Source organism: Maribellus mangrovi (assembly GCF_037646455.1).
Classification (GTDB): Bacteria; Bacteroidota; Bacteroidia; order Bacteroidales; family Prolixibacteraceae; genus Draconibacterium; species Draconibacterium mangrovi_A.
Genome location: NZ_JBBIXN010000006.1, coordinates 129,255 through 186,925 on the forward strand (window position 1 = coordinate 129,255; position 57,671 = coordinate 186,925).

The following is a 57,671-nucleotide window of genomic DNA, read 5'->3' on the forward strand; positions in this document are numbered from 1 at the left end:
GTACCACCGGCAAAATATTTCACTTTTGCACTACCTCCTGAAATATTAACCGTATGACGCGTAACCATTGATTGTTGCCACGCTTCATCCAGCCAGCGGAAGTTCTGGTTTTTCATTTCCTGTAATTCTGCTGAAGAAATTTGTGCCGTAGTATCATCGGCGTAACGCGCGTTTATCATTCTTGCATGATCGTAAGCACTCAGCATTTCGGTTTGTGTGGTTGCATCGCTGATACCAACACTACCTGAATAACTAACACGGAGTTTTCCTTCTCGTCCGCGTTTGGTCTTTACAAGAATTACACCGTTGGCCCCTTTACTCCCGTAAACCGAAGCCGAAGCATCTTTCAACACCGAATAGCTTTCAATCTCTGAAGGATCAAGAATATCGAACTCTTCCTGCGAAACCTCGAATCCATCAACAATATAAAGTGGCGATGGATCTTTGGCTCCCTCTCCCGAGTTGCCAAAAGTAGTCTCGGTGCGAATGGTAACCCTGGTAGCAGCACCCGGGTTACCGGTTGGTTGTGCCGGCGAAACCGATACCCCTGCCATTCGACCTTCCAGTAGGTTGGTCATACTAACAGCGGGAATATCCTCGATCTCATCCGCCGAAATACTGGATATCGATCCCAGCAGGTTGGCTCTTTTTACTTCGCCATAGCCCACTACCACCACTTCGTCGAGGTCGGTTGTCGACTCTACCAAAACAACATCGATATTAGTTCGACCTTTTACCGGTACAAATTGCTGAATGAAACCAATAAACGAAACCTGCAGCGTATCGGTAGGTGCTACCGTTAAGGTGTAGTTTCCGTCAATGTCGCTAACCGTTCCCTTCACCGTATTTTTGATGACGATATTAACACCAATCATCGGCTCACCGGCTTCGTCGGTTATTTTACCGTTGACGTTAATCTCGTTTTGAGCAAACACAGCAGGCACAGTAAACAACTGTAATATAAATGCGATCAGGACAATGATCCGTTTTGGAATTGATCCTGAACTAAGATTCCTGATTTGATTAATTCTGTTTTTATTCATTGCCTATAGATTTATCATGTTTATTGGTTCTATCGTTTGATGTTCAGCAATTTTACACTGATTTAGTGAATGATCACTTTTGTTGTTCTGACTGATCTGTCGGTTTGCGCTTTTACCAGGTAAATACCACCTGGCATATCACTCATCGAAACGCTACTGGTATAATTGGCTTCGCGTACTTTTGCTCCGGAAATGTTATAAACGGCTACTCTTGCCTGTTCCGAAATGTGAATGATTTTATGTGCTGCATAAATTCTTAATCCATCTTTTTCAATGATATTGGCAGCTGTTTGGATATAAGTTCCGTAAACTTTCAGGTCGTGGATTCGTGGTGTCTGACCACCTGCTTCGCGAAAACGTAGCATTACATTCTCCGCGTAAACACCGTCTTCCCAAGTCATTCCGTGAGCCGAAGGATCGCAACGGTATCCGTTCGAAGTTTTTTCCAGAGTATAAGGATCTTTTGTAAAGCTTAAGGCCCAACTATTGCCCGGCTGATAACGCAAAGTATCCCACGATGCACCATCGTCGAGTGAAAACTCGCACATCACACCGCGCTTATTTCCACCGGTACTTGAATGCGACCACTGAATAACTTCTACAAAATCGAGTTCACGCAGATCAACCGTCAAATAGCCTCGAGCTGTAGGAATGGTTGAATAAATAGTATCAAAACGGCTAAGCTCAACAAATCCGTTTGAAACATTTGTTGAGTTGTAGTTCTCCGAATTTTCAAGGTCTTCAGCTGCCAGTGCATCTACGTAACCATAAGCGGTTGCCCATTCAGGTGCAAAAGCTGCCTGGTAAAATGTATAGGTTATTTTACCTGAGGTTGAACCAAGGATCGGTACCTCCACTGTATCATTTTTATACCCATAAATGATGGTTGTACCATCATTGTCTAACATATTTTCGCTGTTGCCCTGGTCAGGATTATCGTCGGTATGAAAAAATTCAAATCCCGAAAAATCCTCGTTTAGCACCAGCGGTTCACTGGCACCAAGCGTTCCCCAAATGACACCTGATGAGGTGTTCAGCTGCCCATAAGACATGCTGAACACTCCCATCATACTTAGAATAAATGTAAATATCTTTTTCTTCATGTTAATTCCCTATTGTATCATTACTTTCTTCACTACTGTTCTACCGTCGTTGATAGCGTTTACTATGTAAATTCCGCTTGGAACCTCCTGCATTTGAACGGTGTTAGTATTTACTGCTTTTTTAATAAGGTTACCGGTAATGGTGTAAACGGCAACATCAGCAGGCTCTGAAATCCTTATCTCGCGATTAAAACTATATACTTTTATATCTTCTTTATCGATCACTTTGGCCGAAGTTGGAGGGGTGTAAGTTCCATAAACTTTCAGGTCGTGTATGCGAGGCACCTGTCCACCTGCTTCACCAAAGCGTAACATTACATTCTCGGCATATACACCGTCCTCCCAGGTCATACCATATGCTGATGGATCGCAACGGTAACCATTTGGAGTTTTATCAAGCGTAAAAGGATCTTTTGTAAAGCTATCGCCCCAGGCGTTTCCGGGTTGATACCGAAGCGTGTCCCATGTTGCTCCATCGTCAAGCGAAAACTCAAGCATTACACCACGTTTGTTTCCGCCACAACTTGAATGTGTCCATTGAATGACTTCAACAAAATCAAGCTCACGTAAATCAACTTTAAATGAGCCTCTCACTGTTGGAGGATTAGAACCATAGTCACGGCTAACTTCAACAAATCCGTTTGATACATTCGGAGTTTGTCCGCCTCCGTCTTTAAAGGCCCAAGCAGTTTCCCAATCCGGAGCAAAAGCACACTGATCAAAAACATAGGTTATTTTTCCTGATTCAGAACCAAGAATCGGAACCTCAACGCTGTCGTTTTTGTAACCATAAATAATAGTGACACCATCGGTATCAAAAGTATTGTTACTGTTTCCCATGTCAGTGGTCGAGTCAGAGTGAAAGAACTCAAATCCCGTGAAGTCTTCGTTAAGTACTAAAGGCTCTGCCGCTCCCAGTGACCCCCATGGGACGCCTGTTCCGATATTAAGTTGTGCATTGGCAGTAAAGCCAAATCCAGCGATTAAAGCAATAATTAAGGTAAAAATCTTTTCTTTCATAGTATTCATTTTTTAATTAGTATTGGAATTTCAGTTTACGCAATTTTCTTTATTCAGTTCATTTATTTTGTCGTTTTAATTTTAGCCATCCATAATAGGTTAGGCTTTCATCGGCAGGTTTATCCTTGAGTAAAGCACTCGCCAGCAATCCAACAACAATCAGAACAAGGTGACTATATACTCCAATCATGTATTTATGTTGGGTAAAATTCAGGCTGCCCAGATCGAGCAATAAAACTTTATTGTCGCCGATTCCAATTGGCGTTGACGATAACAGTGCATAAAGTGTAAAGAGAACACTTGCCACTATTCCTGCATAAACTCCCTTTTTACCTGCACGTTTACTAAAAATACCCAAGAGGAACATGCCTGCAATACCTCCCGAGAATATGGCGTACAAGGTGAAAATTATTCCCAGTACACCTTCGCCACCTGCAGCCACATAAAACAAAGCCACTCCAATGGCGCCAATACCTGCAAGCATGGTAAACACACGACTTAATACCATTTGTTTCTCTTCCGGAGTATTGGGTTTCCATCTCAGGTAATAATCTTCGAGGCAAATAGCCGACAGACAATTTAAATCCGAATCGAGGCTCGAAAATGCTGCCGCGATCAGCGCCGACAAAATCAATCCCACCACTCCAACCGGTAGTTTCGTCATAATAAAATGAGGAAATACCTGATCGGCCAATACATCGGAGGGCAAACCACCCATAATTTTATAATAGCTAAACAAGGCTGTTCCTATAAACATAAACAAGGCCCAAACCGGAACGCTCAGCAGCACACCAATCAATGAAGCTTTTACGGCTTCTTTATCGGTTTTTGCAGTGAGGTAGCGCTGAATAATGGTTTGATCGGTTCCGTATTTCTGGATGGCATAGAAAATTCCATTTAGTGCCATTACCCAGAAAGTAAGCCGGACAAATTCAAAATCGAAAGGTCCAAATCCGATACGCCCATTTTCCATAGCTACATTCCATATTGCCGATGGGCCACCATCAACTGAAAATAATAATATTCCCAGTGAGATTAAACCACCGGCAATAAGTAAAAATCCCTGGATCACATCGAGCCAAATAACGGCCTCAATACCTCCAATCATGGTAATTATAACCACAATTACACCGATTATCAGTATAATATACACGGTACTGATTCCTGTCATCCCATTTAAAGCCAATGCAATAAGATAAAAAACCGTACCCATTTTTGCAAAATGGTTCAGTACAAAACCCAGCGAGGCGTACAAGCGGGCAAGAAATCCAAATCTCCGTTCGAAATACTCGTAGGCACTCAAACGAATTACCTTACGGAACAAGGGAACAATAATTCCGACAATAAAAACCAGTACCAATGGCACCATTAATCCCTGTACCAACCGAATCCAGTTGGAAGAATAACCTTCGCCCGGATAAGCCAGAAAGGTGACACTGCTGATCAGTGTGGCTAAAATCGACATCCCAATTGCCCACGAAGGAATTTTACCACCGGCTTTAAAATAATTACCGGTATCTTTTTGCCGCTTCGAAAAAAACAATCCAACACCGATGGTGAGAATAAAAGTGGCAAGAATTATTATCCAGTCGACAATATGTATGGATGTATTGTTCATTATAGTTTTTCAAGTTTTTCTTTATCGGTTCCGTTTAAAATAACATTATCGGGCCAGGGGTAACTTCCGGGTTTTGTTGTTATGGTCAGCTCCGGATATTTTCCGGGTTTGAGCTGAATGATCCCGGGATGCAACAATTTAGACGGAAACAGTTTAACGATATCGAGCGACCGAAGTATTTCTGATGTTGTAGCACCACCTTCGATCAACAGGTCGGTTAATTCCGTGGTTTCTGAAACGATTTTCACCAACTCTGCAATATTTTTTCGAATTCGGGCTGAAAGGTTCATTTCGACACTATAATCCTGTTCGATGGTAATGATCACCTTTTTCCCTGCTTCCAATTCGGCCACAACCTGTCCTGCCCATATCTGTATAAATTCGGGCTGAAAATCCTTCTTGTCGTATATTTCATTCGGCATGTTTAACCTCACAATTTCTTCCTCTTTCAATCCCATGGGAAGTTTGTGACTTTTCGGGAATTTACTGCCAAAAATAAATAGGGTTTTATCACCCAGTTTCAGGCATTCGCGGCATTCACTTGGTTTTTCCTGGTGCTTATTGCCCAGCAGCACGTCAAAAAATCCGGCACCTCCTGCAGCCATTGTATCTTCATCGATATATGCAGCCCAATATTCCATTTCGTCCTGGTCTTTCACGTCACCAATAATTATGCCCGAATCAGGAATTTTGGTATCTACAGGCAACGAATAAATCGATGAACCGACCGACTTTACAATGTTCAGAACATTTGATGACTGAACTGGAAAATCGGGATCTTCTGAAAATGAAGTTTTTTCGAGCGGCACCGCATTTACTTTGTACAAGCCATTTTCAATGGTTCGACCAAAGGATGGATTTCCGGCAATAATTATTGCTCGCTTTTTTCCCAGCGCCTCAAGTTGAGCATCGATCTCGGCCGCAATGTTTCCGCGAAGTACGGAATCGAGTTTTTTAAAAATATATTTGGGATTTTTTGCCTGAAGTTGTGTGGCTATTTTCTTTATTTCTTCTGAAGCTTCATGTTCCGGCAACGACCGGGTATCGGCAGCAATAATCCAAAGGTCGACCGAAACATTTTCTTCAAACTTTGTTTCGATGACCACATCGAGCCCATACTTTAATCCCACTCCTCCAATCTCGGCGGCTCCTGTAAAATCATCAGCAATTACTGCTATCATTTCCTTCTTCAATTTATTGTCTGTTTTTGGTCAGTTTTACAGCATATTCAACGGCGTTCATCAGTGCATCGGGGCTCGCAATTCCCTTGCCTGCAATTTCGAAAGCTGTTCCGTGATCAACCGAAGTACGGATGATCGGCAATCCCAGCGTGATGTTCACCCCATTTACGCTTTTCATTTTTCCCTTTTCCTGATCCCAGTGAAAACCGGCTAGTTTAAAAGGAATATGTCCCTGGTCGTGGTACATGGCAACACACCCGTCGAAACGACCTCCGCTGGCCAGCGCAAACAATGTGTCGGGAGGTACCGGTCCTGTTACATCCAAACCATTGTTTTGGGCTTCTTTTACAGCCGGAGCTATTTCGTTAATTTCCTCATCACCAAACAAACCTTCGTCGCCGGCATGCGGATTCAGTCCTGCCACTCCGATCCGTGGCTTTTCGATTCCCAGTCGTTTAAGGCCATCGTTCATTATCCCTATCACTTCCAGCACACGCTCCTTCTTAACCAGATCACAAGCTTTTCGTAACGAAACATGTGTACTTACATGAATTACCTTGATGGCATCATCGGCCAACAGCATAGCATACTTTGGGGTATTTGTATATTCGGCATAAATCTCGGTATGTCCCGAAAAATGATGACCAGCTTCGTTAATCGCTTTTTTATGAATCGGATTGGTAACCGTTCCGTCAACCTCGCCGTTTTTAGCCAGTTCGATTGCTATAATCACTGAATGAAAAGCCAGGTTTCCGGCCACAGCCGAAATCTCGCCAAATTCGATCGTTTCATCCAGCGGCATTCCAATATCCAGTACCTCCATAACACCCGTTTCGAAGCGGGCTTCTTTCACATCGGAAATCGTTCTGACTTTTAAGTTTTTCTCCGAAAAAGTAAGTGCTTTCTCCATTATAGCAGCATTACCCACCAAAATGGGCCGACAAACCTTATGAAGTTCTGATCCTTCAAATGTTTTAACGGCAATCTCCGGCCCTATTCCGGCCGGATCTCCCATGGTAATTGCTAAAATCGGTTTAGTACTCTTCATATTTATTCCTGTTAAGCCAGGTTCAGTATCTTATTTTCCATCTCTCCCAGGTAAGCCTTCAATTCTTCAGGCTCCATTTGCAACATGGGTGGCATCACCTGCGTACCACACAATCCTTTTAACGACATCAAGGCTTTAAGTGCAGGAATTGCACCGCTTATGGTTCGGCCTTTTTGGTTATATGCCGAGATCTTGTTGGTTAACTCCTGCAATCTTTCCGCTTCATCAAAATCTTTGTTTTGCGCCGCTTTGAATAAGGATGAATACAGTTCGGGAATCAGGTTGGCCACACTGGGAACGATTCCGTTTGCTCCCCGTTTTAATCCAAACGACGACATGGCTGCCCAGCCCACTAAAAAGAGAAAGTCGTTTCGTGAACTCCAGCGTTCCAGCGATTCCTCCAGGCGTGCCTGATTGTTTTCCGAATCCTTAATACCAACGATGCTCGGATGATGGCTTAGTTTTTCAATCACATCGAGCGAAATTGAATGATGCGTTGTTGCCGGAATGTTGTACAAGAACATCGGCAGCGAAACATTGTCAGCCAGTTTACCAAACCAGTTCAGGGCATGTTTATCTTCAATGGGGTAATAATTCGGAATCAAAGCCACCAGTGCATCAACTCCCAAATCGGCATATCGTTTTGCTTCGTCGATGGTTTGCAACATCGAATTCCCGGCTAAACCGGCCAGTAAAGGAACTCTGCCGTCAACTACATTTACCGCTTCTTTCACCAACGCTGTTTTTTGATCGGTTGAAAGTGATGCCACTTCTCCGGTTGTTCCCAAAACAAATGGCAAAACGCCGGCATCGATAAATGAATGAATAATATTCTTAACTCCATTTTTATCGATGGAATAGTTATCGTTGACCGGTGTTACCATCGGCACTATCACCCCTTCATATTTCTTCAAATCACTCTTCATCACATTGCTTTCCTGTAAATATCAATGGCATCCTGCAATTTTACTTCGCGTACATTATTCTTTAGCAGACGCTGAATTTTTATTGCTGAATTTGCCATCTCTTCTATTTCGTTTTCTCCTATATTCAAATCAGTCAATCGACCGGGAATTTTGAATTCGCTGATCATATCCCGTATCAGCTCGATTCCGGCCAAAGCTGTTTTTTTATCATCTCCTTTGTCTTCAACGTCTAAAGCCTTAGCCACATTGGCATATTTTTCGACGGCTGCTTCCAGGTTGTATTCCAACACAAAAGGCAACAGCATGGCATTTGAAACACCGTGTGCAATTTTGTAGGTACTGCCAAGCGGATATGCCAGTGCATGCACTGCACCAGTATTTACCGGCCCCAGACACATACCTCCATACATGCTTCCCAGCGCTACCTTTTCACGTGCCGTAATATCATTCCCGTCAACAAAAGCCTGTCTCAGATTTTGCCCGATTAGCTTAATTCCTTCAAGGGCCAGCAGGTCGTTAATCGGATTTGCAAAGCGATTCGCGTAAGCTTCAATGCAATGCGTCAGGGCATCGAGTCCGGTTGAAGCGGTAACTGCCGGCGGCACACTCAATGTTAGTTCCGGATCGATGTATGTTGCATCAGGAACAAGCTGTGGATCGATCACACCAACTTTTCCTGCTGTTTCAGGATCGAAAAATATGGCATTGGGCGAAACCTCACTTCCGGTGCCCGAAGTTGTGGGCAAACAAATCAGTTTTGTATTTCGCTTTAGTTGTTCTTTACCGGCTAAAAATTCCTGAACCGATACCTCACTTCCGGTTGTTGCCGCAAGAAGTTTTGCAGTATCGAGCACACTGCCTCCTCCAATTCCGACAACACCATCGGGTTTGAATTCATCGACTTCCGAAAGCAGTTTTTTATAATCGTCGAACGAAGGCTCCTGGCGGATTTCGGTATTCACCGAAACCTCACAACCATTTTCCTTTATATGGTTAATCGCGGATTCAAGCTGAGACATAATTTCAGAAACCGTTAGCACATACAAACGCTGAAGTCCGGATTCCTTCACATCAGAAACGAAAGTTGACAAGCTTTTGGATCCAAAAACCAGCCTGGATGGATTAGATATCACTGTGATACTGCCCATAAGTAGAGTTCGAACAAATTAGTTTTACAATTTAAAGTGTAAAAATAGAAAAAAAAGTGCAAAATAATGTAAACGATTACATTATTTATTCGCACTGTTAACAAAGTATTTAATCTTTAAAAAATTAAAATGGGTGTAAACGTTTTTCCATATTATCATCAATTCTTCAGGCAAACACTTCCAAAGCCGCTTCATACCTTAAAACCAGAAAAAAGGTTAAAAAAAAGGTGGAGCATTTTGCCCCACCTTTGTATTCTGGCAATTAGTAATTACCTCACAATATTAAGTTTTCCTTTAAAGGCCTCAGAACCTACCTGCAACAGGTAAATATACATTCCGTCATTAAGTCTGTTAGCAGGAATAGCGATTTCGTGAACACCTTCGGTTAATACCTGTGGTGAGCTGATCTCTATTTTCTGTCCTACCATATTGTATAATGACAGGCTTACTTCCTGCGTTCTTTCAACGCTGAACCTAATTCTGGCATGATCCTGTGCCGGGTTCGGATAAAGCACTACATCATTTTCAAATGCAACATCCGGTACATCAACAGTACCTCCGGCACCTAATACCCACTCCAATGAGCGAACCAGCATGGTGTCGAATCCGGCAGTGGCATACAGCAAACCATCATTAAATAAGCTCATAAATACAACTCTTTCAGGATTGTTTACAGTTTCGTAATTATCATACTCTCCGTTCAACGAACGCATGGTGCTTCCTTTCGGAATAGCCCACATTGTAGTAAGCGTGTTACCATCGGCAGGAATTGTTGCCAGCGGGATCGCTGTAGTCACGTCTTCTGACAGGTCGTACGACTTAACTTCTTTACCCAGGAAGTCTTCAGATGTAGCGGTTCCGGAACTCCACATGATAGAATCACCTACATTAAAGTTTTGTGTGATGTAATGTTGGTTATTCAAAACAACCATCTGTGCAGTATGCTCATCGTATACTTTGGTTACGTACATTTTATCGTTTTCTACCCAACCAAATTTATTACTACGCGGTCCGTCAGGCTGCATTGTTACACAAGGAATCGGGTAATTACGTTTTGCATAGTCCTTTGTATTATCAGACCCTGCTCCTGCAGATATTACCATTCCCATGTACGGGCTGTAATCGTAAGCCATAATTCCTTCAGGACTCCACTCGAACAATTCATTCTTCTTAGCAAAAGTCACTGAATAGCCTGCATCAACCAAAGCATCGTAAACATTCGTATCGAATGCTTTAGTGTCATTATATACTCCACTTGAAGAAGAAACATAGAGGATCTCTTCGTCTGTTTGAACATGTACCATAACGTTGTACATCATTGAATCAGACTTGCCTGAACTAACGACTTTAACAGTTAGCATTTCTGTCATACCATCCGACAATGTTAATTCTTCAGGAACAGTAACCATTGCGCCAGAAACTTGCGGAACAGCAGTCAGACTAACAGCAGAAGTACCCATCGGAAGATTCAATTGATATTCTGTTTTATCAGGATCGAACGATTGTACTATATCTCCTTCAGAAGCAGTAAGTGACTCCAGTTTGGCATTTGTATCTTCTCCCAATACCCATTGAAGAGACCTAACCAAAAGTGTATCAAAGCTCTCGGTAGCATATAATAAACCATCGTTGAACAAGTACAGTAAAACGACATTACTTGCAGTTGTTACCCTTTCGTAAGTATCGTAATCGCCATTCATAGAACGTACTGATGATCCTGCAGGAACTGCCCACATGGTAGTTAACAAAGTACCATCAGCTGGTATAGTAACCAATGGGATTGCATCAGGAACACTGTCAGTAAGATCGTATGATTTTATTTCCTTACCCAGGAAGTCTTCAGATTCTGCTGTTCCCGATGTCCATGTTATAACTTCATCTACATCATAAATTTCAGTGATATAGTGTGAATTATTGGTTACTTTCATCTGAGCGGTTACAGCATCGTAAGTTTTTGTTTTTGCATGCTGCTCGGCATTCTTATCGTTAACCCATCCCCACTTATTACTCTTAGGTCCATCATTTTGCATTGATACACAAGGAATTGGATAATTACGCTTAGCATAGTCATTAACATTTGATGAACTTTCACCACCTCCTATTACCATACCTACATAGGGTGAATAATCAAATGGCATAATTCCGTCAGGTGTCCATTCAAATATAGCACCTTTGGGCGCAAATGTTACTGAGTAACCAGCATCTACAAGTCCATCATAAACATTGGTATCAAAAGCTTTGGCATCAGCATAAATTCCACCTGATGCAGAAAGGTATAATATCTCTTTTTCCGACTGAACATGAATGTAAATAGTGTATGTCATCGTTTTGGTTCCAAGCGGGCTCATCACCTCAACAGAAACCTCAGTGTTCATACCATCAGATAAAGAAACCGCTTCAGGAACTGTCACCATAGCCATTTCAGATGTAGCCATTGCCATGAATTCAACACTTGAAGTGCCTTTTGGCAGAACTAAGCTGTAAGCAGTTTTTTCTGCATCAAACATCGGGCTCAATTCTCCTTCTGAGGCATAAAGCGTATCAAGTGTGGCAACATCTTCTAAGAGCGTTGTAGGTACTTCCAGTCCGGCAGCCATATATAAGGCGTTACGCCAAATTGTGATTCCTTCGGCAGTTAAATTATCACCACCATCTTTACAAATTGCACCATAGTTTTCACTTATATGAATCATTCTAGCCTGCAAAGTATCTTCGGTTCCAAGAACGGTTCCTGCCGGTATATCGTTGAAACAGATAGAAACATTACCTGCAGCACCTTTTGGCTGACCCAATAATGTTGCAGCATCCGACATTTCAAGATCGGTAGTATAAGAGAAAGCTTTTTCACCTGCAACTCCGTCGTCTGTTGCTCCGGTTTTAAAGATCATAACTGAATCGCCATCGAAAGTGATACCCGAGAAAAGCTCACTCATTTGACTTGAATCCGGAACTTCCAGGTACAACTGTCCGGCTACTTCACTGGTTGCGGCACCTGCCGATGTAACAGCTTTTCCATCTCTCAAAGCATAAGCTTTATTATAAATGAACGGAACTTCAATATTTTCCAAACCAAGAGAACCTCCGGGCTTGAAAATATCAGAGCTGGATCCAAAACCTTCCTGAGCAACCACCACATCGTAACCTTCCAGGTCAACAGTTGCATCATCTGCTACAACCTTCACATCAACAAAGAAATTAGGATCGGCTTTTAACATACGAATGATTGGATCATCATCAGATGCAGCCGCACTGGCATCCAATTCTTTATCAGCAGTTATATATGCCACTTTTTTAGGAGTCATCGGAGCAGCTTTTAAATAATAGATGTTTACTCCACTGCTAGGTGACCACATATAAATAGTTGTTGCCTCTCCAACATAACTAAAGTCTTTCATTGTAATAGGAGTTCCCAATGCCGGGAATGAATCGATTACGTTCTCTTCGGAACCTGCAGCAATATACAGAAGTCTGTCGCTGCTGCTGTTTGAAGACATACCTGCAATTGTAATCGTGGTATTTCCTTTTACATCAAAAGCCAATACCCTTGCATCAGGCATTCCGTCAACAAACCGACCGGAACCTCCCAGTTTCAAACGATAGGTGAAATCCATTCCACCAACCGATTTATTGTTATCATCAATGGTTACTTTTTTATCATCAGCGGCATAAATGGTAAATCCATTTACAGTAGTATCGGAAGTCAGTTCTCCAAGTCCGTTAAAGTCATCGGTACTGATATTCCATTCTTGTGGAGCTTCCATACCATAAACATGGGCCTGGTAGAAAATTCGAACACCTGCGTCAATCTCCATATTTGAGTAGTACGGAACTTCTTCACCTAAAACTTTAAAATAGAACATCAGGTCAGTATCAACAGCTGAATCGGGAGCTGCAATTTCGATACTTTGATTGGTCCACTCCATTGTTCCCGGATCAAGAGTAGCCGGTGTAAATGTATAAGGAACCTCTACAGTATAGTTTCCATTACCGTCGTTTGCCATTACTGCCAAAGTATCGAGGAAGGTCAGCATTTTGTTGAATTTATCGCCTGAACCATTCTTATACAAGTTGTCGGTAATTTTTATTGGAGCTACGCGGCCTTTCATTTTCAAAGGCATTTTAACCATTGTCTCTTCCCCAATGTAAGCCATAAAAGGGAACGCTTCATTACTGTAATTACCTCCGTCGAGGCCCATATTAGGTTCAACCCAAACCGGCGCTGCAAAAGTAACCGTGAAATCATCAACAATTATGGTTGGATCATAAGATCCCTCCGCTATCGCTGTACCAGTTCCATTTGTACTTAAATAAACATGAACTTCACTCTGCCCATTAAGATCAGATAAATCCATTCCGAATGCTTCTGCAAGATTAACCGTTTTCAACCCGCTACCAGTAGTGTAGTAACTGGTTTTGGTCTCATCAACCGAACCAAATTTAACACGCAAATCATAAGTAGCGGTTGCACCGGTATTTCCCTCATCGTAGGTATCAATTGTAAACTGTAAATCTGACTTTAATACCAGATTCTTAAAGGAGAAAACAAATTCATGTTCCAACTTTTTGTAAATACCCGGATGTACACCATAAGCCTGATTAGCAGGATCTCCTCCTACATCGAAAAGACAAGCTGAATGATTATTAAGTGTATTTTTAGCAGAATCTGCTGTTCCGGCGTATACTTCTTCCCACTTGGCCAGAAGAGCCTGTAAAGAATCCACACTGGCAACATGGTTTGGATTTTCATTATTCCGCCATCTTCCGGATCTTACTTTGAAGTCATCGTTAGGATTTAAGGAATTACCTTCTCCATCCCAAACAGTTACTGCAAATCCTTTACTGTTCTGTGCTTTTCCCCAGGAAAATTCAACGGTTGAATCATTCACCTGTGTCCATGTACTTGTCGCCTGATCAGTATTAAAGCTAATGTCTAAAACAGCTTGCTGAGTCTCAAGACTTCTCACATAGGTTTGTCCTATCTGGGACCTGTTCTCTAGTTTAACCTGACCATTTGCAAAGCCTGCAATAAAAACCATGCAAGCCATCATAAGAATCTTAAAAGTAGAATTTCTCATAGGTATAATTTTTAGTTTGACAATTATTGTTAATAATGTGATTTGTTGTCTGTTTACGTTTTATTCTTTTATCATTCTAAATTACAGTTTCTTAAGCAATGCTTGTTACCTTATAAATGGTAACGTTTACATTTTTAAGGATATAAAATCCAGTTTGTTCTATTACGCATTTACGCTGAGCTACGTTTCATTAACTCGGCATTTAATATCATCTGAATACTTGAGCGTTCGGGCTCATTGATCCGTTGGATCAACAACTCCCCTGCCCGTCTTCCAATTTCGCGCGCCGGCTGACGTACCGCTGTTAATGGAGGATTTAGTGAACTTGCCCAGAACATATCATCAAAACCCAGGATGGCTATTTCATCGGGTATCTTCAAATTCTTTTTATGAATCACTTCAAGCGCTCCCAGGGTAATCAGGTTATTTCCGGTAAAAATGGCATCGGGTGGTTCAGGCAGAGCAAGCAATTCTTCACAAAGCTGAACTCCGCTCGGAAGTTTCGAATCACCATATTTTATCAATTCATCAATTATAGGTAATCCATTGTCCTGCAAGGCCCGTTTGTAGCCTTTCTCCCGTAAAACACTCGAGGGAATAGACAATAAACCGGTAATGTGTGCAATTCGTTTATAGCCCGATTTTGCCAGAAAATCAACGGCATTGTAGGCTCCGGCTTCATTATCGATCAACACTACGTCCACATCGATTTCCGAAAGGCCGCGATCGACACAAACCACCGGCAACCCGTCTTTCACCATCTTTTTAAGCTGAACATCTTCTTCGCTGGCAGGTGCCGCAATCAATCCGTCAATGGCTTCCGACTGAAGAATTTCCAGGTAGAGTTTTTCCTTTTTCTCGTCCTGCCCAAAATTGCACATGATGAGTGCATAATTGTTTTGGTAGGCAATTTCCTCAATTCCTTCGAGAACCTCAACATAAAACGGATTCTGAATATCGGGGATAAGTACTCCAAGCAGGTTGCTCGAAATACTTTTCGAACGCAATCGTTTTGCTACACGACTGGGTTGATATTTTAATTCTTTGATTGCTTTAAGGATACGTGCGCGGGTAGCTTCGTTAACTTTGCCGTTATTATTGAGTACGCGCGAAACCGTGGCAATAGAAACCCCGGCTCGTTTTGCTACATCATCCATACTGGCCATAAGACAAAGTTTTAATTTAGTTTTACCGATAAAATTTAGTTCAGCTAATGTAAACGTTTTCATTTAAAAATAAAAACCTTTAACATTATTTTATTTTTACATTCCGTGTGCGCACACATTTCTTTCTCAAACAAACACCTGAATAATAATAACTTGCATCATACATACATGTTTTTCAAAAAATTAAAGATTAAGAAAACTAAACTAAAATACTTTTCGTTTACCTTTCATTTTTAAAGAAAGAATGTGGTAACGTTTACATTGTCAAAAATCTTCGTAATTTTGAAGATCTAATAATCCAATTTAAAATGAGGCAAACCGTAATAAATTATATGCTGATTTTACTCGTTCTGCTGACGATGAGCTGCCAGGTGACAGAACAGCCTTCAGATCGAACAAAGCTGGATACATTAGACTATTCCTATTTTGTTGATCCACCCAACGAATTTCGCTCTCACCCTTTTTATTCCATTAATGATTCGTTAACCGAGGAAGAGATAACCCGACAGATACGGGAATTTAAGGATGCCGGTTTTGGTGGATTTTACCTGCACAGTCGTTCAGGATTGATCACCGAATTCCTGGGCGAGGACTGGTGGAAAGTGATGCAGGCGGCTGTTGATGCAGCAAACGAAGTTGGATTGCGTTGTATGTTTTACGACGAAGACAAATGGCCAAGTGGTTACGCCGGAGGAATTATTCCGCGAATGAGTAAGGATTACCGGGCCAAATGCCTGGCAAAACTCGATAAGTCGACCAAGTTGCCGGTCGGTGCCGAAATAATTGCCAGCGACAGTTTATACAATTATATATTGTATACTGCGCAATTCGGCTACGATATTTTTAACGGAACCTGTTATGTCGATCTGTTCAACCCTGAGGCCGTTCAGGCTTTTATCGATGTTTCGTACAAACCATACATCGAAAAATACGGATCGCAGATCACCAGCTATACACCGGCTATTTTTTCTGATGAGCCACATGTTCATGCCCGCTATTTCGACAAGAATACACCCAACCATGGAACACTCTCCTACTCGCCCTGGCTGGAAAAGAAGTTCGAGGAATTGTACGGGTACAGTTTGCGGGATTCCTTGCCGCAATTGTTCGAAGAAAAGGGCAAGTGGCGTGAAGTACGCATGCAGTATTACCGGGCCAAAGCCCTTCTTTTTGAGGAAAGCTACACCAGGCAGTTGAGCGATTTTTGCGGAGCAAACGGCTTTGATTATACCGGGCATTATTTAGCCGAAGACGTATTACAAAAAGTGCGCGACAGGGCAGCAAATACTATGCTGCACTATCGTACCATGCAACAACCCGGTATGGACATGCTCGGACTGTCGATCGATAATAAAATTATTACCGCGCGTAACCTGAGCAGTGTGGCCAACCAATTTGGGAAACAAAAAAGATTAAGTGAGTTGTTTGGCATCAGCGGTCAGAATATGAATTTCGAAGATCGGAAATGGCTGGCCGGATGGCACAGTATTTTAGGTGTCAATCATTTTTGTCCGCACCTTACATTGTACAGCATGAAAGGCCATCGGAAGCGAGATTATCCACCAACATTCTCTTACCAGCAACCTTATTGGAAATACAATAAAAAAATAGAAGATTACCTCGGACGTATTGCCTATGCAGGATCGGTGGGTAAATATCAGCCGCAACTGCTTGTGATCAGTCCGCTCGAAAGCGAATTTATTCGCGGTGAGAATGATGAAATATTTACGCCAGGTATGCTTGAGGTTTTGGAAATGCTGCAGGCCAACCATTACGATTACGACGTTGGTGACGAACAAATTATGTCTGATACTGCATTTGTGAATGGCAATAAACTAGTGATTGGCGAAATGAGCTACGGGCACATTTTGCTGCCGGATATGATTTCGATCCGGCAAAGCACACTGGACCTGATACATAAACTTCAAGCCAATGGAGGCATGGTTTTTAATACCGGCCGATTCCCGGAATATATCGATGGGAAACAGGATGGCGGTCAACTGGAAGATTTAAAGAATACAGTGATTAATTTACCTGATGATAAAGCGGGTGAAGTACTAAAACAAAACCTGGAACCACAAGTAAGCGTTAGCGGAAAAGGCGCCGAAAAGATTTGGATACAAACCCGTGCAGTAAAAAACGGCACGCTGATTCAAGTCGCTAACACATCGCATACCCAAAGCATTAGCTTTCAATTGAGCAGTGATATACTTACTAAAAATGTGGTTTTATGGGATCCTTCAAAAATAAAATGCTATGCTTTAAAAGCTGATGAGAACAACGTTTATAACCTGGAGTTAGCGGCCTCGTCTAATTTTTGGATCACCGCCGGAAGTTTAAGTGAAGAAGCAAGGATAAGTGGCAACTACCAACTTCCTGTTTCTGCCAAAGAAGTGCTTACTTTGAAAAACAGCTGGGAGGGTAAGCGTTTGTCGCCAAATGCCATCACGCTTGATTTTGCACGCTATTCTACCGATGGAAAAACATTTAGCCAGGCGGAACCCGTTATCGGTATTTTTAACCGATTGGCCGATCAAAACTATTCCGGGTCACTCGTACTCGATTACACATTTGATGTTGTTAACGTGCCCAAAAACTGTAATCTTGTGCTTGAACAACCTGATGTATTTTGGAGTATGAACATTAATGGTCAGTTTATTGAATTTACCGACCAGGGATTTTTCATCGATCGTACTTTCCGTAAAACGAACATTTCGAAATGGATTAAACAGGGTATAAATATAATACAGTTCACACTTGAATTTAACGCTCCTAATCCACTGAGCGCCGATCCGAAATCACGCTACGGTACTGAAATTGAAAGCATTTATCTTACAGGAGATTTTGCTGTTATGGGAAAGAATGCCGGTACAAAATATGATACGCAACGCAATGAAACAAAGAACTTCGTAGAAAGACCCGTTTATGCCTATTCCTCCTATTTAATGACCAAAGAAAAAACAAGTTTCGAAGGCGAACTGACTGAAAGTGGCTACCCTTTTTATGCGGGCGCTTTTGAGCTTTCACAAACTTTTGATCTCGGTACAATTGATCCCGAAAAAGAATACTGCCTGGAAATGCCCAATTGTGAAGCCATTGCAACGGTAGTAAAAATCAACGATCAAACAGTTGATACGCTTGTTTGGTCGCCGTATAAAACCGACATCACAAAATACCTCACGAAAGGCGAAAATAAAGTCAGCTTAGTTGTGGTAAATTCTTTGCGAAACCTGCTAGGACCGCACCATCATAAAGGTGGAGAACTAACCAGAGTTGGGCCAAACAGTTTTACAGGAGCCGGCGGTTTCCCCGATGGAAGAGGGAATAAAAACTGGTATGATTTACGAAAATCAGGAGCTGATATCCCCATCTGGACCGATAAATATTACCACATTCCTTTTGGCTTGCTCGAACCGGCCAAGATCATTTCAACAACAAAAAACGAATAACAATATGAAAATCTTCACCAGATTGATATTACCGATTACCGCTTTTGCACTTCTATTTTCCTGTTCACCGACAAAGAAACCTGAGCAGGAATCCGAAAAATGGAGCATCAAAATGGCGGATGCCGTAATGCAACGATACGATACACTAGCCTTTTATAACGGGCGAACCCGTGCAGGCTGGTCTTATGATGTTTACTTTTTAGGAGCCGCCATCGACAAACTGGGCAAGATCGATCCCAAATATTCGAACTACCTCAAAACTACTATCGATATGTTGGTAGACGAAAATGGGAATATTGAACGATATTCGATGGACAACTACAACATCGATCTGATCCGGCCTGCCAATAATTTGCTCACGCTTTATGAGCGCACCGGAGAAGAAAAATATAAGAAAGCGCTTCCCCAGTTTATCGAGCAAATGGAGAAGCACCCCAAAACCAAGACCGGCGGATACTGGCATAAAAAGCGTTACCCGTGGCAAATGTGGCTCGACGGATTGTACATGGGCTCTCCTTTTCTGGCACATTATGCGGCAGATTTTAACCAGCCACAGTGGTTCGATGTGGTTGCACACCAGATCATTTTGGTTCACGAAAAAACACTCGATCCGGAAACCGGCTTGTTGTATCATGCCTGGGACGAAAGCCGGGATCAGCGTTGGAGTGACCCGGAAACCGGGCAATCGCCACACTTTTGGAGCCGCGCCATGGGGTGGTATGTTATGGCTATTGTTGATGTGCTGGACTACCTCCCTGAAGATCATCCAAAAAGACCGGTGATCATTGAAATCCTGCAAAATACATGCGATGCCTTGCTTAAAGTCAGAGATCCGGAAACCGGTGTTTGGTACCAGGTACTCGACCGGGCCGGCGCTGAAGGAAACTACCCGGAAGGTTCGGGAACTGCCATGTATATTTACGCCTTTGCCAAAGGGGCCAAGAAAGGCTATTTGGATGAGTCGTACCTGAATGTAGCCAACAGTGCTTTCGACGATATGGTAAAAACTTTTATCATCACCGACAAAGACGGATTTCCCAGCATGGTAAATATTTGCGGAAGCTGTGGCCTTGGCGGAGATCCGTACAGAGATGGTTCATACGAATATTACATCAGCGAAAAAATTGTTAAAAACGATTGCAAAGGCATCGCCCCTTTTATTATGGCAGCCATTGAACTCGACCGATAAATCTAAAAATGAAATACAACTATCTCCATAAAACAGGGTGGGTAACTGTCCTGCTGATTCTTACTACGCTGAATATTTATGCGGAAAGCAGAAAGATTCTGATCAATGAATTTATGGCCAGCAACTCCACTACGATTGCCGACGAAGACGGAGATTATCCCGACTGGATCGAACTTTATAATCCGGGCGATGAAGCCATTAATCTGAAAAACTGGTACCTCACAGATAAAGCTGATAATCTTCAAAAATGGGATTTCCCGTCGATTACACTTGGTGCAGGCGAATATTTGCTTGTTTTTGCTTCCGATAAAAAGCGCGATGATCCGAACAGCGAGCTGCATACTAACTTCAAACTCTCGGCTTCGGGCGAATTTTTAGCACTCGTTGAAACCGATGGTACAACTATTTCGCATTCGTTTGGCAACGAATTTCCTCCTCAGCAGGAAGACATTTCTTATGGAATTTACGAAGGACAGCTTGTATTTTTCGACCGTCCTACACCGGGTGCCGAAAACATTGAAGGCAATCTTGTACAGGTACCCCGATTTAGTCATTCTCGCGGCTTTTACGATTCGCCGTTTCAGGTATCGCTTTCGCCGATAAACAGTAACGACAAAATTTACTACACCACAAACGGAACACGTCCTTCAGCCACCACCGGTACTTTGTACAACGGTCCGGTAAGCATTAATACCACTACACCGCTTAGTGCAATAACAATAAGTTCGGGAGGTACTGAAAGTGCCATTGTTTCACACACCTATTTCTTTATTGAAGAAATTGTAAAGCAATCCAACAATCCGGACGGATATCCGGATAACTGGAGCCCGCTAAAATTCAGTTCAGGATTTGCACCGGCTGATTACGAAATGGATCCCGAAATCTGCAACAGCAGCGAATACAAAGATCTAATGGAAGATGCGTTGACATCGATCCCCACGCTTTCGATCGTAACGGACATCCGCAATCTGTTCTCGCACGAGAAAGACGAAGACACCGGGGGTATATACATTTTTACGGGAAATTCGGGAGAAGGAGGCGCAGGAAGCACCTGGGAAAGACCGGTTTCTGTAGAATATTACGACCCCGAAACGGGCAAACAATTCCAGGTAAATTGCGGATTGCGTTTGCATGGCGGCAATAGTCGTATTCCCGAAAACAGTCCAAAACACTCGTTCCGTATTTCATTCAGAAGCCAGTACGGCCCTTCAAAACTAAAGTACAATTTTTATGAAGAACCAACTGCAACAGACGAATTCAATGCACTCGTACTTCGGGCCGGTTACAATTACTCGTGGTTAAAAAATGCACCTGAACAACGTTCAAATGCACAGTATCTTCAAGATCCGTTTACGAAAGTTACACAACGCGCCATAGGACAGGTTTCAGCACACGAGAAGTTTGTTCACCTTTATTTAAATGGATTGTATTGGGGAATGTACAATGTCTCAGAAAAACTCACCAACGATTTTATGGAATCGTACCTGGATGGTGACGAAGATGACTTTGATGTAATTAAAGACCACGGAGGACAAGTAGACGGTTTCTGGACAGCCTGGAGCAACCTCTATCAGTTTTCAAGCAACGGGCTTTCCGACAATACAAATTATCAAAAAGTACAAGGGAAAAATCCCGATGGAACGACAAATCTTGCCTACGACAATTTGCTCGATGTGGAAAACCTGGCCGGATACATGCAGTACAACATTTATATCGGGAATGAAGACTGGGACCACAACAACTGGATTGCGGCCAGAAACCGCGTAACCAACGATGCCGGGTTTCGCTTTTTTACCTGGGATGCCGAAACATCGATGACCGATCTTAATTACAACAATGCCGATGAGAACAACGATGAAAATCCAAGTGGTTATTACAACAAGCTGCAAGGCAACGAAGACTTTAGAATGTTGTTTGCCGATTTGATTCAAAAGAATTTTTTTAACGGCGGCCCGTTAACGCCTGAAGCTGCCATTGAACGCTATACTGAACTTAGCAACGAAATCGACCTGGCGATCATCGCTGAATCGGCTCGTTGGGGCGACTACCGAAAAGACGTGTCTCCTTCCGACGGTGTTCGTACATTATATACCCGAAATGACCACTGGCTAAAACGCAATCAGGATCTGATCAATAATTATTTCCCGTACCGGACCGACATTGTGCTGCAGCAATTTCGCAATTTGGGCTTGTTCCCGAATATTGAAGCGCCTGTTTTTAGCCACAAGGGAGGTGAACTGCAACAAGCTGTAACACTTGGTATGACCACCAATTACGGCGATATTTATTACACCACCAATGGCAGCGATCCGCGCGAACAGATCACATCGGCAATTTCGGAACAGGCTCAGTTGTACACCGGCGAAGTTCCGATTGAATCGGCACAAATTGTTAAAGCACGTGCAATATCGGGCAGTGAATGGTCGCCAATTACCACGGCAGTATTCGACCTGGTAACCGATGCCGGTTTTATTGCCGATAACCGGGAGCCAAAAAGTGGAGCTTACCCAAATCCTTTTACTGAATCAACACGGATTTATTTCAATCAAAATTCGGCAGGACAGGTGGAAGTTGACGTTTACTCGGTTGATGGAAACTGGATTGAAAAAGTGTATAGCGGGTATAAAACAGAAGGATATAATGAAGTTTTGTGGAATCCGAAAAAAATAGATAGAGGAATTTACATTTACCGTGTACAGGTTGAAGAACAGGTATATTCGGGAAAACTTATTAGAAAGGCAGATAGATAAAAATCAACTTACTTTTTATTATTCTGTTCAAACTTGAGGATAACATCTGCTCCCGACGTTTTAGAGCTCCCACTTTGCAGACGAAGGAATAATTTGTCGTTGAGTTCATATTCCACGGTAAAGGTTTCAGGTGTGATCTCGTCTCCTTCAGCTTCACCAAAACCTCGTTCGTAAATTACAAAAATGTCGTTGGTAATGTATTTCCCTACCACAAAAGCAGCGCTTTGCCAGCTCTCGGTAGCTGTAACTTCAATCATATCCAGGTTTAGCTGAGTACCGATTGTTCTGCTGAGTTGCGAAGTAATTAAACTTGCTACTGCGTTTGAACCTACCGATGCTATCAGTCCGTTTTGTTCACCAAAACCTATGTTGTCTGCAGTAGTTCCAAACAACAATACTGACACTCCGTCATTCTCCGTTACTTCTGTATCATCGAGTCTGAAACTTATATTTGGCTCTTCAAGTGTTCCGGTCACCAGCAGATCGAGGTACCGTTTTTCACGGTCCTGTCCCCTAAAAACATATTGTGCGGTAAAGTTGAGCGTCGGATCAAACTCTTCTCCTCCGTTAAAAATTATCTGGCTCTTTTTGATGTTCAGTTTTTTGCCGTATAGAATGTAATGACCTCTCATAATTTCAATCTCGCCGAACAATTCGAAATAAGGGCCACGTTTTACTACATCCACATCTCCGTTAAGTTCCAGACGCATATCAGCACTTCTTAACCATGTATTTCGGGGAATTTCAACCCGCAACCGACCTGTTATATTATTAAAGAGATCGGCTAAGTCATTTTTCTTTTTAATTTGTAAACTATCCAGTACAATCATCGTATCCTCGCTACTTTGCAGCGCCTCCACCAGCATGGGGACATCATCTTCAGTATCCTGAAAGCCACCTTTGAAAAGGGCTGGCAAATACACGTCGGACCGAAGCACAGTAATGTGGCCTCCAAACTCGGGATGGTCTCTACCCGTTTTCAGGAAAGTATTTGCATCAATTAAAACCTCGAAACTTTTGTTCCTGGCAATTAAGAAGTTATTGGCATCGGCTTCCAGTGTTGACGATATGATATTACCTTTTACAATGGTCGAGTCAAATTCAAGATCTCCACTCACAGAGATCAAACCGTTTTTCTGCTGAATAAAAATGGTATCGATACTTACCTTGTTCCCGTCAAATAATACAGAGGTCTTTAGATCAGTAAAATCGAGACCAAGTTGTTTGTTTTGGTACTTTACCTTGTCGAGATTGATGTTACCGTAAATTTGCGGACTATTAAAATCGCCACTGGCTCTTAAGTTTGCATTAATCACCCCTCTCAAACTGTCGTTAGGAATAAACTCGGAGAAATGCTCTCCTATTCTAATATCACCAAAATTCAGCTCTGCATTAAATGAATCAGGTTCCGAATAAATAAATTTCAACGAATCCATATAAGCATCGAAATAGGATGAAGCATTGGCATAAAAACCTTCGCCGAGTTCCGGAATCTCCAGATGAATTTCTCCTTGCTGATTAAGATAATTGATTTCCCCTTTAATGGAAGTAAAATCATAAACACCGTAGCCCGGGTCCTGAACTTCGAAAGTAGTTGAAAGAATGGGATCGCGTGCCGTACCTTTAAGATCTAAATCGGCATCCAAAATACCTCTAAACGTATCTTTAGAAGAGATGAAGCGATTAAATTGCCCGAGATTAAGATCAGATAGTTCCAGGTGAATTGAATTGGTGTCGGCAGTAGAAATTTTCCCATTGGCACTTAACAGAAATTCAGGTGCATTTCTGTCGAGCAGCAAAAAGCTGTCCAACTCAATTTTATCCATACCATAAAGTGTAGCTTTCGTAGAATCTTTTAGAAAATAATTTGATAACATTGTGTTTGCCTCAAGGTTTGAAACGCTGAACACCATCGTATCTCCAAGCAAAAAGCTGGTTGTAATAGCTAAATCCAATGTGTCTTGTACGCTGATACCGGCTGTTAAATCAAGTTTATTGTTCATGTATTCCATATCAACAGTAACAGAATCAAGCGGTATTTGCGCATACTCCACTCCACCACTTACCGCTTCGACGGACACCTTTAAGGAATCAGGATGAATGTTCACTTCGTAAGAAGCATAGGTCGTTCTCAAACTGGCATTATAACCCAAGGCGTCAAATACATCAGCTTTGCCCTGAATGTTTAATTGGTTTACTGGTCCATGAACACGTGCAAAAGCAGATACGGAATCGAAGGATAAAGGCAACTCTACCCAATGTTTTATCAGCCATAAAGAATCAATATCTGCAACGGCGTTTACATCCAGAGTAAGTGAATCGATATTAAATTCTCCTTTTGCTCCGGCATCGATACCCGGAGCGAAAATTTCGAGTGTATCCACCTGAATATTGCTTTTTTGCCACGATAAAGACGACGTAAGACTATCGACTGATAAGTTATATATGCTGCTTTTCGTCAAATGGAGATCAGCAAGGGCAGACATATCTTTAAAATTAAATCCCCGACCATCGGCTTTAATCAGACCATTAACTACAGTTTGTTCCATTACCGGGAAAAAGGCCGAAACATTGAACTGATCTGCAAAAATATCAAGTGAGTATATTTGGTTTGAAGTTACCTCTTTAACTTCTCCTTCAGTTGACAAATTCCCAAAATCGGAAGTCAACGCAAGTTTACCATTTATGTTATCGCTTTGCCAGGTACCATCCATGGTTAAGGTTTTAAACTTCACTGAATTGTATTCAGAGTTGCTTAAGTTGGCTTTTACATGCGTAAAAGACTGTGGATCAAGCATATTCTTTCCGTCCAGATCAACACTACCTTCCAACAGTGTTTCAATATTTTCAACCTCCAGCCAGTGTTCAACACTGAAATCCTTAAAAAGCAACTGCACAGTATACGGAATTGGCCCTTTGTTACTAACTAACTGCGACATGGGGCCAAGTTCAATATCAGCATTTATCACTTCTTCTTCATGTTGAAGTTGTATCGATGCCACTAATTTATCGTTTTCAGTTTCGAACCGGGTTTGCAAACTTGGTGAACACAACAGCTTTAATCCAGGGATGAAAATGGTAAGTTCATCCTTATCAATTCGCGAAGCATCAACATCGGCATTCATATTTTCTAATGCCTTGTATGTACCATCGGTATTTAACGCCGACTGTTCAGTTCGTACCCTGAAACTGTCAATTTGAATACCCTGATCATTCATAGCGTACAAGCCGCTTATTTCATTAACAACCAAAGAAGGATTCAGCGTAGTAAAGTTCAATTCTTTCAGATTAATCCTAAGCTTACCGGATGAGATTCCAGCTTTTAGAAGCAAGTTGAGATTATCCACCCTTTCGGGAATAGTTTCAGAAAAAGCAGTAACAAATACCCCCCCTCCCTTTATGGCAACAGCTCGTAAATTAATTCTTAAAGGAAAAGGTTTTTGTTTTTTAGTCTTTTCATTACCCGTGGCGGTAAAATAAGAACCGATGTTCCATGAACTGTCTTTTTCCTGCCAAAGTTTGATTTCAGGAGCATTAATTACCAACGAGTCGATATGAAGCTCTCCTGCTGTAAGCGGAAGTAGTTTATACTTCAACCTGATTGAGGCAAAATTAGCCACTTCATGTTCCCCATCGATCAGTCTTATCTGTTCTAATTCAATATCCCGATAAAAACTTCCGTTTAACTCTTCAATCTCCAAATTCAGGTTAAGATGCCTTTCGGCTTCAAGAATTAGCCGTTCTTTGACTTTCTCCCTAAAAAAAGCTGTTTGGGTAAGCAGCGATAATACCAGGATTATCAGTAGTAATCCTGTCAAAAAAATAAAACTGTATTTTGCTACTTTTCGCATAAGTTTAAAATGTGTGACCAATATTAAAATGAATCTGCCACTTCGTTAATGAGTCAAAAACCGGACGTGCAAACTCCAGTCCGGCCGGGCCAATCGGAGTTTTATAATGAAAACCAACGCCGGAGGAATAGTGCAGATCGTTCAGATGATAACTAAAAGAGTTTTCCCATACATTGCCGGCATCGGTAAAAAGACTCACTTTGAACTTCCTTCCAATATCAATCCTTAGCTCAGCACTTCCTTCCAGCAGACTGTTCCCTCCCACCGGGATTCCCAGTTCGTCTTTCGGACCAAGTTCACTGCGTGCCCAGCCCCTGACCGAATAACTACCTCCTGCAAAAAAACGTTCTTCAGGAGGTATATAATCGTATTCATCAGTCCGCACAATCCCACCCATTTTTACTTTCATGGCCATAATAACGCCTCTCGTAATCCCCGCATATGTTTTAAATTCAGTAATCACCCTAACAAAAGGCATCTCCGTTTGTCCAAAGAGATCGTTTGTCTTGGTATTCATGGAAATCACATATCCGTGCACAGGATCAAGAATGGGCTCTGAGTTATTGTAAACCAATCCCACTGAAAATCCTGATTTACTGTAATACGTTTCGTCAGCCGTTTGATCTTTACTATCTGTTGTGTGGATAGTGTAATTGTCGACGTCCTCGAAAATGTAACCGATTGAGGTACTAAGAGCTTTAGAAAAATTTTGCAGAAAAGTAACCGTAAATCCACGCTTATCAAGTTGAAATCCGGGTTCGTTCTGCCTTAATAAATACGGATTTAATGTTAAGGTATTAAAGTAAAACAGAAAAGACGGTTGCGAGAATTTAAGGTAAATGTTATAGGGTTCCAGACCGGAATGCTTGGCAAATAGATTCAGACGTCCGGTGTTTGTTAAAAAACTAAGGTACTGAAGATCGGTATAAGCCCTGAACTTATCTTCCCTTCCGTAACCCACTCCAAACCTGGTAGTCCACCGTGGTGCTTCACGAACAGTAATAGTTATCGGAAGTGTGTCTTGTTTGTTGGCTTGCAACTCTGTTCGCACCGATGCTACCCTGTAATTTCCCTGGTTATAGATTTGTTCCTGTGCCTGATCGATCTTCTTTTTCGACCACAAATCCCCTTCCTCGTAATTTACCTGGCGTAATATGCTTTTGTCGGGCACTCTTTCATTGCCCCTAACAAGTGTTTTACCAAAATAAGAAAGTGGTCCGCGGTCAATATTCCAGTTAATTTCAGCTGTATTTTCGGTGGTATCTACCTTCAGGCCCGACTCTACTTTTGCATAGGGGTACCCGCGGTTATAAAATACTTCTGAAATGACTCGCCGGTCGTAGTTTACTGATTCATCCCTGAAAATTTTTTCTGCTTCCGACTCCATTTGCAACTGCATTTTACGAACTTCACGAGGTAACAACGCTTTTTCCAACTGAAGCGCCGAATCTACTTCGAATGTAATTCCGGAAATTATTACAGGTTCATGTTCCTGAATCCGAACGATAAGTTCAACCTTATTCTTTTCATTTACCTTAACATTAGGCGCCAAAAACTTCACGTCTAAAAATCCTTCCATCTGATAAAAAATGCGCAAACGGTTGATGTCCTGGTTGTATAGCGATTGAGTATAAATAACGGGTTGTTTACCCATTATTTTTTCTTTGAACCACGAATTCGACTCCATGATCATCTGATCGCGCAAGGGTGAGGCTTTGATACTCTTGTTCCCTTCGAAGCTGATCTTGCCTATAATGAGACCTTCCTGCCCTGATACCGAAAGGGCAATAATTAAAACAACTATGAAAAGAAATACAGGTTTCACCTTATTTTTTTGTTCAGTTAAAGATAAGCAAGGGATTGAATAAATTAAAAATTTGTCGGTGGATTACTTGGTCAAAATTGAGTTTCACCTGATTTTCAGCAAGAATGAAAAAAAGGATAATCGATTGATATGATCGCTAATTGTTTTATTGATTGACTTCTCTTTTTGAATTTTGCTCACGAACATCGAAAAAGATGGTGATCATGGCTATATCGCGCAAAAAATCGAGCTTTTCAATCTGGTAGCGTTTTATTTTAATACCTGTTCTGATCTCCAGATCATTCAACAATTCCTCTTCCTTTTTGTGATGAAGATTTTCAATGTTCTCGTAAACAACTACGAGCGAATCCACCTGCCTCAACATCAATGCCTTTTCAAGAATCCATAAAGTGCCGATCAGCATTAGATTCACCAAAATCAGCTCCAGGTATCCAATGTAGTCCCTGGCTAAAGCATTGATTACAGACACTGCGATGATGACAAACAAATAGGTCATCTCTTTTGGCGGAATGGTATCGGTCCGGTAGCGAATGATACCAAAAATGGCAAACAGCCCAAGCGCAAATCCCAGTTCAAGCTTTACATTCTCGAGAAGATAGACCAAGAGAAATACTGCCGCACTAATGGCAATATAGCTGAAATAAAATTCTTTCTTTTTACTCATTCGGGAATACAACAGAACAACCAGTGCTGCTGTAAGAAGATTAAATACAAAACGAATGACAACTTCAGGAAAAAGGTCAGTAGTAAATGAATTGATATCGAAAATTGTTAAAATACTCATTCTTGATTAGTTAGTTTGCGTTCCAAAAATAGCAGTTTTCTTTTAAATCTGTTTTGTTTGAGTGTATCGTCTAATAATGCGCGACCGGTGCAGTATTTCGAAAGTCCGCGCTGCCGGATCTGCATGCTGCGAAGTACATTTTGCAGAGGCGACAGTTTAAGGTTTCGGCTTCTTTTTAATTCAAAAATTACTAGTCCCGGAATCGTTTTTTTTCCCAGCTCATTCCGAAACTCCGGCACAATATCTATGGTACACCGATCCTGCATTTTCTTGTTGATCAGTGTCATTCGGGTGTATCGAACATGGAGTTTTTTTGTGAGTTCCTCTGACGACAACGGCAGTGATCCTTCCAAAAAATCGACTTCGGGCTGAAAGAATCCGGTATTGCTGTTTTCCGATTCCAGCCGGGTTTTTATTACCCGCTTTTTGGGTGTTTTTAATTTTACTTCCAGGAAACTCTTCTGATTGACAATGTATTCACGGTAACGAACCTTGTGCCTGTTCACCCGCATATTATGGTGTTTCAGGTAGAACACATCATCTTCGGTATCAAAATAATCGTTCCTGTACTCCATCAAACGTTCGCCGTCAATTTCCAAAATATAATATTCGTCCTGAAGTTGTTGAAGCAGTCCTTCAAGTTTTTGAAATGGGAACCAATATTTACAATCGATACGGTTCATCAGTTTCACCGCTGCTGCTTCTTCCAGCGAAACGGGCTCAAATTGAGCTGCTATTTCTTTAATTCGTTCCAAATTATTACTCCTGTCTATTTTTTAACTTCAATACTATACGATCCCGAACCTACTTTTATTGTTGCACTATTGTTTTGATATTCAATGTCTGCTTCCTGCAATTTTTCACCGTCCTGAAGTATTTCTTCCCGGTTTTTGGCCGGCAAGATAATAATTGCATCTGAATTTACAGGAATACTTACCTCAAGTCTGAAAGTTTCTTTGTCATCTTTCCATGATGAAACCACAGTTCCGTATGGCGTTTCAAAGGAAGTATCGGTGTTTTTGATCCCTCCAACTACCTGCGGTTCAATTATAACTTGCTTATACGCCACCGACTTTTCAGTTTGCCCGATGCCTCCAAGTCCGTTGTAAAACCATTCCATAATGTGTCCGAGCATCAAATGGTTGTTCGAAACCACTTCCAGCGCTGGCCACGATTCGGTGAGTGCAGTTGCACCTTTTTTCAGCTGATAACCATAGCCCGGAACATCGTTGCGGGCATTCATTTCGAAAAGTAATTCACCTTGCCCGTTATTCTGGAGTGCTTTTACGAGGTAATTAAAGCCGATATCTCCTGCAGTCAACGCGTTATCGGAATTATGAATCGATTCTACCAAAGTTTGCACAACAGCTTCGTGGTTTTCGGCCTCCACCAAACCGACTACCAGCGGCATGGCAATAGCCGTTTGGCTTCCGGTAGAATACACTTTTGTTTCAGGATTAAAAAAATTAGCATTAAACGCTGTTTTTATTTCTGATGCCCAATCGGCCAGTTCATTCACCTTTTCCTGCTTCCCGATCAAAGCGGCCATTTTCGTCATCAGTTTTACATCGTAAAAATAGATGGCCGTTGCAGTGAGCGACCGTGGTGTGAGTTGCGGAAATCCCGGTCGTTCCGGCCCCAGATCGTACCAATCGCCCAAACCATGATCGACAATGTGATTTTCAGACCGGCTTTCGAGGTAGGCTACATAGCGTTCCATCATCGGCCAGGCTTTTATCATCGGCTCCAAATCGCCGTACCATTTGTAAATCAACCATGGAAGAATCACCGCTGCACTTCCCCACTCGGGCGAATCGCGGAAATCGCCGTTGGCAAAATCGAACAGGACATATTCAGGAGCGATCGTTGGTACCAAACCTTCGGCCGTTTGTGCCTCAATCATGTCATCAACAATTTTACAATATGCATTGTAGATATCGAAATTATAATGCACGCTGCCCCCCATAAGGAAAGACTGTTCGAGCCAGCCCAGTTTTTCGCGGTGCGGGCAGTCGGTGAGCACGCTCTGAAAATTACTTTGAATCGCCCATTTTATCAAGGTATCAATTTGGTTGAAAAGTTCAAAAGAGGTATGAAAACTTCCCGTTTCGGGTGAAGCATTTCGGTTGTGTAACATTTTCAGACTAACAATTTTGGGCCGGTCAGAACTTGAATTATCTTTTGCCGGAATTCCACCATCAACCTGAATATAGCGAAAACCGTAATAGGTAAATCGTGGCCGCCAGGTTTCTTCACCATCACCTTTAAGCACGTAGGTATAATAGTGGGGCCGACCGGTAGCTCGCTGATTTGCTGTATTGTCCTCCGATATCAGTTCCGAAGGTATTAGAACAATGGAATCTCCCGCATTCCCTTCAACGCTTATTTCAAAAATCCCTGAAGCATTTTGGCCAAAATCGTACAAGAACGCGTTTTCGGCACCTTCAATCTTAGTGATTTTTTGAGGCTGTAATTCTTGTGTGAGTTTCACGGGGTAATCGGTTTCGGGACGCAATACATCGGTGGTGGGTTCCACCTCCATCACATCGTGCCAGGAACTTTCATCAAATCCGGCTTCATCCCAGCCTGCCTGCTCAAGGCGGGCATCGTAATTTTCGCCGCCAAAAATACTCGAAAAGGTTATCGGGCCGGGTGCTGTTTTCCACCTTTTATCCGAAATGATATCTTCTTCACTTCCATCCTGATAAACCAATTTCAACTTCATGATCATCATCGGATTTCCATAAGCCGTCATGGTTTTCCGGTAGCGCTCGTTGGGAACAATAAAAAAACCGTTACCGAGCATCATGCCCACCGCATTTTTACCGGAGTGAAGTTGTTCGGTGCAATCGTAAGTATTGTATAAAATAGTTTCGTCGTAATTGGTCCAGCCGGGTGAAATAAAGCGGTCACCCAATTTATCTCCGTTTAAACGCATTTCGTAATGACCAAGTCCGGATACAAAAACAAGGGCTTGTTTCAATCCTTCTTTCACTTCAAACTCTTTTCGCAAAAGCGGTAATTTGTGTAAACCCTGATCCTTTCCGCTCCACGATTTTCCGGGAAGATGAATACCGGGAACAATTCTTTTTTCTTCAGGTAGTTCATCGTAAGCAATCCACTTTGCTCCACTCCAATCCTGTTCCGTAAAAAGTCCGGTTGTAAATGATCTTATTTCACTCCAGTTTGATTGATTGTTGTAATTGTCCCAGGTTTTTACCCTCCAGAAATACGTTTGTCCGTTGTTGAGTTTTGGCCCGGTGTAATTAACCAGAATGCTTTTATCACTTTCAGTTTTCCCCGAATCCCAGGCAGGCGCAGAAAAATCGCTTTGCTCTGAAACCTGAACCTGATATGCGGTTTGCAACACATTCTTTTCTGAGGAAGTCAATTTCCAACTAAAAAAGAAAGAATCAGAAGCTACACCAGTGGCATTCTCCATGTGGTTAACCGAGGATGAAAGTATGCTTAATTCGCCGGATTTTTTGCACGCTGAAAACTGCAGTAAAAAAATCATGGAGGCAAAGAAGATTAGCATACGATTCATTTTCATCGAACGGTTCTTTTTTAGGTTAGCGCCGTTAACAGTTCTAAGTACTGTAACGATTATTGTTTTTGAAATAATCATATTCCTGCCTTTACAAAATTATTTAAAGTATAAAGTTTTCCTATCACAAATGTTTTGAATAGTTGACATATTGCTTTTTACCTGCTTTTATTGGGCTTGCAGACCATTTATCGATTAAGCTCTTCAAAAAATCAGTTGGCCTGTTCCTGTATTTCGCTTACGGCTTTCTTTCGCCAGTAATTTCCCAATACCGATCCAGAAATGTTCATCCACGGACTAAATACAGCTGCTGCCAAACCCAATGTTGCCAGTTTGCCCATTACACCTGCCAGCCCCGATGCCATTCCTCCGTTTTGCAGACCAACCTCCAATGCTACCGTCCGGCAGGAGTTTTTATCCAACCCAAACAATCGACTTAATCCGTAGCCAAAAGTGTAGCCCAGCGAATTGTGCATGACTGAAGCCAGTAACATCAGCAAACCGATGGATAATATATTTTCGCGGGCGGCTGCTGTGGTTACCAGGGTGAAATAAACGATTCCAAACATCGACAGTTTTGGCATAAAATTACGGAGCGTTCCCCAGCACTGCGTGGCCAGATAATATAATTTTCCCACCACAAAAGCTCCAGCAAAAAATGATAATAATTCAAATAGTTTTAAACCGGCATATTCGAAATTACCTTCAAGCACCTTCCAGAAACCAAGCGAAATAGCAATAAGCCATAACACCGACAGCACAAAAACAGCGTTTACGCGTTTTATCCATTTTCTGGAGCCGGTATTAAAAACGTCGTACAACATGGCTGCTCCAATCGGTACAATTACAATCTGGATGATCTGCACAAACATATCCCAGAATTTCACCTCAACATAAGTACCCGCCAGAACTTTCATCCAGAAAGGCGTCATAATCGGAGCCAGCAAAGTGGCTACCGAAGTTAAGGTCACTGAAAGTGTAAGGTTCGCGCGAGCCAGGTAAACCATTACATTCGAGGCCAGCCCACTTGAGCAAGAACCGATCAAAATAATTCCGGCAGAAATTTCGGGTTCAAAATTAAAGATCCGGGTCAGTGTAAATCCCACAATGGGCATGATGGTGAACTGGCTGAGTACGCCTACAAAAACACCTTTCCCCATGGTTTTAATATGGCCAAAATCGCGAAAACTCATTTGTGTTCCCATACCAAACATCACCAACTGTACGATAAACATGATGACCCATTTGTTGCGCAGATCGAATTCTCCCCAGCTTAAAAAAGCCGATGGATACAACATTCCGCAAACAATAGCTACGATGATCCAGGCGGTGTATTGGTACGGGCGTAAACTTTTTACAGATGCCATTCCAAAAGCGATTGCCACCGCTGCAGTAACAGCCAAAGGTTTTGCCACTGCCGTAAACGATAAAACAAATGCCACAACAAGTAACACTAGTGCTGTCAGCCCAATCCAAAGTGCTATTTTCTGCAGCTTCGCCTTCATTTATAAAATTTCAGTAAGATGCTGCACCGCCAGTTCAGGACTGGCAATAATGGGTACTTTTTTGTCTTCTTCAGCTAACTGGTCGACAACGCGTGCCATCGAGGCCTGTGCCAATAAAATCACATCTACCTGTTGCGAAAGCTCTTTAAGTGCCGTAGCCACTTTTTCGTCGTGTACTTCCGGCTTGCCCCCCATTAAGGCTTCGAAAGCGCCTTCGCACAATTTTGAAGTCAGTTCAATGTCTTTCCCGGCCACTACCGCCCGACGACGTACCAAATCGCTGGTGGGTTCAAGGGTTGTCGACAGTGTTGCCACAACGCCAATTTTTTTACCCATCTGCACGGCTTTGTCTGCCATCGGCTGATCGACACGCAAAACCGGAATATCAACAAGTTCTGCCGCCATTTCAACAGCCGGCCCAATGGAAGAACAGGTAACCAGTATAAAATCCGCGCCGGCTTCTTCAGCCGAAGCCACGTGCCCCACCACCCTGCGTGCCGTATCGGGAGTTAATTTGCCGCGTTCAATCGTATTTTTGATCAGGCTATCGTCAGCAATATTAAAAATCTTTAATCCTTTTCCGGCAAGGTATTTATCCGTCAGTTCCTGAAATACCGGAACCAGTGTTGCCGAAGTATGTATCAAACCCAATGTTTTTGCCATAATATTTAAATTTTCCATTTTTTAATCTTTATAAAATAATTCTCGTCTCCTACCTGTCCGCCTTTCAGGTTCACTTCCATACCATTAACCGGAGATGCGTTTGCAAAAGCCTTACACACGGGCGCTCCCGGAAACACAGGCGCGATCATTTCCACGGCTTCAATACCCAGTTCGCGTGCCACATAACCCGATGTATCTCCACCGGCAATAACCATTCGTTTCACCTGAAACTCTTCTAACGCTCTCCGCGCCGATTGCCCCAGAATTTTCCCAAAGCGTTTAGACGTTTCAATACGTCGGGTTTGTTCATCCCAGCCTTTCCCTTCCAACAGCTCTTTTATTTGCTGAACACGCGGATCATCAGGTCCTTTTGACGTGTGAAGAATAACACTTTGCCCCTTTTTGAATGCTGAAATTATTTTTTGCTGATATTCTGTGATAAACGTTTCAGGATCATCCGTATCCATGATCAATGCATCAACGGCAATTTCTTCAAAACCACTTTCCACAGCCCGGGTGATCTGATCGGCAGTTACCGGAGAAACACTGCCGGAAAGCACGAGCATCGGACCACTTGCTTTTAACTCAGTCCAGCTTTGTCGAGGTTGATATCGATTTTCGTCGGCCCAGTAATCGCCCAAAGCTTTTTCAATCCCTGAAGATCCTACTGAAAAAAGTGGCTGCTCTTCAATTACTTGTCGGTCAATCACCGCCCCGATCTTTGCCATCTGTTCATCGCAGATGCCATCAAAAAACAAAATTCGCTTGCCGGCACTGACCTCAACATCTATCTTTTGCTGAATTTCATCAACCTCATTTTGCAGATCGACCAGATCAATCAATCCGATGGGTAGCTGGGTTTGACGCCCTAAATGAACTTGTAAATCACTTTCAGTGGCCGGAGTTACCGGGTGTGCACACATTGAGGGATGCCGGTCGAGGCGGAAAATCTTTCCCTGACTGCCTATTCCCATTCGCGCAAAAAGGTTCCCGAAAGCTGAGTAACGCCCCAGGTGTGGTGCCGCCACCAACACCGGCGTGAAATCGTTTTTGAATATTTTCTGCCCGGTTTCAATGGCTGTTCCTATGTTGCCAATTTCAGGCGATGAATCAAAAGTTGAACACACCTTGTAATGGACATGGCGTGGATTCAACTTTTTCAACTCCGTAAAAGCCTTTGCAAGCGTTTGTTCCATTTCATTTGGAATCATAGCTCGTGTCATTCCGGCAATACCGATCGCCTCAGGATTTCCAAAACGCTCCATTTGTTCCGAAGAAGGATTTTCCAGAAACAAAACCGTTCTTAATCCGGCCCGGGTCAAAAACTCCATCGCGTCGGTCGAACCCGTAAAATCGTCGCCATAAAAAGCCAGTTGTATGTTTTTCGTCAATTCCATTATTAGCTACCCAAACTTTGCCACCGATTCACCAAACTCTTTGAATTCTTTTTCGGCTTGTTCCAATGTCAGTCCGTCAACTGCAGCCTGCCAGGCCTGATGCAAGGCTTTCACTCCGCCAGCTGGTCCTGAAGGATGTGCCATTATTCCGCCACCGGCCATGTAAAGCAGATCGGTCGTTTTTGTTCGTCGCCAGGTTTCAAAAGCCTGTTCGCCCCACTGCCCCGATGAAACCACCGGTAAAACAGCTTCGTTATTCAAAAACGGCGTGTGACAGGATTTTATGGAACGTACCACTGAATCGTCTGATTCCCAAAATTTATTTTGAATGCCGTTCACGTGCATCTGATCAACTCCGGCCATTCGCCATAATTTATTGTATGCCGGAAAATTAATCCCCAGCAAAGGGTGGCGGTTGATCATTCCCCAACCGTTACGGTGACCGTGAATAGATAACTTCCCCCAACTGCAAACTTCTTTCACGCCGGCCCATCCCACACTGTTGATGCTAACCATGGCACACGTTCCACCAGCTTTTACTACTTTCTCGTAGTTGGCTTTCATGGTATCGAGATCGCCGGTGATGTTAAAAGCGTACATCACTTTTTTACCGGTTTTGTCGGCATGGGCATTGATCACCTTCATGATTTTATTGAGCCGAACTTCAAAAGTTGAATTGGCCGTTGAAGTCATCAACTCATCGTCTTTTATAAAGTCGATACCGGCTTCTACCAGTTTTTTTACCAAATCGGCCGTATATTCCGGCGTCAGTCCCACACTGGGTTTTATGATGGTCCCGATCATCGGTCGTTCCGGTCCCACGCCTGCTAAGTCTTTGGTACCTCGCATGCCAAAAACCGGGCCCTCAAAATGTTCCGAAAAAGAAACAGGCAGTTCCAGATCATCCAGTTTTAAACCGGTAAACTGGCGCAACTCGTACAAATTCCCCTGCACCGTGGAAACCAGCGCCGGAATATTGAATCCAAAATTCTCAAGCGACCACGACACTTTCACCTTTGCACGGTGATAGGTACTAAATCCCAGATCGTCACCCGGCATGCTCGGTTCCGAAACATCTCCCAGCAGTTCAATCTCCTCCACCCGGGCAGCAAAACGGGTTTTCAGCTCATCGGTTTCTCCGGGAACGGCTACAAAAGTTCCGCTCGACTGTTCGCCGGCCAGCACCGTTGCTGCTTTCTCCACATCATGTGGTGTTTCTATCAAATATGTTGCAATAATTCGTTCCATCTTAGTTTTGTTTCAACAGGATTTCAATATCTGTTTTTCGTGTTTCAGGCTGAACATCTATAATTCGAACTTCTCCATTTTTGAGTTCGGCTTCCACTGTTGTATTGCCCGGTGCATACAGTTTAAAATGCACATCCCAACCAGGTGGCCACGCCGGGAAAAGATAAATTTTATCGGCGTTGGTTTGCAGCAACATCTCCTGAACACCGATCATTCCCGATCCGCCCCAGTTATGGTCGGGCACCCAATCGAAACCCGGCCCCCAAAAAGCGGGGAAACGCCGGCCGGAATCCTGCAATTTTAATAAGGTGTATTTTACGGCTTCATCTTTCAACCCAAGTCTCGCAGCAAAAATATTGTACTGTTTCCAGCTTTGATGATCCTGGAATTTGATCACATCGGGATCATACAGGTAGGTATTTCTTGCCATATCCAATCCCGGTTTTCCAACCCCGTAAATTCCCCAGGGATAAACCGGGTACAGTTGCGGTGCCTCGGTATTATTGATGCGCTCCCATAATTTTGCGGGTGCGATCATTTTCTTACCATTCATTTCACGAAAACTTATGGGAGGAATACGTTCAAGGAAAGCTTCCCATTTTGTGGTATCAATTTTCTCAGGATATTGATCTTCGATTTCAATCAGTCCTTCGGCAACTTTTTTTAGCGCAACAATTGTTGAAGTGGCATTGGTTGCCATTTTATAGGTTTCGCAGGCCGATCCCGGGTACAATACCAGATCTCCGTTTTCATCGAGTGCTTTTATACCGCGCTGCCTCGCCAGATACTGATAATGCTCGTCGAAAAAGGTCAGGCAACTTTCAATCAATGGAATGTATTCTGTGATATCCATTCCATTATATTGGTGCAATTGCAAAGCCATCCAGCAGATTTCAAGCGCAGTGTCCCACTGGTATTCGAGCCAGGCGTTGTACATCATTCCAGGATCGTAATTTTCTGGTCGTTTCCAACCGTACTCACTTGGATTTGGCAGGCCAAAGTTCTCGATCTGTTCGGTAAAACAGGCACCTTCATGATCCCAGTAATACTTGCTTCGCAGTTCTGCATTATTCAAAAGACGAAGGTAAAATTCCAGTTGAGGTTTCATCATATCGAAATCGCCGGAAGCGAGCATAGGAAAGTATACCAGGCGCTGGTTCTGGGCCGTAAAAGTACCGCCGCCCCAATTCCTGAAATCGGGAGTGAACGGACGCTCTTCGTTAGTAAAAATCGGATCGACTGTAAACAAGCCTCCATTGAATTTTGTGGGGTACTTTCCGTATGCATTACATCCCAGCATATAACGAAACAACTGGTAATTTCGGCCTACCTGCCATTCGGACTTTGATCGATCCTCATTTTCGGGTTGAACAAAAACAAAGCTTCGTTGCCAGTAATTCTGCCACCAGTCCAGCGTCAACTTTCTTGCATCTTTTTGCTTGTTTTCTTTTTCAATACGACTTTCAAGAGCAGCTTTCCATCCATCTACAGTATCAAATTGTCCGGTATTCAAAACAATTTTCAGGTGATGTTTTTTAGCCGCTTCTTTGCTTTTAAGGCTCCAGCTTTTGTATTCTGTTTGGAGGTACTTTCCATCAGAGGTTCCACCCTTAATCAAATTCTCACCCCACATGAAACCTCCAAAAGTGAGATTTTCAAGTGGATTAAAAAGGCTGTCTTTTACGGCATCGAGTTGTTGCTGATTTACCGTAACATCAAACACAGTTTCACCCCGGTTTCGGTGATAAAAAAGTACTGCATTTCCCTCAAAATCAACTTCATCTTTTTTTGTTTTCAGCCCAACCAGTGGTGCCCATTTATAAGAATTCTGAAAACTTTCAAATTTTCTAAGCTCATGGTCCATATACCGCCAGCTTTCGTAGGAAGCCTGAAAACCAATAGCCTCATCACTTTCCGCCTCAACATGAATGCCCGGATCAAACACATCGACCCAAATTTCGAACTTAGTTTCTACGCCATCTTTTTCGGCTGTGATGAGAACATTTCCTCTTTCGAGTTGAAGTTCCTGTCGGAAAATCGCACCATCAAACGGATTCGGATCACACTGAATGCGTACCCGCCCCAGTTTTGGCATGGTGTTGTTTTCGTCGAAAGTGCCGCTTTGTGCCATATAAAAAAGCAGATCTCCGTTTTCTACCCAAACATTCAGGCCAATATCGCCTCCGCCGCAGGGCATTGATTCCGAAGAATTAACACTCTGGCTGTTCCATACCACATTGTAGTTTTCAGGCAACAAGGTTTGTCCCGTCGAGAATGCGGGAATAATCAGAAATAGTATGTACAGAAAGTTTTTCATCCCATTTATAAAAATCACCAATCATCCGAACGGAACGATGAAACCGGTAAACCATCTGTTCCAAACAGGTTACCAAATTCAAAATCCTTGAAGCAGTAGCGAACAGCAACCGGTTTTTCCACGCGAGGTGATGACAGTATCACTGATTTTGTGCGTAAGAAAGCAGTGGCCGGATAGAATACCTTGTTCTCGCCGGCGATCTCAAATCCGCTCAGTTCTTTTCCAAAAGTAGTTAATCCGTTTGCCGCGTTATTAAACGACACAATCACCTGGCTGCCTTTTACTTCAATTGCATTATAGCTTGGGCTTTGATAACTAAAATCGCGGAAGCCATAGGTTTTTGCCAGTGCCCAAAGCGCCAAACGTTCGCCGCCTTCTTTTTTCCGTTTTGGATGAATGCATGTTTCTTCACCAAGATCCATTAATACTGCCATGCCGCTGTTTGGAATAAGATCCATCGCCTTTAACTGTGCTTCACGTAAATAAGCAGAATTGTATTTACCTTTTGGTTCATCGGGTGTAAAAACCGAATAATCGAAAGGAGCGATCTGAGCATAATAAAACGGGAATTCACCGATGCCCCACAAGGTTCGCCACTCTTTCACCATTTTTGGGAACAACTCCAGGTAACTTTCAGGTTCCTGGTAATTGGTTTCGCCCTGGTACCATATACAACCTTTAATGCCATATCCGATTACCGGATTTACCATGCCATTAAAAAGTACGGTTGGAGTCCGGTTTTCAACCAATATTGAATCGCCTGGAGCCGGAATTCCCTTGTCTTCAAAAGCAGTAGAAGTTTCTTTGCTCATCCAGGCCTGAATACAGGAACCGCCCCAACTCACTTCAATCAAGCCAATTGGTACATCGAGCATTTCGTACAATAATTTACCAAAATGATAACCGGTGGCGCTAAAGTTACGGACTGCTGCAGCGTCTGCCTCTTTCCATTTTGCCTCAAAATTATCTTGCGGCGTAGTTTGCGCATTGCGAGGTACGGTAATCATTCGGATATTGTGATTTTCCGACTTTAAAATGTCCATGTTTGATCCCTGAACGGGCTGACCGCGAAATCCCTTCATCGGCATTTCCATGTTCGATTGCCCCGAACAAATCCACACCTCGCCAATCATTACATTATTTATGGTAATGGCTTCTCCATCGCTAATGGTCAGTTCATACGGTCCACCAGCCTCGGGTGTTTGAAGCATCAGTTTCCAATTACCGTCTTTATCAGCCCTGGTTTCAACTGTTTCTTCATTCCACGAACCTTTAACCGCAATGTTTGCGTTTGGATCGCTCCAACCCCAAACGGCTACTTCAGCCTGTTGTTGCAGCACCATGTGGTCGGCAAAAAGTGCCGGAAGTTTTACTTTGGCATTTGATTGAAATCCCAGCAAACAGAACACAAAAAACATGATCAAGACTTGTGTCCTTTTTCCAAATTTTAGTTTAATAATTCTACTCATATTTCTTTTCTATTTAATATCTTGGATTAATAAGCATTTCTCGCAATATTACCCCTAAATCCCCTAAAGGGGACTTTCCCAACTCCCCTTTAGGGGCCGGGGGTAAAAAAGCGTTACTTACAAAAAGCCATTCATTTCACCTTCAACAAATCCATTGTTCCAATATTTCATTTTCTCATTCGCCAAATTAGTGGACAATCTTTTTTACGATTACCGGTCCCAATAATCCTGCCGGCAACAGTTCATTTCCTTCTAAACGGTACGCGCAGGTTGTCCAGGTAATGCGGTCTTCTTCCGTCAATTCATGATCGCCCATTAAGCGATTGGCCCAGGTATTTGTTACAGCGATCTCGAGTTGGTTGGTACCCTCTCTTAGTCCTTTAGAAATATCAACACAATAAGGCGAAGTCCATGCAACTCCGCAATTGATACCGTTTACCTTGATCTCTGCCAGATTGAAAACTGTTCCAACATCCAGAAAAACATTCTCAATGCTTCCACTCCATTCAAACGATTTCCGATAAACCGCGGTGCCTGAGTAATATTTTATTTTATCGTTTTGATCTTTACTCCAGTCGCTTAATTGATGAAATGCTACAAGATTTTCAGGTCCACCGAGTGTTTTGTCAAACTCAACCTGCCAATCTTTATCCAGAATAAGTTGTTGTTCGAATTCCGGATTATTATTTCCTCCCGTCATTTCTGAATCAATAAGCCCTTCTTCAAAAAGCACAAAAACTGATTCATTACTTTCAAACTGAAACGGAATAACTGTTCTGCCGTTTTCAATGCGTCGATTCTTGCAGGATGTTGTTTCTCCACTTACAGGAAAATAGAATTCAGGAACTTTTCCATTCACTCTGAAAGAAAGCTCAACATCACGCGATTCAGCTTTTTGATTGGCAATAAAATAAATCTCTTTTTCGCCTACAGAACGGTGATTCCAGGCCAGTTTTTCTGCCTGTTTGTTATTTTCGAGGGCGAAAAAGTCCTTTTCAATATTCAACGTTGCAAACGACGGCAAATCGAATTTACCAGTCAGCACCTGCCCTTTACCAATTTTATGGATGCTCAGGTTTTCTGAAATATTTGTGCGGTTGTCTTCAGTGAATAATTCATTTATTACCTCTTCAAAAGCTTTTTTATCCGCTTCAGCACCTAAAAATTTTGCAGGTTTCTCCTGAAAATAAATCATGGCACCATCTTTAACCAGGCTTAAAAGTTTTTGAGCTACTTCCAGACTCATTCCCGCTTCAGGATTCATCCGTCGTTGACCGGGAACTACAAACAACGAGTAATTTGCTCCACCCGGCAATACGATTTTTCCATCTTTTACCGTAGCCAGATTTAACAAGGCATCCTTATTAAAGGAATCGTACGAATATCCATTTAGCGGATCAATCCAGTTAACAGGATCAGCAAGGTTCTCAAGGGTAGTTACACCTTTGGGTAATTGGCGGTAAGGCTGCCCAATGTTTTTAAGTCGCAGCTTTTCAGCCTGTACTTTCTCTTCGCCAAATATTCCGGGCAGAACAGGCACCAGCCGGTCGGGTAAAACAGCTCGCCGTGGAATTTCCTCTCCGGTAAAAACGGCAATGTCAACCACCGGAATTCCCTGCTGCAATTGAGTTTGACAATTCTCGATGTATTCAATCCATGCTTTCCCGGATTTCCACCAGGTTTGATTGGGCTGAAAAAAGGAACCAACCACCCCCAGCGTTTTACCTGGCACCCGATCGGTCCAGGGATCGTGCGTAAACACATGAAAGATCATTTTATTTATGCCAATTGCAAAATTCCGGTCGAACAATGTTTTTAGCATTCCCGGATGTTCGTCCCAATCCAAACGAATTTCAGTTCCCGCTTCTGCCCTAACCAGTTTTTTCCCATAAACATGTGCACCTGAAACTGCATCCAAAATATCGTTGGGTTTATCGTGCGAAGGGCTGCGAAACCAGAATTCCCCGGTTGGTGCATCGGTATTTTTAAAGTGCAACATACCATCGCTCACAAAAACCGGAGCCACACTTTCGGAACTGTAACGAACACCTTTTTCGTGTGCCAGTTTTTTCATGGTTCCGTGGTAATTATCCACTAACATTTCAGCAATTGTTGTGCGTACATCGTACAGTAGCTGTTCTGAGAAATCAGTATTTTTAATTGGGATACCGGCCATAACCGGGAGGTATGGCCTTAAATCGTATCCCCGCCTTTGTTTGAACTCATCAATGAAAACCGGCGACCAGTTTTGACTGCCGCATTCCCAGCTGTCGTTGTATAATTCTTCAATTGTATTTTCAGCCAGATCGCCCATGTGATTGTAAATGGTATCGAACCAGTTTTCGAACTGAACTTTCACAGCTTCCGGATTCAGTTTGTCGGCTTCCAGGCCAACACCTCCACCACCGATGTAGTTGGTCGATCCGGTTGAGGTGTGCCCCATACGAAGGATTATCCAATCACCCTCTGGAACATTCCACGATAGCATTTCATCTGATCCGAGTTTATCACTAATGTCAATTAGTTTTTCAGGATCAACACAAGCTGATTCCGGTAAATAATCCTGACTGGATGCCTTGCTAATTCGCCAAACTGCCCCCGACTTTCCTTCAAACTGATGGATCTTTGCTTCACCCGATAATTCAATGCCTGAAACACGTAAACGCGGTCGCCATTTGGCATCATCCAAATCTTCGGCACCCGGCTCGGTCCCTTCGGGATCAAAAACAAAACGAAAATATTTAGCTTCAACAGGTTCAATTAAATGAGTGACTGTTACTCCACGGTCGTCCCAACCATGGCGATATTCATCCAGTCGGCCATGACGGTTAAAATCTACACCGTTGTTACTGGTTTCTATGATCAGCCGATTGGCCTGGTAGTTATTCCATCCTGATTGCAAGGTTATCGAACGACAGGTAAAAGGCTTCTCGAATTCATACTGAATCCAGCATTTCTCTCGACTGGTAAAGTTTTCGGTGTTTCCTTTTATTGCTAAAAAAGATTCGTCTTTATCGGGAAGACTCGTTGTAATTTTTGGCTTTATTTTATAGGATGAAATGCCACTTCCTGCCGAAGCAGGATACGCGAATGTGGCAATATCCTCGTAGTAATTTTCTACTTTTTCAGGTTGAGGAAGCTGCCCTTCGAAATGCTGCCCGCCTGTGACAATCGTATCGGCCCACACCACTTTTTGCATCGAAAGTTCGGGCGTGATCCACGGACCACCGGCAGCTGTAAATCCATCGCAAGCGTGAATACCGAGCTTTACGTCCAGTCGGTTAGCTTCGGTAACAGCAAATTTCATCATATCCCACCATTCGGGTGTAAGTTGCACGGTAACCGGTTCGTACAAGGAAGGTTCGGCAGCCCCACGAATGGTAAATAAAAAAGCTCCACCTATCCCGTTTTCTTTCATCGCCTCCAGATCTCTGGTAATTCCCTTTTTTGAAATGCTTGCATCCGTCAGGAACCAATACACCCAGGGCTTGGTATCGTCAGCCTTGGCCAAAGGTTGAAATTCCTCCGGATCCTGTTGCGAATGATTACTGCATCCGGATAAAAGCAAACTGAGGAATAAAATCAGGTATGTTATTTTGGCTTTATTCATGACTTTTGTTTAGAACTTTATGCTTCGAGGTAAGCTTTCAAGCACTTTTTTATCATTTTTTGCAGTAACAATATAAAATGAGTACGAATAGTCTCCGGCCGGAACCTGGTATTTCTCCATAGGCTGAGCATCATCCGACCACGAAGAATTGCCTCCAACACCCATCTGAATGAGATCGATATTTAATGTTAGAAAACCACTTTCCTTTAACTCATTGGTATGTTTTGCCTTGTTGATTTCATCTTCCGTCCACGGCCAGACACTCATGCTTAAAAGACTGTCGGCAACTACCAGCAATCCGTTATTTTGTTGATTGGCCAGAAGCATCCAACGCACATCGGTACGATTTCCGTTTTCCTGTGGCATAATGTAAGGTTCCACAAACTTGTTGATGGGCATGGAATAAACAGCTGCATCAAATCCCCAACGTCGGTCGAGGTAGTTTTCCCATGGACCACGACCATACCAGTTTATGTTTCTGAGGTCGTTTTTGACACCCATCGTCATTCCTACTTTTGGAAGATTAGGAAGCGTCTTATCGGCTTGTAAGTTATAGTCTACTTTTATTGCTCCCGATCCGCTGATGGTATAATCAATAATCACTTTGGCAAGTCCGTCAACAATCCGGTAAGTACTGGTAATTTTTACTGCGTCAGGCTGCGGTTTCGAGGTTTCCATTTCAACCATTTCAGGCTGTGCTTCGTACCACACTTTCAGTTTCTTTTTCGGTTTCCAGCCGCGTTCATCATTATCAGTGAGCGGACGCGAAAAATGTGGCAGCAAAGGTGCAAATATCTGTTCTTCACCTTTGTTTACATAGGAAACTAACGCTCCGTTCTTCTTGCTGAAAACAACTTCAAACTCGTCGCCCAGCACTTTTATATGTTCTTCATCGCCGGTTAAACGCAGGTCCGCTTCTTTCTTTGTCTTTTCATCGGTTTGTGCAAGTCCCGTCAAGGCAAACTGATTCGAAGCCACTTCAAACCCCTTTTCTGCCCAGGTCTTGTCTTCCTTCAACAGAAATTGAATTGTGGCGAGGTACTCGTTGCCGGCCTTCATTTTTGGCAGATAATCCGAAAGATCGAATGTTGTGCTTTCACCGGCAGCCAAATCCATGTCGGGCAGCGTAATTTTCCTGATCTCAAAACCATTTTCAAGAACGGTCATAGCAATGTCGTATTCATCGAGCGACAACACCGCGTGCCGGTTTTCAACTTTTATTGTAGAACCGGAAACAAGCTCGCACCACACCGGCTGATAAACGCGCTTACATTCGTACATGGCAGCTTTGGGACGTCTGTCGGCGGCAACTATTCCGTTTATACAAAAATTACCATCGTGGAGTGTTTCGCCAAAATCGCCGCCATAAGCATAAAATTCGTTTCCCAGCGAATCGGTTTTTAGCAGCCCCTGGTCTTTATAATCCCAGATACAACCACCGATCAATCGTGGAGTCGACCGAAACAAATCCCAGAATTCTTTCATGTTCCCGGTAGAATTTCCCATTGAGTGTGCGTATTCCACAAAAATGACAGGCCGATCATCGCCGGGTTGCGCCAAGAGTTCTTTGATGTATGGAACCGTGGGGTAAAACCGACTGACCATATCCACATAAAATTCGTCGATCGGGTTACCAAGGCGACCGACATTGGGTAAATGCGACAGGTCTTCATAGCCTTCCACATGCGGATTACCCTGTGCAGGCTCGTAATGTATCGGTCGGGTGATATCGAAATCATGCGTCCAGCCGGCCATGGCAGCATGATTGGGACCGCGGCCCGCTTCATTCCCCAAACTCCAGATAATTACAGAAGGATGATTCTTGTCGCGATAAACCATTCGCGTCATGCGTTCCATGTGGGCATGCGTCCACATTGGATCGTTACTCAACTTTCCGCCAAGCCCGTGGGTTTCGAGATTCGCCTCGTCCATCACCAAAATACCGTACTCGTCGCACAGATCGTAGAAATATGGATCGTTGGGATAATGCGCAGTTCGGATACAATTAAAATTGAACTGTTTGATTTGCCTTACATCTCTTTCTATATCTTCACGCGACATTGTTTTTCCTTTCACCGGATCGTGATCATGACGATTGACGCCATACAAATACGTTTCTTTTCCGTTGATGAGCAGTTTGCTGTCCACTTTCGAAAATTCAATACTGCGAAAACCGATTCGTGCAGTTTTTACTTCCTGAATAATTCCATCCTTATCTTCCAGTGTCAGCAAAAGCTTATACAGATTTGGAGTTTCGTCGCTCCATTTTTTGGGATTTTTGATAGTCGCCTCCAACAAACCAAATTTCACATTATCGAGGCGGGGATAACTTTCATCCAGAATTTCCTGAACGTCTATTTGCAGCGGTTCGCTTAAAACCGCCTGTTCATTTTCATCGTAAAGTTGTGCTTTTAGTTTGTAGCCTTTTACCGTGTCACCGCTCAGGTTTTCCATCCTTGGCCGAATGCTCAGTGTGGCATCTTTGTATTGTTTGTCGAGTTTGGGTTGCACATGAAAATCGGCAATCCTCAACTTGGGCTCAGCCATCAGCATCACATCGCGGTATATTCCGCTCATCCGCCAGTGGTCCTGGTCTTCGAGATACGAAGCATCGCTCCAACGGATCACCTGAACCGATAGTATATTTTCTCCGTCCTTCAAATAAGGCGTCACATTAAATTCTGAAGGTAAGGCACTGTCTTCAGCATAGCCCAGAAATTTCCCATTCACCCAAACTTTATAAGCTGAACGAACGCCTCCAAAATGCAGCGTGATGTTCATGTTTGCCCAGTCAGTCGGTACCGAAAAAGTAGTCTGATACGATCCCACCGGATTGTAGTCGTGCGGCACCCACGGTGGGTTTACAGGGCGGAAAGGATACACCGCACTTTTGTATATAGGCTTGTCGTAGCCTTTCATTTCCCAACAAGAAGGAACCTCGATTTTATCCCACCCGGAAACGCGGTTATTGAAGAAATCGGCCGGAGCTTCACCGGGATTGATCGCAAAATGGAAATCCCACTCCCCATTCAACAAAATCATTCTTGAATAATCGCGGTCATAAGTGAGGGCATCATTTTCCGAAGCATATGAATAAGCCGTAGTCCGCGGAGCATCGCGGTTGATGGAAGTTACCAGCGGATCTTCCCAGGGTTCAGTGTTATAAATCGACGGAGCAGGCGGAATACCGGCCGGTTCGCCGGTTACCGTTTGAGCATTTCCGCGAAAAGCGATGATCAGAAATAAGATATATACAATTGTTTGCTTCATTATCTATTGGTTTACTGGAATGAACTTCCATAAGTTATAACAATAAACGAAATGATCAGAATTACCAGGGCAACAATCAGCGTTCGGAAAGTTTTTCCTGAAACATTGCGCCATTCTTTCATGATCATTCCAACAATATAGCTGAAAAATATCAGCATTGACATGTGGAGGACCCAGCTGATAAACTGAAACTTACCCATTTTCACGTGTCCAAGGCCATAGAAAAAGAACTGTCCGAACCACAAGGCTCCGGATAGCGCAGACCAGAAAAAGTTCTTCATCCAGTTGCCGGTGCTGATACCTGATTTCAGCGAAAATTCTTTTAATGTCTTTTGCCTGATGCCCAAGACTACAAACCAAACCAGGTTGACAAGAAAAGTACCGGAAGTGGAAACAATGTATTTGGCATTTCCTTCGAACTGACCGGCACCGTTTGCGCGGGCCATATCGGATATAGGCTGTCCGTGTTCGAGCGAAATGTTAAACACCGCAGAAAGAACACCTGCAATGAGTACGAGCACCAGTCCAACTTTCATATTGAATTGCACCTTTTCTCCCGTCTGAGCTCTTAAATCCTTTTCTTTTCGGAAACCGGCAAGACCACTAAGCCCTACACCCAGCAACGCGATAAGAATTCCCAATAAAATGACCATTCCTCCGGGAGCGGTAAAATACTCCACCAATCCCCCGTAAACGATCAACGGAACGAAGGTTCCGAGGATGGCCGACAAACCAATGGCAAAAGTATAAGTCAATGAATATCCGATATGACGAATGGCAAACCCAAAACTCATACCGCCAAAGCCGTAAACAGCTCCCAGGAGAAAAGCACCCCAAACCACATCTTTTGGAGCGGTTGCCAGGATATGAAAAAAACCGGGAACGGTAAGCCAGCCGATTACCAGCGGAAGCACGATCCAGGCAAAAAAGGCCTGCACCAGCCAGTAAGTTCCCCACGACCACTTTTTAATTTTTTGAAAAGGTAAGTAGCATGTTGAAGCGGAGATTCCGCCGATAGCATGATATCCTGTTCCTATTATTGGATTTGGTGTGATCATATTAGTTCAGTGTTCAAAGTTTAGAGTTAGTCCAAATGAAATACTTCTTCCATATCTGCCCAGAATTCTTCAGGACCGGCGGTTTCAATGGGCTGCATCAATGGCTTTACCACATCCCACCAGCGTTGTGTTTCTTCATGATCAGCCATAAGTTTCATGTCTCTTTCGAAATCGCTTCCCGTATATTCGAAATAAGCAAACAACACATTGTCGCGAACAAAAATGGAATAATTTGAAATGTTGCATTCCTTTATTTTGGCCAAAACACCGGGCCACACCGCTGCATGCTGCCTTATGTATTCGTCGGTTCCTTCTGGCTTGAGGTAGATAGTCTGTCCGAATCGTTTCATTTTTATTTCTCGCTAAGACGCTAAGACGCCAAGATTAATTCTTTAATGTTTTATCTGAGTATATTTTTTACTTCGCGGCTTTGCGTGAGATTACAATTTTTGCTCTTTTGCAAAGACGTCGGCCTTACATTTCTACTTTCTTCGGGCCACCGTTTTAAACAGCGCCTCGATATTGGCAGGCGGAATATCAGGTAAAACCGCCTCATGGCTGGGCGACACGATCAGTCCTGTCGGGAAAAGATCGATCACTTCATTCACACGCTTTTTTACATCCTCAGGACTTCCTTCCACCATTAAATACTGCGCATCTATACCACCGCAAAAAGCTCCTTTACCTGCAAAATTTGCATGAATATTTTCCACACTCATACCAGTAGCCTTTGCCTGCAAGGGATGAACAATATCTGCCCCTAATCTAAAAATATCATCTATGATCGGAAAGATCGATCCACAGGAATGATACATCACTTTCAGTCCGTAGCTTTTGGCCTGTTCGATCAGCAACTTCGTTCCGGGAAAAATATACTGACGAATGAGATCAGGATCGAGCATCAAACCGGTTTGGCTGCCAAAATCATCGCCAAACAACACCGCATCCAGTTCGCCTTTGGTAGCTTCGTAAAATATCTCATTTGCTTTCAGGTAGAAATCAGTGATCTTCTTCAAAACTGCCTGGTACATATCGGGATTCATCAACATCGTGATCAACGCGGTTTCCATTCCAAAAGCCGAGCACGAATCCTGGAAATGAGCGCTCCACATAATGCCCATTTTTGCATAATCATTACCGGCAGCCTTTACTCTTCGGTTGGCTTCTTCCCTATCCAGGTACTTTGCCGGATCAGGCCAGTTGAATTTATCCACGTCAGCAGGATCGTCGTAATCTTCGAAAAAGCCCGGAGCCGTTAAAGTGCGGTCATCGGGTTTGTCCAAGTGATCGCGTTTGGCAAAATCGAAAGCGCAGGCAATATGATTCGACGGTGCATAATTATATGGAACTTCAATCGGATAAATATCATCGTCGAGAAGTGTTTTGACTTCATCAAACGTACTCACTCCAAAATACTTTGTCAAATTGGGCATAGCTGAAGGTACGGGCAATCCCATCCACGATGCCGGACGGTCAACTGGCGCATTGGCGATAGTGGCTAAAAATCGTTCTTTATGGTTCATTATTTAAGTTCTGATTTTAATGTTTGGCGACTCTGCGGCTTGGCGATAAAAATGCCTCACGCAAAGGCGCTAAGACGCCAAGTTTCTATAGTTTGTTTACTATTCTGGTAATACCATCCTTAATTAATTTCTCATTAAAATTTATTAATAATCCTAGTTTTAGTTTGGTAATTTTAAGGTAAGTTAAAAGTTGCTTCGCGTGCACCGGAGCAATTGTTTCAACTGATTTCAATTCTACAATCACTTTTTCCCCAACGATCAAATCAGCCCTAGAACCAATATCCATTTTGATATCTTTCCACACCAACGGAATTCCTTTTTGCCGTTGAACTTTCAGACCCTTCTCTCTTAATTCATAAAAAAGAATTTCTTCATATACTGATTCAAGTAGGCCCGGTCCCAATTCAACATGAATATTATAGCATGTATTGACTATTATTTTCGCAATATCATTTTCAGTCATGTCAAATTCTATTTTGATTTAAACGCTTTGCGACGCTACGGCTTGGCGTGAGATTTCTCTTAATGTCCGTTAAAAATAATATACATACTCACCATCACCACAATTAAAATGGCCCAGGCCCATTTCACCTGTTTTCCGGGTTTTGGAATATCCGACAGATCGAGATCAGAAACTTTGGTGTTGCCTTTTGCTCGATCTGCAAGTGTCACCAGGTAAGTCATTACCGCAATGATTACAAATATGAAGAACGATAATAACAAAAAGTGAATGGACTGAATGGCTTCTAAAAATGAGCTAAAAGCATTAAAGACAAACGCCGGTTTTGCATTTGTGAATAATTCCGGTGAAAGAAAGAGATACATAATCCCAATTCCCAAACTAATTACGGTTCCGAGCCAAATTGCTGTATTGGCGGCCTTAATGGTTGTTTTATTCCAAAGCACACCAAATAGGAAAACCACCGCCATTGGAGGTGCCAGGAATCCTAATACGGCCTGGAAAGTATCAAAAAGATTCAAACCTTTTATTGAGTCGATGGCAAGAGCCAAAAAGATGGAAAGTATTGCACCCAGCACCGTCACAATCCGACCGATTTGAGTCACCTTTTTTGGGGAAGCACCCGGTTCAAATTTTTTCACATAAATGTCCATGGTAAACACCGTACTTAAAGAATTGAGTGCCGAATCAATAGTACTCACCAGGGCAGCTATCAAAACAGCCATTACCAAACCGGTCATCCCGGCAGGAAACAAGCGGGTAACCATGGTCATATATGCCTCATCAGGATCGCTTAGGTCGGGGAATAAAATAAAACAGATGATTCCGGGAATGATAAATAAAGCAACATCAAAAATCTTTAACCAACCGGTAAGATTGGCTCCCAGTTGCCCCTGTTTTAGGTTTTTGGCGCCCAAAACCGATTGTACCATACTTTGGTCGGTACACCAGAACCAAACTCCCATTACAGGATATCCCAGAACAATGGCCAACCAGGGGTAATTCGGATCATCCATGGGTCGAAGCAGGTTCCAGTAATGGCCGGGTGTATTTTCGAAGATGGCCATAATGCCACCGGCTTTGTACACTCCAACAAAAGTTAGTATGGCCGAAACCACAATCAACAAGATCATTTGAAAAACATTGGTATAAGCAATGGCCTTCAGACCGCCGGCAATGGTAAAAAAACCTGCGATTAAAACTAAAACCACTACCGAGCTCCAAAGTGGCAGGTTTAAGATTTGCCCCACCAAAATACCTCCTGCGAATAAGGTTAATGCCAGCCACGAAATAAGAATCGTTACTAAGGAATACCAGGCCAGCATATTCCGGGTTGACTCATCGAAGCGTTTTCCCATGAACTCCGGCAAAGTCATCACATTTGCCTTTAAATAACGCGGGGCAAAAACCACGGCCAGCATAAAAATGAAGGGAAACGCATACCAGGCAAAATTCCCGGCTACAATTCCAGATGTATAACCGATGCTTGCCGAAGCGATTAGCATCGACGGGCCCACGTTCGTTCCCCACATGGTTAATCCAATACTGCTCCAGCCCAGTGAGTGCCCGGCAAGAAAAAGGTTTTCGTCTTTGTTGCGTGCTTTCACAAAACTTACCCAGTAACCGATGCCGATCAGCACCAGCAGGTAAATTCCAACTACAGCAAAATCAATGGGTTTTAGTAATTCATAAATGTTATTCATAGGTTTGCTTTTGTTCCGGTTTTATCTATAAATCATATTCGTCTAGCAAGTCTTTTATTTTAATCGGTTTTCCTGTTTCCAGCGACCTTTCCATCGCCTTCAAAAGTGCTATGGTTCCGATGCCTTCATTCAGATCAGGGTAAGCTGTTTCACCGTTCTCGAGGCAATCAACAAAATATTCGATGTAATTCTGGTATTCGCCGGCGTGATGACTGTGCCCCTCAAATCGGAAATAATGTTTATCGCAGTGATCAAAAGTGACCATCCGTTCTTCGCCGTCTTTGTCGGTGATAGCATAACGTAACACCGGGTAATCACCCTGACTCGCGCCTTCGGTTCCACGCAAAATACAAGTCATTTCGCTATCGCGCGACGAAGGTTGTGTGGGTGAAGAATAAGTGCCGCTTACACTGGCTACCCGGCCATCATCGGCTTTATAAATGAAATGCATGGTGTCTTCATTCTTCAAACCGCCGGCTAAGCCATTCGGGCTGAGCATGCCGTAGCCCATCACCTCTTCAATGTTAGGCAGGTACCAGCGAATAAAATCCACGGGGTGGCTCAGTCCGCCGTAAAGCCATTTAAATCGCTCATCCAACGACCAGCCTTTTCCTAAAAACCAACGGTGATCGGCATTGTAATTCGATTCAACGGTCACCAGATCACCGATCAGGCCAGCCTCAAAATCTTTGCGCTGACGGCTCATTGGTTCGAAAAAACGCGAGCTCTGCCCCACAAAAACCTTTTTACCACTTTCCTTCTGCAATTGCAATAGTTCTTTAGCATCTTTCAGATCGTCGATCAGCGGCTTGGTACAGATAACATTTTTGCCGTAATTCAGCGCCAATTTTATGTGTTCGGCATGCAAAAAATCGGGCGTATAAATGGCAATAATATCGATCTCCTTATCGGTGAGCAGATCCATATAGGCCGTGGTATATTTGTGGAAATTAAATTCTTTGGCCCGCAATTCACACATGCTTCTGTTCAGATCGCACATTTTTACGAGCTCGACTTTCTCACTGTTCAGCGCCGCCGAAACGGTGCTTCGTCCTTCTCCCAGTCCTAAAATTCCCAGCTTCTTCATTTCTCCTAACGGTATTTATCTACAATTTTAATTGCAGTTTCAATATCCTTTTCGCTTTTAAAATCGACATTGATGTGCAAACCCTGGGTGCCCACATTATCGATCAACGGCTCCAATTCGTCGAGCGTTACCCAGTTGGCCATTATCGATTTTCCGCCGGCCAAGATCTTTTTGTAAAGGTCATACCAGCGGGGATCGCCGCCCTGTGGCTCGCCAACTCCCGGGGTCCATTGCACTGCATTTAGTTCCTCAATTTCGAGGATGGCATCAACATGGCGCATGGCATCTACCCCATCGAGGTGATACAAAGTATAATCGATTTTCTGTGCCTGTTCGCGCAAATAGGGCTGTGCAAAACGACGAAAATCGTCTTCCGAGATCATCAGCGAAATATCGCTCTGCAATTTCGAAACGGTTCCCGGTGCCCAAAGCGAGAAATAGCAAAAGGTCATCTCGTCACCTTCGCGAATAATGTTGTAAAGGCGGTCGAACACTTCAAAATATATGTCGTTTACTTTTTGAAGTTGTTCTTCCAGCACTTCAGGTTGAAGCATGATATCCATCAAAACCGTATCCGTTCCGCGCAAGCTGGCCAATGTATCCAGGCCTTCAATCAGATCAGGACAGCCCACATAATATTTTCCGGCAGAAAGTTTTTTACATTCAGTCAAAAGATCCTGATGCAACTTCCACCATTTATTGTTTTCATCGAGTTTGATCTCGCCATCAAAAGCCTGATTTTCCTTGATCCAGATGGTATCCTCGCCTCCAGATAACTCCGCTCCCAAACAAGCGGCCAGCGAACCGGGTCCAAGATGAGTATTAGCGACCGGTAAAATATCGGCTTTGAATGAACTTTTTGAAAGCTGGTAATCCAGATTCTGTGCCCGCCACTTCGGATCGAACCAGCACTGATCCAGATCGTTTGCAGGAGTTGTTGCCGTCACTTTTTCGTGTGGCGCTCCATCCTTCTCCAGGTGTTCCCACATCGTGAGTACAATTCCTTTTTGGTCCCACCAGTCGATGTATCGTTTTTGGGATTCTTCCCAGTTTGTTTTCCATGTTTTCATTTCTTTTACCGCTAAGGCGCTATTACGCCGAGTTATTTTCTTGTTGTTTATTTATTTTACTCTATTTCTTTGCGTCTCTGCGACTCTGCGGTTAACAATTTTCAGCAAAGGCACTTAAACGCTAAGTTTTATTCTTCAAGCCAGTTTAAATTAAAAATCCCTTTGAAGGATTGATCAATTTTCAGCTTTATTACTTTCTCAAAATCAATATCATCGGTACTGTTTACATGTTCCGGGTAGAATGGGATTTCAGTACCCAGCTTCACCCAACCAGGCATTTCATCCAATGGTATTTCCAGGTTCTTCAACCACTTTCCACCTTCTATAATTTTTCCGGAGAAAAAATCCACCCAGATTCCGGCCGGGATATATGCATCGCGTTTGTTTTCCGAATTCATCACCGGGGCCACCAGGAAATCATCGCCAAAATAATACTGGTCATCGATGTGCCAGCAAAGTTTATCTTCGGGATGATGAAACACCATCGCCTGTATTACCGGCAAACCTGATTTAGTTGCTTTTTCACTTTGTTCCAAAATATATGGGATAAGTGCATAACGTAGTTTCCACCACTTCTTCACCATGTCGGCAATTTCGGGATATTCATAGGGTTCGCGTTTTGAGGTTCCGTGGTAACGAATATGTGATGAAAATACACCAAATTGTGTCCAGCGAACATACAAATCGTTCGGTATCACCGAATTCATAAAGTCGGGCACGCCATGAAATCCGGGAACATCGTGGCTCCAGAATGCAAAGCCTGATAATCCGAGGTGAAGTCCGCCTTTTAACGAACCGGCCATTCCTGCCCACGAAGCGGCAGCGTCGCCTCCCCAGTGCAGCGGAAAGCGCTGGCAACCGGCCCATCCGGCCCGCGCCCAAACTATACCGTCTCCTGTAACTTCTTTGGTTATTTCATAAGCAGCCTTCTGATATAGAAGCGCATACAAATTATTCAGTTTTTCGGGCGACATCGAGTGGTACTCAGCATCCATATGAATGTCTTCACCAAAATCGGTTTTGATACAAACCACACCCATGTCGAGTAGGTTCTTCAACAAGCTCTTGTACCACTCCACCGCCTTCGGATACGTGAAATCGATAGTCCCGGCATAATCAAGTGCGCTAAAATTAGAGCCACCTGCCTGTTTTACTTCCTTTGGTTTCGAAATGTAATTGTTGGTGCTTGCTTCCTCCAGTTGCTCTGCTTCGCGCGCCACATAAGGCATTTGCCAGAGACTTACTTTGAAACCATCTTTCCTTAATTTCGAAATAAATCCCGGTGGATCTGGAAAACGTTCGGGATTGAATTTCCATTCACAGAGCCAGTCGATGCGGAACCAACCGGTATCGAGGTGGATCACATCGCAAGGATAATCCTCTTTTCGCAAGCGGTTGCAGATCGTTTCCACTTCTTCGGCCGAAAAATAAGTCATGCGGCTCATCCAGGTGCCAAAACTCCACAGCGGTGGCATAGAAGGGAAGCCGGTAATCTGCCGGTAACCGTATAAAATTTCTTCGGCTGTGTCTCCCCCAAAAAGGAAAAGATCGAGCACTTTTTGTTCGCAAAGAATCTGCACCGATCGTGTAGAGTGATCGGCAAATGAAAATTTACCATAAGAACTAGTGTGCAGAAAAACGCCATACATCCGGCTCGAGAGGTAAAACGGAATATTTTTGTAGGTACGGCGGTTATTTACACCCTGTCCGTCCTGGTTTTTTAACTGAAATGTTTTTCCCGAAAGATCAAGTTTTGTAAAACGTTCGCCGGTTCCAACAAACACCTCGTCAGGTTCGGAATGAAACGAAACAGTGGCACGGTCCACTTTCTCTTCCTTTTCAACAAAGGCCAGTGCATGTGCATCGTGGCGTGCCGGAAAAAACTGGTCGTAAGCGCTCAACTTTACTTCACGTTTTCCGTCGGGATAAAAAGTCACGTCCAGCGTTTCATTGGGCGGCGGCAGCAGATCGCTCCAGTGATCAATCTCAGGTTCTTTAAAGTTGATAACAGCGCGTTTCATGCCGTTCTCATCCGAAATGATCCACCGGTCCTTTTCCTTTTTAAAATGAAGCGGAACAACTTCCAGTCCTGCGTCCATCTGCAGCATCGGGGAGTCTTCCATCGATTCGCCATTAAAACTGATAGCTACACGCAGGATCTTCTCACCATAAGCCCGCAACTTCATGTAATAATACTGTCGCGGAATGGTAAGATCGGGATAAATCTCATTTCCCGGATTTTGTTTCTGAAAAGGAATAAAAACAGTTACGTCGGTTCCTTCCTGTACAATATCGACAGGATGACAGGCCCGCCACAATCCTTCGGCCTCGGGCGCTGCCGGATCAAAATCCAGAAAATCGTAGATCTGATAATTGGTTTGTTTCATTTTTTATCTCGCAAAGGCGCGAAGGCGCAAAGTTATTTATTGAAATTTAGTTCGCGTTTATTTGTAGTTGAGCTGCTTCCAAACCTTCGGAAGTAGCTTTCACTTCAATTTCTCCTGGATTTCCGTCAGACTGCACAATTAACAGGCACATGCCGTTGAAGGCTTTCCGATGATCAGCTTT

35 protein-coding genes (2 of these 35 cut by a window edge) are annotated in these 57,671 nt (G+C 43.1%); 3 read left to right on the plus strand and 32 right to left on the minus strand.

Translation table 11 applies throughout. The annotated features are described in order from the left end of the window. The 10 genes from WFY05_RS19725 to WFY05_RS19770 form a co-directional block, all read right to left on the minus strand. On the minus strand, window positions 1-1,043 hold the 5' portion of the coding sequence (locus tag WFY05_RS19725; RefSeq protein WP_340114649.1) for a SusC/RagA family TonB-linked outer membrane protein. 2,188 nt of this gene lie to the left of the window's left edge; 1,043 of the gene's 3,231 nt are visible here — the first part of the coding sequence; it begins with the start codon at window positions 1,041-1,043; its stop codon lies beyond the left edge, outside the window. 62 nt (window positions 1,044-1,105) lie between these two features. Next, window positions 1,106-2,146: a T9SS type A sorting domain-containing protein gene (locus tag WFY05_RS19730; protein ID WP_340114650.1), complete on the minus strand. Its 1,041-nt coding sequence runs from the start codon at window positions 2,144-2,146 to the stop codon at window positions 1,106-1,108. Window positions 2,147-2,155: 9 nt separating this feature from the next. Next, a complete protein-coding gene (locus tag WFY05_RS19735; protein WP_340114651.1) occupies window positions 2,156-3,166 on the minus strand; it encodes a T9SS type A sorting domain-containing protein in 1,011 nt (336 codons plus the stop codon). 58 nt (window positions 3,167-3,224) lie between these two features. Then, on the minus strand, window positions 3,225-4,784 hold the full coding sequence (locus WFY05_RS19740) for a sodium:solute symporter family protein (RefSeq protein WP_340114652.1): 1,560 nt from the start codon (window positions 4,782-4,784) through the stop codon (window positions 3,225-3,227). Further along, complete coding sequence (locus WFY05_RS19745; RefSeq protein ID WP_340114653.1) at window positions 4,784-5,965, minus strand: four-carbon acid sugar kinase family protein; 1,182 nt, start codon at window positions 5,963-5,965, stop codon at window positions 4,784-4,786. Before WFY05_RS19745 ends, WFY05_RS19740 begins: the two co-directional genes overlap by 1 nt. Window positions 5,966-5,978: 13 nt before the next feature. Further along, window positions 5,979-7,013: a 4-hydroxythreonine-4-phosphate dehydrogenase PdxA gene (gene pdxA / locus WFY05_RS19750; RefSeq protein WP_340114654.1), complete on the minus strand. Its 1,035-nt coding sequence runs from the start codon at window positions 7,011-7,013 to the stop codon at window positions 5,979-5,981. Between the two features lie 11 nt (window positions 7,014-7,024). Beyond that, window positions 7,025-7,939, minus strand: coding sequence for a dihydrodipicolinate synthase family protein (locus WFY05_RS19755; protein ID WP_340114655.1), 915 nt, complete (start codon window positions 7,937-7,939; stop codon window positions 7,025-7,027). Further along, window positions 7,939-9,087: an iron-containing alcohol dehydrogenase gene (locus WFY05_RS19760; protein ID WP_340114656.1), complete on the minus strand. Its 1,149-nt coding sequence runs from the start codon at window positions 9,085-9,087 to the stop codon at window positions 7,939-7,941. The genes WFY05_RS19755 and WFY05_RS19760 overlap by 1 nt, the downstream gene beginning before the upstream one ends. A 269-nt stretch (window positions 9,088-9,356) precedes the next feature. Beyond that, the gene (locus WFY05_RS19765; protein ID WP_340114657.1) at window positions 9,357-14,162 is read right to left on the minus strand and encodes a cadherin-like beta sandwich domain-containing protein; all 4,806 of its coding nucleotides are present in this window, start codon (window positions 14,160-14,162) and stop codon (window positions 9,357-9,359) included. A 170-nt stretch (window positions 14,163-14,332) separates the two neighbouring features. Continuing rightward, window positions 14,333-15,328, minus strand: a complete 996-nt coding sequence (locus WFY05_RS19770) for a LacI family DNA-binding transcriptional regulator (protein ID WP_340114659.1) — start codon at window positions 15,326-15,328, stop codon at window positions 14,333-14,335. 308 nt (window positions 15,329-15,636) lie between these two features. On the opposite strand from WFY05_RS19770, the gene WFY05_RS19775 reads away from it, so the two are divergent. From WFY05_RS19775 to WFY05_RS19785, 3 genes are read left to right on the plus strand one after another with little or no spacing between them, the layout of a single operon-like run. After that, complete coding sequence (locus WFY05_RS19775) at window positions 15,637-18,777, plus strand: hypothetical protein (protein ID WP_340114660.1); 3,141 nt, start codon at window positions 15,637-15,639, stop codon at window positions 18,775-18,777. Window positions 18,778-18,781: 4 nt separating this feature from the next. Further along, window positions 18,782-19,966: a glycoside hydrolase family 88/105 protein gene (locus WFY05_RS19780; RefSeq protein ID WP_340114661.1), complete on the plus strand. Its 1,185-nt coding sequence runs from the start codon at window positions 18,782-18,784 to the stop codon at window positions 19,964-19,966. A gap of 8 nt (window positions 19,967-19,974) precedes the next feature. Next, a complete protein-coding gene (locus tag WFY05_RS19785) occupies window positions 19,975-22,716 on the plus strand; it encodes a chitobiase/beta-hexosaminidase C-terminal domain-containing protein (protein ID WP_340114662.1) in 2,742 nt (913 codons plus the stop codon). Window positions 22,717-22,724: 8 nt separating this feature from the next. On the opposite strand, the gene WFY05_RS19790 is transcribed toward WFY05_RS19785, so the two are convergent. The 22 genes from WFY05_RS19790 to galB form a co-directional block, all read right to left on the minus strand. Then, window positions 22,725-26,567, minus strand: a complete 3,843-nt coding sequence (locus WFY05_RS19790; protein ID WP_340114663.1) for a translocation/assembly module TamB domain-containing protein — start codon at window positions 26,565-26,567, stop codon at window positions 22,725-22,727. 4 nt (window positions 26,568-26,571) lie between these two features. After that, window positions 26,572-28,392, minus strand: coding sequence for a BamA/OMP85 family outer membrane protein (locus WFY05_RS19795; protein ID WP_340114664.1), 1,821 nt, complete (start codon window positions 28,390-28,392; stop codon window positions 26,572-26,574). 145 nt (window positions 28,393-28,537) lie between these two features. Further along, window positions 28,538-29,176, minus strand: a complete 639-nt coding sequence (locus tag WFY05_RS19800) for a DUF4956 domain-containing protein (protein WP_340114665.1) — start codon at window positions 29,174-29,176, stop codon at window positions 28,538-28,540. Continuing rightward, window positions 29,173-29,931 carry a VTC domain-containing protein gene (locus tag WFY05_RS19805; RefSeq protein WP_340114666.1) on the minus strand — a complete coding sequence of 253 codons (759 nt, stop codon included), beginning with the start codon at window positions 29,929-29,931 and terminating at the stop codon, window positions 29,173-29,175. The genes WFY05_RS19800 and WFY05_RS19805 overlap by 4 nt, the downstream gene beginning before the upstream one ends. A 14-nt stretch (window positions 29,932-29,945) precedes the next feature. Further along, entirely contained in the window at window positions 29,946-32,729 is a 2,784-nt protein-coding gene (locus WFY05_RS19810) for a family 78 glycoside hydrolase catalytic domain (RefSeq protein ID WP_340114667.1), read from the minus strand. A gap of 206 nt (window positions 32,730-32,935) precedes the next feature. Beyond that, the gene (locus WFY05_RS19815; RefSeq protein ID WP_340114668.1) at window positions 32,936-34,228 is read right to left on the minus strand and encodes a bile acid:sodium symporter family protein; all 1,293 of its coding nucleotides are present in this window, start codon (window positions 34,226-34,228) and stop codon (window positions 32,936-32,938) included. Continuing rightward, window positions 34,229-34,891 carry an aspartate/glutamate racemase family protein gene (locus tag WFY05_RS19820; RefSeq protein ID WP_340114669.1) on the minus strand — a complete coding sequence of 221 codons (663 nt, stop codon included), beginning with the start codon at window positions 34,889-34,891 and terminating at the stop codon, window positions 34,229-34,231. Between the two features lie 5 nt (window positions 34,892-34,896). Further along, window positions 34,897-36,288, minus strand: coding sequence for a four-carbon acid sugar kinase family protein (locus WFY05_RS19825; protein ID WP_340114670.1), 1,392 nt, complete (start codon window positions 36,286-36,288; stop codon window positions 34,897-34,899). Window positions 36,289-36,294: 6 nt separating this feature from the next. Further along, the gene (locus WFY05_RS19830; RefSeq protein ID WP_340114671.1) at window positions 36,295-37,536 is read right to left on the minus strand and encodes a ribulose-bisphosphate carboxylase large subunit family protein; all 1,242 of its coding nucleotides are present in this window, start codon (window positions 37,534-37,536) and stop codon (window positions 36,295-36,297) included. A gap of 1 nt (window position 37,537) precedes the next feature. Beyond that, window positions 37,538-39,853 carry a DUF5703 domain-containing protein gene (locus WFY05_RS19835; RefSeq protein ID WP_340114672.1) on the minus strand — a complete coding sequence of 772 codons (2,316 nt, stop codon included), beginning with the start codon at window positions 39,851-39,853 and terminating at the stop codon, window positions 37,538-37,540. A 14-nt stretch (window positions 39,854-39,867) separates the two neighbouring features. Next, complete coding sequence (locus tag WFY05_RS19840; protein ID WP_340114673.1) at window positions 39,868-41,322, minus strand: sialate O-acetylesterase; 1,455 nt, start codon at window positions 41,320-41,322, stop codon at window positions 39,868-39,870. Window positions 41,323-41,509: 187 nt separating this feature from the next. Then, window positions 41,510-44,932: a glycosyl hydrolase gene (locus tag WFY05_RS19845; protein ID WP_340114674.1), complete on the minus strand. Its 3,423-nt coding sequence runs from the start codon at window positions 44,930-44,932 to the stop codon at window positions 41,510-41,512. A 9-nt stretch (window positions 44,933-44,941) separates the two neighbouring features. Continuing rightward, a complete protein-coding gene (lacZ, locus tag WFY05_RS19850; protein ID WP_340114675.1) occupies window positions 44,942-48,202 on the minus strand; it encodes a beta-galactosidase, LacZ type in 3,261 nt (1,086 codons plus the stop codon). A gap of 11 nt (window positions 48,203-48,213) precedes the next feature. Further along, window positions 48,214-49,260, minus strand: a complete 1,047-nt coding sequence (locus tag WFY05_RS19855; protein ID WP_340114676.1) for an L-rhamnose/proton symporter RhaT — start codon at window positions 49,258-49,260, stop codon at window positions 48,214-48,216. Between the two features lie 26 nt (window positions 49,261-49,286). Beyond that, window positions 49,287-49,610, minus strand: a complete 324-nt coding sequence (locus WFY05_RS19860) for an L-rhamnose mutarotase (protein WP_340114677.1) — start codon at window positions 49,608-49,610, stop codon at window positions 49,287-49,289. Window positions 49,611-49,742: 132 nt separating this feature from the next. Then, window positions 49,743-50,783 (minus strand): uroporphyrinogen decarboxylase family protein, encoded by a 1,041-nt coding sequence (locus tag WFY05_RS19865; protein ID WP_340114678.1) that lies wholly within the window; start codon window positions 50,781-50,783, stop codon window positions 49,743-49,745. Between the two features lie 85 nt (window positions 50,784-50,868). Then, window positions 50,869-51,246 carry a GxxExxY protein gene (locus WFY05_RS19870; protein WP_340114679.1) on the minus strand — a complete coding sequence of 126 codons (378 nt, stop codon included), beginning with the start codon at window positions 51,244-51,246 and terminating at the stop codon, window positions 50,869-50,871. Between the two features lie 59 nt (window positions 51,247-51,305). Then, on the minus strand, window positions 51,306-52,946 hold the full coding sequence (locus tag WFY05_RS19875; protein WP_340114680.1) for a sodium:solute symporter: 1,641 nt from the start codon (window positions 52,944-52,946) through the stop codon (window positions 51,306-51,308). 25 nt (window positions 52,947-52,971) lie between these two features. Next, window positions 52,972-54,033 (minus strand): Gfo/Idh/MocA family protein, encoded by a 1,062-nt coding sequence (locus WFY05_RS19880; RefSeq protein ID WP_340114681.1) that lies wholly within the window; start codon window positions 54,031-54,033, stop codon window positions 52,972-52,974. A gap of 5 nt (window positions 54,034-54,038) precedes the next feature. After that, window positions 54,039-55,103, minus strand: a complete 1,065-nt coding sequence (locus WFY05_RS19885; protein WP_340114682.1) for a hypothetical protein — start codon at window positions 55,101-55,103, stop codon at window positions 54,039-54,041. A 128-nt stretch (window positions 55,104-55,231) separates the two neighbouring features. Continuing rightward, window positions 55,232-57,490: a glycoside hydrolase family 31 protein gene (locus WFY05_RS19890; protein ID WP_340114683.1), complete on the minus strand. Its 2,259-nt coding sequence runs from the start codon at window positions 57,488-57,490 to the stop codon at window positions 55,232-55,234. A gap of 46 nt (window positions 57,491-57,536) precedes the next feature. Then, a protein-coding gene (gene galB / locus WFY05_RS19895; protein ID WP_340114684.1) for a beta-galactosidase GalB crosses the window boundary here: on the minus strand, window positions 57,537-57,671 show its 3' portion. The gene runs 2,304 nt beyond the window's last position; 135 of the gene's 2,439 nt are visible here — the last part of the coding sequence; the start codon falls outside the window, past its right edge — the gene reads right to left on this strand; it ends in the stop codon at window positions 57,537-57,539.

Excerpts from the sequence above, each read along its gene's own strand:
- WFY05_RS19730 (WP_340114650.1), bottom strand. The coding sequence starts at position 2,146 with ATGAAGAAAAAGATATTTACATTTATTCTAAGTATGATGGGAGTGTTC.
- WFY05_RS19735 (WP_340114651.1), bottom strand. The coding sequence starts at position 3,166 with ATGAAAGAAAAGATTTTTACCTTAATTATTGCTTTAATCGCTGGATTT.
- WFY05_RS19740 (WP_340114652.1), bottom strand. The coding sequence starts at position 4,784 with ATGAACAATACATCCATACATATTGTCGACTGGATAATAATTCTTGCC.
- WFY05_RS19745 (WP_340114653.1), bottom strand. The coding sequence starts at position 5,965 with ATGATAGCAGTAATTGCTGATGATTTTACAGGAGCCGCCGAGATTGGA.
- pdxA (WP_340114654.1), bottom strand. The coding sequence starts at position 7,013 with ATGAAGAGTACTAAACCGATTTTAGCAATTACCATGGGAGATCCGGCC.
- WFY05_RS19755 (WP_340114655.1), bottom strand. The coding sequence starts at position 7,939 with ATGAAGAGTGATTTGAAGAAATATGAAGGGGTGATAGTGCCGATGGTA.
- WFY05_RS19760 (WP_340114656.1), bottom strand. The coding sequence starts at position 9,087 with ATGGGCAGTATCACAGTGATATCTAATCCATCCAGGCTGGTTTTTGGA.
- WFY05_RS19765 (WP_340114657.1), bottom strand. The coding sequence starts at position 14,162 with ATGAGAAATTCTACTTTTAAGATTCTTATGATGGCTTGCATGGTTTTT.
- WFY05_RS19770 (WP_340114659.1), bottom strand. The coding sequence starts at position 15,328 with ATGGCCAGTATGGATGATGTAGCAAAACGAGCCGGGGTTTCTATTGCC.
- WFY05_RS19775 (WP_340114660.1), top strand. The coding sequence starts at position 15,637 with ATGAGGCAAACCGTAATAAATTATATGCTGATTTTACTCGTTCTGCTG.
- WFY05_RS19780 (WP_340114661.1), top strand. The coding sequence starts at position 18,782 with ATGAAAATCTTCACCAGATTGATATTACCGATTACCGCTTTTGCACTT.
- WFY05_RS19785 (WP_340114662.1), top strand. The coding sequence starts at position 19,975 with ATGAAATACAACTATCTCCATAAAACAGGGTGGGTAACTGTCCTGCTG.
- WFY05_RS19790 (WP_340114663.1), bottom strand. The coding sequence starts at position 26,567 with ATGCGAAAAGTAGCAAAATACAGTTTTATTTTTTTGACAGGATTACTA.
- WFY05_RS19800 (WP_340114665.1), bottom strand. The coding sequence starts at position 29,176 with ATGAGTATTTTAACAATTTTCGATATCAATTCATTTACTACTGACCTT.
- WFY05_RS19810 (WP_340114667.1), bottom strand. The coding sequence starts at position 32,729 with ATGAAAATGAATCGTATGCTAATCTTCTTTGCCTCCATGATTTTTTTA.
- WFY05_RS19815 (WP_340114668.1), bottom strand. The coding sequence starts at position 34,228 with ATGAAGGCGAAGCTGCAGAAAATAGCACTTTGGATTGGGCTGACAGCA.
- WFY05_RS19820 (WP_340114669.1), bottom strand. The coding sequence starts at position 34,891 with ATGGCAAAAACATTGGGTTTGATACATACTTCGGCAACACTGGTTCCG.
- WFY05_RS19825 (WP_340114670.1), bottom strand. The coding sequence starts at position 36,288 with ATGGAATTGACGAAAAACATACAACTGGCTTTTTATGGCGACGATTTT.
- WFY05_RS19830 (WP_340114671.1), bottom strand. The coding sequence starts at position 37,536 with ATGGAACGAATTATTGCAACATATTTGATAGAAACACCACATGATGTG.
- WFY05_RS19835 (WP_340114672.1), bottom strand. The coding sequence starts at position 39,853 with ATGAAAAACTTTCTGTACATACTATTTCTGATTATTCCCGCATTCTCG.
- WFY05_RS19840 (WP_340114673.1), bottom strand. The coding sequence starts at position 41,322 with ATGAGTAGAATTATTAAACTAAAATTTGGAAAAAGGACACAAGTCTTG.
- WFY05_RS19845 (WP_340114674.1), bottom strand. The coding sequence starts at position 44,932 with ATGAATAAAGCCAAAATAACATACCTGATTTTATTCCTCAGTTTGCTT.
- lacZ (WP_340114675.1), bottom strand. The coding sequence starts at position 48,202 with ATGAAGCAAACAATTGTATATATCTTATTTCTGATCATCGCTTTTCGC.
- WFY05_RS19855 (WP_340114676.1), bottom strand. The coding sequence starts at position 49,260 with ATGATCACACCAAATCCAATAATAGGAACAGGATATCATGCTATCGGC.
- WFY05_RS19860 (WP_340114677.1), bottom strand. The coding sequence starts at position 49,610 with ATGAAACGATTCGGACAGACTATCTACCTCAAGCCAGAAGGAACCGAC.
- WFY05_RS19865 (WP_340114678.1), bottom strand. The coding sequence starts at position 50,783 with ATGAACCATAAAGAACGATTTTTAGCCACTATCGCCAATGCGCCAGTT.
- WFY05_RS19870 (WP_340114679.1), bottom strand. The coding sequence starts at position 51,246 with ATGACTGAAAATGATATTGCGAAAATAATAGTCAATACATGCTATAAT.
- WFY05_RS19875 (WP_340114680.1), bottom strand. The coding sequence starts at position 52,946 with ATGAATAACATTTATGAATTACTAAAACCCATTGATTTTGCTGTAGTT.
- WFY05_RS19880 (WP_340114681.1), bottom strand. The coding sequence starts at position 54,033 with ATGAAGAAGCTGGGAATTTTAGGACTGGGAGAAGGACGAAGCACCGTT.
- WFY05_RS19885 (WP_340114682.1), bottom strand. The coding sequence starts at position 55,103 with ATGAAAACATGGAAAACAAACTGGGAAGAATCCCAAAAACGATACATC.
- WFY05_RS19890 (WP_340114683.1), bottom strand. The coding sequence starts at position 57,490 with ATGAAACAAACCAATTATCAGATCTACGATTTTCTGGATTTTGATCCG.